Consider the following 54,611-nt stretch of genomic DNA (forward strand, 5'->3'; position numbering starts at 1 on the left):
CGTGCTGGGCGAACTGGCCGGCGGCTTCGTCGTGCTCAGGCGCGACTTCATCGCCGCGCATCCCGACGCCGCCCGCAATTTCGTCGAGCAATCGGCGCGCGCCTCCGACTGGTCGCTGCAGAACCCCGACGAAGCGCGCAAGGTGCTCGCGACAATCCTCGACAAGCGCGGCGAAAACGGCGAGCTGGCGCGCTACTGGACCGGCTTCGGGCTGCGCCAGGGGGCCAAGGCGACGGACCGCGACATCGACTTCTGGGTCAGCGTGCTCGAGCGCGACGGTCGCCTGCCAAAGGGTAAGCTGAAGGCAACAGACATCCTCTACCGGCCCGGCGAAACCAAGACCAACTGACAAGGCCAACCGGCAGCTGGGAGACGAGCGCGATGAGCAGCACAAGCGGCGGTGAGGTCAGCATACGCGACCTGTCCAAATCGTTCAGCATCGGCGGGCGCTCGCTTGCCGTGCTGAGGACCCTCAACCTCGACATCCGCTCGGGCGAATGCCTGGTCATCGTCGGCGCCAGCGGATCTGGCAAGACCACGCTGCTGCGCATTCTTGCCGGGCTGGAGGCCGCCGACAGCGGCGGCGTCGCCATCGACGGCAAGCCGGTGCACGGCGTCGGCGCCGAGCGCGCGGTGATCTTCCAGGAACCGCGCCTGCTGCCCTGGCTGACCGTGCTCGGCAATGTCGCCTTCGGCCTCGAAGTGCGCGGCGTGCCGAAGGCCGAGGCCGAGGAACGGGCGCGTTTCTATATCGCGCTCGTCGGCCTCGCCGAATTCGGCGATGCTTTCCCAAGGCAGCTATCGGGCGGCATGGCGCAGCGCGTCGGCATCGCCCGCGCCTTGACCGTGCAGCCCGAAATCCTGCTGCTCGACGAGCCGCTGGGCGCGCTCGACGCGATGACCAAGATCGGCATGCAGGAGGAACTGGCGCGCATCTGGAGCGAGGAGAACGTCACCATGGTGATGGTAACGCACGACCTCGAGGAAGCGATCTACCTGGCCGACAGGGTGCTGATCCTGCCCAAGGAGAAAGGCGGCGCGGCGCGGCTGATCGACGTCGACCTGCCCCGCCCGCGCGAGCGCAGCGAAAGCCGCTTCGTACGCTACCGCGAAGAACTGCTGCGCGAATTCGGCCTGCACTGAAAGGCCCCCTACGCGATCTTGGGTTCCTCGCCCCGCAAAGCGGGGAGAGGTGGCTCGGCGAAGCCGAGACGGAGAGGGATCTTCCTTTTTGAAATCCCCTCCCCCGCGCTCTTTCCTGGAACCGGATTCCCCGCCCCCGCATTTCCTTAACCGGGAGACGAAGGAGCGCGGCATGAAAGCTTTGTTCGCAATCTTTGGCGGCTTCGTGCTGACGCTCGCCGTGTTCGCCAGCGGTCTCGCATTCGCCACCTGGCTATTGATAGCCAAGCCGGTGCGGCCGCCCGCCCCGGTCTCCAGCGTCGCCGAATTGTGGGCCAAGGATCCGCGCCCGGTAAACCCGGCCTCCCAGCGCCTCGAGCGCCTCCCGGCCCGCCCGGTCCCCGTTCGCACCTCGGAAGTTGATCGCACCTCCAAACCCGCCGACACCGCCGCAGCTTCGACACCCGACACCACCGCCACCGGCTCCATCCAGCCACCAGCGGAAGAGCAGCAAGCGCTGCCTGCCGCTCATGTCGAATGGTGCGCCAGCCGCTACCGCTCCTACCGGCCGGACGACAACCGCTACACATCCTACAGCGGCCAAGAGCGCCCCTGCATCTCGCCCTATCTCGACACCGCCGATGCCGGCAGCTACGTCGAGGCGAGCGATACGTCGTCAGTGGAGGGCTACCCGCGGCCGGACGAAACCGGCGACGCCGAGCTCTCATCGGACCACGTCCAATACTGCTTCAGCCGCTACCGGTCATATCGACCGGAAGACAATAGCTATCAGCCGTATTCCGGCGGGCCGCGTCGGCAGTGCGAGTAGGCAGGCCGGGCGCGGCTGGCGGCCGCAGGGCATGGCGCCTTGTGCGACCCCACCCAACGATCACGCAGATTTCTTGGATCGTTCGGGTTGGCGCGGCGTTCATCCGATACCCAAAGGAGAAATCAACATGGGCGACGACCGGGAAGACAAGATTCGTGAGCGCGCATACCAGATCTGGGAACGTGAAGGCGGGATCCATGGCGATCCCGAACGGCACTGGCACCGGGCCGAGGCCGAGATCGACAGGGAGGCAGCCCTGCCGCTGACGGCAGGCGATGCCCTGCCGGAAACCCGCGAGTTCGCGAGCTCCGACGTCTTGACGGTGGAGGCCCTGGCGGTGCGCACCGGCATATCGGGCGAACAGGCGCAGGAGCTGATCGACAGGCTGGGCAACGACCGGGCGGCTATCGAACAAGCCGCGCGCAACCTCAAGGGGAAGCAGCGGCTCGGGGAGTGACAGATGATCAGAAAACTCAAAGACGGAAAATACCGCCTCTATTCGCGCAAGAAGGACGAAAAGACCGGCAAGCGCCGCAATCTCGGGACGTTTGAAAGCCGCGAGGCTGCGGAGAAGCACGAACGTGAGGTGCAGTATTTCAAGAAGCATTGAGGCGGCGTTGGGCGTGTTGTCGCTTGCCAGGCAGCCGCGCCGGATGCCTGACGGAACCTGAGCCTGCGAAGACGGCGGCCACGCATCTCTGCGCCGGACAGTTTACGAGAACATGGTGCGTCCAGAAGCAGGTAGCGACGCCCATCGCGGTCGCCCGCGGATTTTAGCACGGTATGCAAATTGTTCAGAACCGTACCTGATGCACCTCGCGCAAGCGGCATAAACCTTTCAGTGACGAAGCGTTCGCTTGCAATGTGGGCGATGCCTCCACTAGTTTCTGGTCAAATTGAACAAAACCGGAACAAAAATGTCAAGGGCGAATTGAATTCGCGTTCGCCGTCCGGCGTGTTGCGCACCACAGGGCCTGGCTGGTTGGGATAGATGTCGATGGAGGGTTCGAGATTGCCGAGGATATCGCGCAAGGCGCGGGTCCACTGGCGAATGGCCTCCTGGCTGGTCGTGATATTGTAAAGATTGCACATTTCAGGCCGTTCCCGGATGCTTAGGCGTCTTGTTGGAAACGGCCCGGAATTTCCAGCGCTGTCCGTTAGGTTGCTGACACGGCAGGCCGTGTCAGCAATGGCTTTGTGAGACCTACCGCGCCGATTGTCTCATAGCTTGTGCGGCGACTGCCGCCAGAAAAGCCCTCGCCGCAGCATCGCAGGCCGCTCGAGACGGGCCTTTGGCGAAAAGAAGAAGCTCGGCGGCTCGAATGTTGAGCCCGTGCTTCCTTGCGAATGTGGCTAGATCGTAAGGCTTGTTGTCGTAAGGCTGGTCGTCGTAGTCGATCGTCAGATCGTAGTTTTCTCTCATTTTCTTCCTCCCGTTAGCGATCTTCCCCCCTCCTGTCGCTAACGCAAAATTAACGTCGATGGCGTCGGGCGAGTCCACCAATCAGAGATTGTGTAAAAAACGTACGAGCTCGGATGCTCGCCCTCGCCACGGCGCCGCGAGCAATCGCCGCGAGCCGGACCGCTCGAAAGAGCCGATTATGGGGGCACGTTGGAAAAGGCAGCCACGGCCTGGTGCCACGGGGTGTCCGCGACCCCTACCGTGCCTAATGGCCGTCATTTTCATCTTCCTGGCCCGGTGCGCAAAGCCGGCCTCGTTGGGTCAGCTAAAGAATAAATCCGGCTAATAACACCGTAAGGAGCAGTGACAGCGGAACAGCCGCAAGACACCAGATCTCCAACGTGTTGTTTTGCAGCGGGTCCATCGTCAGCCTCACTTTTTGGTTTCGTCATTGTGACACTAACGGTTGGTCGGAGGTAGCGGTTCCAAGCGACGCCGTTCATAGAGCGCTGTCTGTGCTGTATATTAGCAACACCTTGACGACCGCTGAGCCCCGTACCGCTTGGACAACTTCACTTGGCGCCGGATTGGTTGTGCATTCCGCAGGAATGCAAGCGCCCCTCCGCATCAGTCGTGCGGGGATCGATCACCGCCCATGATCAGCGCCGAGCAGGTCATGCCCCCGGAACCAATGACTGCGTCGACCTCCGGCCGAAGTTTCGCTACCGCCGAGCCGATCCGATGTTCACTCACAGCCAGCGATGCGCGTTTATAGGACCTAAGTCTGACCTGCCCGCGCAATGGTCTCGTGTACGGCCGGCGTCGGGAACAACTGCGGCCGTCTTTAGTTGATGGCGTCACCTCCTCGAGGAGACATCGGCGCAGAATCAGTCCCTTCATGCGCTGATTAGGGTCCGCCTGCCATTGATGGATTTGGCAGGCGGACCCTTGGTTCTGTACGCTCCAGGTCGAAAGCGGGTAAGCTCGGGACCACTCATCATCCCAGAAATTCTGCAGAGAGGCATGGCGGAGGGCTCCTCGCTCTGAGATGCTTGACCTGGCTTGACATCCGAGACGACCTCCCAGCGCGCGCACGCAGCGGGGGTCGCCCTCAGCGTTCCAGCGCCTCGTGCTGGTAAAGCTCGTCCATGCTGAGCGTCGCGAGCGCCGCGAAGGGCGCCTGCTTTTTCACGCGGCCGTGGCTCAGGATCACGACGTCGTCGCAGAACGAGATGGTGCTGCGATGGTGGCTGATGACGATGGTGGTGCGGCGGCCGGCGCGCGACTTCAGCGTCTCGACGATCGCCGCTTCCGACAGCCCGTCCACCGCATTGGTGGCTTCGTCGAGGATGAGGATATCGGGATCGCGCACCAGGGCCCTGGCCAGCGCGATCCGCTGCCGCTGTCCCGCCGAGAGGTTGACGCCGCGGTAGCCCACGACCGTCCTGTAGCCCTGCGGCAGTTGCTCGATGAAGCCATGCGCCTCGGCCAGCCTTGCGGCACGCTCGGCGTCATCGGCCGAGGCCGCGTCCTGGCCGTAGATGATGTTATCGAAAATCGTGCCGTCGACCAGTTCCAGCTCCTGGCTGGCGAGCGCGATGTGCTTTCGCCATTGGCTGGGGTCGATACGGTCGAGCGGCAATCCATCGACGAGTATCCTGCCGCTGTCTGGTTCGACGAAGCGGCACAGGAGATTGACGATCGTCGTCTTGCCGGCGCCCGAGCGGCCGATCAGCGCGGTCGAGCGGCCGCTGCGCAGGTCGAAGCTCGCCGCATGCAGCACCACCGCGCGCTGTTCGGAACCAGAATAGGTAAAGGTGACGTCCTCGAACTTGATGCCCTGGCTGAGCCCAGGGAACGCTGCGTCGCCTTGCGGCGGCTGGGGCTTGCCGGATGGGTCCAGCATCCACGTCACCTCTTCAAGCGATCCGCTCAGGCCTTGCAGCTGGCTCCAGGCCATTTGCAGCGACCGCATGTAGGGCTGCAGCCTGTAGAGCAGGATGACGAAGGCGACGATCAGCGGGAAGCTGACATTGGCGAACCAGGCGCCGATTACCACCGCCAGGAACAGCATGGCGTGCAGAACCTCGGTCAGCGGCGGCAACGCTCCCTGGCGCGTCAAAAGCACGAAGGCGGCGCGGCGCACCGCATCCGATGCCTGGTCGAATGCCGCCTTCTCGCGTTGCTCCTGGCCGAAGATGCGGATCAGCCGCCCGGCATGCACCAGATGCAGCATCTGCGATGCGAGCTGGCTGTTGCGGGAGGCGACGCTGCGGCTCGGCGCCTTCAGATTGGCCGACAGCATGGCGTGCGCGACCTGCACCAGCGCCAGCCCCAGCGTGACCAGCAGCGTCATCTGCCACGATAGAAGCAGCAGGAAGGTCAGGAGGATGATCGCGGCCGATGCGTTGACGATTGCTCCGAGCGTGATCTGGATGGCATCCGAGGCCCGCCAGGATTCGTTGGAGATGATGTTGAGCAGCCGTCCGGGACTTTGCTGCAGAAAGAACGGGTAGCCTACCCTAAGCAGCTGCTCCGACAGCGCGCTGCGGATCGAATGGCTGGCCTTGCCATAGATGAAGGTGGTCAGCAGCGTATTGGCGTAGGCGAACAGGTTCTTCAGCACGATCGAGCCGAGGATGGCGACCGATATGACGATCAGCCGGTCGCGCTCGCTCAGGCTCGATCCGACATGCTGGAAGACGGCGGAGAAGCCGGCCATGCCGGTCTGCCCCTGCCCCATGATTATGTTCAGCAACGGGATGATCAGGCCGATGCCGAACCCCTCAAGCGCCGCACTGAGCAGCCCGAGCACCACCACGGCCGGAAGCAGGCGCAACTGCTTTTGCCCGAGCGCGCGGCGCAGCATCGGCAGGCTGGGCGGCATCAGGCGCATGATTGCGGATCACCTCGCCTCGGCATTTGCCTGTTGCTCCTGTCGCATTTGCGCCGGCTGCGGCGATTTCACCACCGAAAGCACCGCGAACTTGGCCGCGCCGAGCAAGTTCATGCCGATGATCGGCCAGTGCGACAGCTTGAGTTCACGGTCGAACAGAGGGCCTTTCCTCAGTTCGCGCAAAGCCGCCCTCATGGACCAGTAGAAATGGCGAAGCAGCCACGGCGCGTGGCGGATATGTTTCAGGCAAAGCCCGCCATTGCCCATGCTGTAGTCGCGATGCAGCTTTTCGATGGCTTTGCGGTCGCGTCGGCCGTGATGGTGATAGATGGTCATGTCGGGCACATATTCGACCGGAATGCCGAGCAGCACCGCCCGCACGAGATAGTCCGTATCCTCGGCGGAGCGCAGTGGGCCGCCGGCGCCGAAGCGTTCGTCGAAACGCCCGATGCGGGCGGCGACATCGCGGTGCATCGTCATGTTGCAGCCAAGCACGAAGCCGCCGGGATGGACATCCGGCGTAAGCCGCGCGCGCACCGGCGACCGCTTGATCGTGAACGGCAGGTCGCGGGGATCGCCGATCTCGACGCGGCCGCCGCGGATGACCCGTTCGCCGGCCGCATAGTGCCGCTGCAGATCGCGCAGATAGTCCTTGTGGACTGCGCAATCATCATCGACGAAGACGAGCACGCGGCCCCGCGCCCGCTCCAGCCCGGCATTCCGCGCGGCGGCCAATCCGGGTCGCGGCTCGCAAATGGCGGTGAACGGGATGTCCGACAGTTCGGCGATGCTGGCCAGCCGTTTGGCGGTGCTGTCGGTCGAGCCGTTGTCGACAACCACCAGCTCGGCGGCAAAGTCGGCATGGGCACGACACGCGGCCTGGATCGACCTGATACAGGGCTCGAGCACGGCGACGCGGTCGCGTGTGCAGACAATGAAACTGACCGCCGGCGCCGGTCCTTGCTGCGGCCGCGGCGACATGGCCGCCGGAACCGTCGAGTGGCCGCGCTGCTGGAGGTGGTGCGATTTGACGAACATGCGTTGCTAGCTCAACTGGTTCGAAGGCAAAACCGCCGCGGCCGGCACGGATTGCAGATACCGCGACAGGGCGTCCACCTGCCTGGTGACCGACATCGAGGCGAGACTGAAGCGCGGCGCGAAGGCACCAGTGCGAAACACGTACTGCTCGCGGCGCCGGATGAGCTTCCATTTCGCGGTCCGTGTCAGGAATTCGTGCATCAGCAGCGGCTGTCTTTCTCCCGATATCAGCTGATAGAGGAAATAGAACAGGTTCAGCGTGCCAGCCTGGTAGCTCGGCCTCGTCTCGGCCGGCAGGGCGGCAATCCTTTCTTCCAGCGCAAGGATCCATTCGGCGGCACGGCGAACCGTGCCCATCGACAGGACCTCACCGATGTCGCGGAGGCCTTGCGTCTCTTGTGCGAGCCCTTCGCGCTCGAGGTTCTCGGCGACGATCTTCAAATGCGTCCTGCGCATTTCGCGTTTGTGCCTGTTGGTCACGCTGTCGTCATGGATACGATAGGCGATCAGACTTTCGGGGATCATGGCCGCCGGGTAGCGGTCGGTCAGCCGCCTGAACAGGTCGAAATCCTCGGCATGCTTGTAGCTTTCGTCATAAAATAGAACGCTCTCTTCGATGACCTTCCTGTTGTAGACGACCGTGGAATGCATGAAGATCGTGAAGAACATCGACAAGATGCGCAGGCTATTGTCCTGGAATATCGGATCGGGCGAACCCCTGACGATGCGGTTGCCGAGCAAGGTGTCGAAGCCTGCACCGCACAGCGCAAGGTCAGGCTGCTGGTTGAACAGCGCGACCTGCCGCGACAGGCGTTGGGGATAGGCGATGTCGTCGGCGTCCATCCTGGCGACCAGATCGCCGCGGGCCACGGCCAGGCCTTCGTTCAAAGTTGCGATCAGGCCGCGGTTTTCGCGTGAGATGATCGAGATGCGGCTGTCGGCCTGGCGATATTTCTGCAGGATCTGCAGCGAGTTGTCCGTCGAGCCGTCATCGATGGCGATGATCTCCAGACGATCGTAATCCTGGCGCAGGACGCTGCCCAGCGCAGCGGCGAGATAAGGTCCCGCATTGTAGATCGGCAGCAGAACGGAGACCAAGGGAGCAGTCATGATCAGCTCCGATCGGTTCGTTGCAGCTTGCGTGGCAACGGTGAAGTGCCACCATCAAGCGGCCTGCCCAGATATGCTCCCGCCGCGAGCCATCCGGCGTTGGTCGTATCGATGCCTGTCGGGAAGCCGGCTCGGCCTCTCCGGGCAACATAGGGGAAATGGCGCTTCAGGCTGTTGAGCGGCTTCTCGAAAAGCAGCCATGAAACCGAAGCCAGCATGAGCGTCACCGTTCCCGCCACGAGGAAGCGCCCTGGCCCTTGCTCCGAGACGTTGAGCGGAATCCAGGGCTGCGACTTGACGACGAGCGACAGCACTATCGGATGGTAGAGATAAACGCCGTAGCTGATGCGGCCAAGGCCAAGCAGCGGCGGCAGTTCGAGAAGTTTGCCGGCGTGGCCGCCAATGCCCGTCGAACAGCTTGCAACGATGACCACCAGCGGCACGAGAGGCAGGATCTGCAACAGCAGCCAGAGGCACCATTCCTGCACCGGATTTGCCGGCCCCGGCGCAAACCACTGCAGAACGAAAAACGCCGCGGCGAGCCCCGGCCAGCCAGCTCGAAGCCATTGCGGCAAGCCAGCAGCTCTTGACCGGTAAGCGGCAAGCAGCGCGCCTGACGCCAATGCATCCATCGACGCCGGCGGCAGCAGGTCACGCGCCAAACCGGGTGTTCCCGTGATCGGCCAATAAAACCGGTAGGCAAGCGACAGCCCGATAACGCTGACGCAGATCGCTTCGAGCCGCCGGCGCGGCGCCAGCAGGACGATCAACGGCCAGGCGATATAGAACTGCTCCTCGATGCTCAGGCTCCAGAAATGGCAGAGCAGCCAGGGCGTCCATTCATTCTGCGCTGCGTACCAGAAATTCGACAGATAGAGTGCGTGCCAGGCCAGCGATCCCCTGGACTGCTCCAGGTCCACCAGCCAGACGAAACCCAGCACGGCGAAATAGGGCGGGAATATCCGCAGCGCCCGCCTGATATAGAAGGATTTCAGCGCCGGTCCGGTTTCGAATTCGGCGGCCGAGCGGGCTTCCAGTAGCAGGCGGGTGATCAGAAAGCCGCTCAGCACGAAGAACAGGCGCACGCCGATATGGCCCCAGAACGAGGATCCTCCGGCCGCGAAGAAGTGTGCGTACAGCACCATCGTCACGGCGATGGCCCTCAGCGCGTCCAATTGGGTGTCGCGCGCATTTCCCATTAGCGGCGTGCGCCGGCGGGACGGCGAAACTGCCAATCGGTCAACATAGCGGCGTCGTTCACGGCGCATTTCCAATCGGAAGCGCCCCCCTCACGCAGGATAAGGCGCCACCATTGTGCAACGCAACACAAAAAGTTGACATATTTGAAACAGGAACGTGAGGCGCGGCTAATAAAAGCCAAAAAACAGCGGGAACCAGCCCGAATTGTCCATTTTTGACGATTTTCGCGCGCTGCCTTGGCCCGCCGATATCGGCGGCAGGGTGCTGCGATGCAGCATGTTCGCCGCCATCACGGAACGCGTGAAGCTGATCCGTTCGATCGCCGCCAGCGGCACGGGCGTCATCCTCGTCACACACGATCTCTCCACGGTGCGGGCGCTGGCCGACAGAATCGTGGTCCTCAGCCTCGGACGCGTGGCCTATGACGGATCCGCCAGGCACTTGAGCGCCGACCAGTTGTGGGGCCTGTGGCGAGCGGCACCCTCGCATCCGCCGGGCAGTAGAAGGCGCGTTTTGAAGCGGGGACCCGCTTCGCGCGAGCTTCCCGCTCCGGGCGACACTACGCCTCCTTGCCGGCATTCGCGAGCGCCACTGTGCGACGCTCCGGAAGCCCTATTCCGACGAGCGCGCCGGCGAGCGAGAGCAGAGCGGAGACGTCGATCGCCGCGGTGAAACCATCGCTGAACGCGTCGGTGGACGCGAAGCTCCCAGTCCCGGCGAACACCGCACCGGCGATCGCGATCCCGGATACGCCGCCCAGAAAGCGGAATGTATTGAACGTGCCGGCAGCCTTGCCGACCTCCGGCCGCGCGACCGCATTGAGAACCGCATTCTGTGCGGCAGGCACGGCCATCGACACGCCGGCACCAGTAATGATCAGGGGCGCGACTAGCTGGATGTAGGGCAGATCAGGTGCTGCGATCTGCGCCAGCCAGGCCATTCCAGCCGCTTGCAGGATCAATCCGGCCACCACAAGCCAGCGCTCGCCGACGCGGTTGATCAGGCTGCCGGCGATCGGTGCGACCACGAAAAGCGTGGCGGTCCAGGGCAGCAATCCCATGCCGGCCCCGAGCGGCCCACGGCTCTGGGCAAACTGCAGAAACTGCGGCAGCAGGAATACGAGGCCGTACATGGCGGCGCAGAGCAGGAAGTTCGCCCCTACGCCCGAGGAGAATGCGCGCGCCTGAAAGAACCGCAAAGGCAGCATGGGCTCACGGGTACGCAGCTGCCAAAGGACGAATGCGATGGCCAGAACCAGCCCTGCCGTCAGCGCCGACAGCACTTCAGAGCTGCTCCAGCCGACGATGTTGCCGCGCATCAGACCCCAGACCACTCCAAATGCCGCCGCAGTCACCAGCACGACGCCGAGGACATCGATAGCCGTGCCCGGCCCGTAACTCTCCGGAATCCGACGCAGCACCAGCGGGATGAGAACGATGCCGACCGGAACATTGAGCCAGAAGATCCAGTGCCAGGAGAGGCCTTCGGAGATCGCACCGCCCGCCATCGGACCGATGATCAGGGCCAGGCCGGTGATGCTGCTGAAGATACCCAGCGCCTTGCCTCGTTCCTCCGGGGGAAAAGCGACGCTCAGCAGCGCCATGGCCAGCGGCATGACCATTGCAGCACCCGCGCCCTGAACCGCACGGGCCGCAATCAGCAATCCGGCATTTCCGGCGAGCGCGCAGGCAACCGACGCTGCGACGAACAACGCCAATCCGGCAACGAGCGTACGGCGGCGACCGAACCGGTCACCGAGCGCAGCCCCGGTCATGAGCAGGACGGCAAAGCTCAAATTATAGGCGTTCATCGTCCATTGCAGCGTCTCCAGCGAGGCATCGAGTTCGACCCGCATCGTGCTCAATGCGGTCGCCACGACCATCGCATCGAGAACGACCATCAAGGAGCCTATCGACGTGAGGGCGAGAACCCAGACCTTCGTTGATCCCGCACTTTGCTTGCTCATGATTATGGCGCCTCCGGCTTGAACAGAGGGCCCGCCAGTCTCGCGGTCCCATGATCCAGAGACGCGGAGGCACCACCAAAGGATTCCAGCTAAAGAAAGTTTTTCGACCGAATCCTTTTGCCATCGTCGAGCGTCTATAAGACGCTGCGCCTCATGGCGGGCGCGCCTGCCCTGGGAGATACGCAATGAAATCGATCCTTGTGCGATGACCGGATCCGCATCCGGCACGCCAGAAGGACGGGAGCCATTTGACCGGCTGCTCGGCGAATTGCGGCCGAAACTGCACCGCTATTGTGCCCGCATGACCGGTTCGGTGATCGATGCCGAGGATGTCGTCCAGGAAGCTACGGTCAAGGCGCTCGAGGCGTTCCCAGGGACCGGACCGATAGCCAATGTCGAGGGCTGGCTGTTCCGCATCGCGCACAATGCAGCGCTCGACCACCTGCGCCGTCGCGCCAGGGTGGATGCCGCGCATGCCATCGAGCATATCGACATGATACCTGACCCCGGCATGTCGGCCGAGGGTCGACACACTGCAGCCGCAAGCCTGCAGACCTTCATGCGCCTCCCCGCGGCGCAGCGTAGCAGCGTCATCCTCATGGATGTGCTCGGCTATACGATCGAAGAGATCGGCAACATTATCGACAGCAGCGTTCCGGCGGTGAAAGCCGCACTGCATCGCGGCCGTCTGCGCCTGCGCGAAGTCGCCGGCGAGCCTGACGATCGGCCTGTGCCGGTGTTGGCCGAGCCCGAGCGGGCGCGTCTGGCAGCCTATGTGGAGCGGTTCAACGCCCGCGACTTCGATACGATCCGCGACATGCTGGCCGAGGACGTGCGGCTTGACCTCGTCAACCGGCTCCGGGCGAGCGGCCGCACGAAAGTGGGCCGGTACTTCCACAATTACGCGGGTATCCACGATTGGCGGCTGCTTCCAGGCCTGGTGGATCGGCACCCAGCCATACTTGTCATCGATCCGGATGACTCGGCCGGAGGGCCAAGATACTTTATCCTGCTGGAATGGACGGGCGACAGATTGGCGAGAATTCGCGATTTCCGCTATGCGCGCTACACGCTTGATGGCGCCGAGGTGGTGCCTCTGCGAGCATAGCAATTCGCTTTTCATAATGCCGAACAAGCACTGCCAGATCGCGGCCGCTTGCCATCCAAGCGGCCGCCCTTTTCTGCTGATCCGGCTTTAAGCCGGTTGCAACTCCCGGCGCGGCAGCGGCGGGAAGGCGATCGCAATCGCCATCGCGCCAAGCCCGACAAGGGCCGAGCCGATGAACAGCCAGGAATAGCTGGCATAGGCATCGAACACCATGCCGCCGGCGAGCGGGCCGAAAGCCATGCCGAGGCTGGACAGCATGGTTACGGCACCGAACACCGTGCCGAGGATGCGCTGGCCGAAATATTCGCGCGCCAGCACCGCATAGAGCGGCATGACACCGCCATAGGTGGCGCCGAAGATGACGGCGAGCGTGTAGAATTGACCAAGCTCGCTGACCGCCAGATAGGCGGCGATGACCACCGCCTGTATGGCCAGCCCGGTGATCAGCACCGGCTTGACGCCCAGCCGATCGGCAAGCACGCCGTAAAGCAGCCGGCCACCCAGCCCTGCCAGGCCCTCGATGCTGTAGATGCTGACCGCCGCCATCGGCGCTATGCCGCACAGCATCGCATAGCTCACCATATGGAAGATCGGCCCCGAATGCGCTGCGCAGCAGGCAAAGAAGGTCAGTCCCAACACGATGAATTGCGGCGAGCGCAGCGCCTGCGGAACCGTCATGCCGGCACCCTCGGCGGCAACGGTTGGGGCAGCGCCGTCGGCAGCGGGCTGGGGCGGCTGGCGCACCAGAAGCGCGGCCGGCAGTAGCAGCACCCACGCGGTTATGCCGATATCGAACATCGCCGTGCGCCAGTCATAGGCCGAAATCAGCCAGCGCGCGAAGGGCGAGATGGTCATTGGCGCTACGCCCATGCCGGCCGAGACCAGCGAGACCGCGAGGCTGCGGTTCGTGTCGAACCAGGCGGAGGTCAGCGCGATCATCGGCGCGAAGAAGGCGCTTGCCGCGAGGCCGACGAGCACGCCATAGGTCAGCTGGAAAACGAGCAGCGAGCCGGTGCGGCTGGCCAGGACCAGCGCCAGGCCAAGCAATACGGCGCCGGTCATGACAACGATGCGAGCGCCGAAGCGGTCGTAAATGGCGCCCCAGGCGAAGCCGCCGAGGCCCATTACCAGGAAGTTCAGCGTCATCGCACTCGATATGCCGGCGCGCGACCATTGTGTGTCGAGCGCCATCGGTTCGAGGAAGATCGCCAGCGAGAACATCGCCCCGAGGGCGACACAGGTCATCAGCGCGCCAGCCGCGACGATAACCCAACGATAGGGAAGGCTCATTTCACTTTTCTCCCATGCCGGAAGCGTTGATACGGCACGACCTTTTCGAGCTTCGCCGAGCCGCTTGCGTCCGAAGGACGTTGGAGACGTTTTGAATCCGACAATCCGGTTGCATTTTTTATCCAGTCAAGAAATTGCGCCGCTCAATTGCTCCATTGCATTGACCGTGCACAGTGCTGAGCTAGATTTCCAGCCTGGCGATAAGGAGCTATCAGGTATGGAACTTCATCGCGGCCGTCTCATCGACCACATCCAGTTGGTGGTCAGGGATCTCAAGGCCAGCCGGCGCTTTTACGAGGCGGTTTTCAAGGTGCTCGATATTCCGATCGGCGGCAGCGCCGAGGATTATTTCTGGGCCGACGAGCTGTTCATCTCCAGCCCCGACAGCCCGGCAGCCCAGGGAAAGCTGACGGGGCGCCACCACCTTGCCTTCCAGGCAAAGGACCGCGCCATGGTCGACGCCTTCTACAGGGCCGGCCTCGATGGCGGCGGCACGGACAATGGCGCACCGGGCGAGCGGCAGCACTACCATCCCGGCTACTACGCCGCCTTCCTGCTCGATCCCGACGGCAACAATATCGAGGCCGTCCACCACGGCCCGGCCAACCGCAGCGCCGAGTCAGTGAAGATTGCGTTCTGAAGATCGGGTGATGGGGCAAGAATCTTGCTTGCGACGGCGTCGGATCGGCTGCGGAGGTCATTCCGCCTTGCGCTATCGCATCAGCGCCGCCATCTGGCCCGCCAGGAAGTCGACGAACAGCCGCGCCCGGACGGGTAGCTGTCGCCCATACGCATGGACGATGTACACCGGCATGGTCGGCATCGCCACCTCGGGCAGGATGCGGACCAGGCGGCCCGTGTCGAGATCGTCCTGCACGGCAAACCGCATCAGATGCGCGATGCCGGCGCCGGCAAGTGCCGCATTGCGGATGGCACCACCATCATCGGTATCGAGCCGTCCGTCCGGCACGATCATCGTACCGTCGGCAAAAGTGACGGGATAGGGCCGGCCGGCCATCTGGTGGCGGACGAATTCGTGGTTCGGTAAATCCTCGACCGATGCCGGACGGCCGCGCCGCTCGACATAGGCCGGTGAGGCCACCAGCACGATCGGCAGATTGGCGATCTTGCGCGCGATGAGCCCGGTGTCCGAGAGCTGCCCCATGCGCACCGCAACGTCATAGCCTTCGCGGATCAGGTCGGCGTGGCGGTCGGTGACGCTGAGCTCTAGTTTGACTGCGCCATGCCGCGAAAGGAACGCCTGCGCCCATGCCGCGATCAGGCCGCGGCCGAGTTCGACCGGCGCTGTGACGCGCAGCAGGCCGCGCGCTGTATCGGCCAGCTGGACGATGTCTTCGGCATCGTCCAGCGCCCTGAGCAGCGGCGCCACGCGCTCGTAATAAGCGATGCCTTCACTGGTCAGCCCGAGCCGGCGCGTCGAGCGCTGGATCAGCCTGACGCCCAGCCGCCGCTCGAGCCGCGCCACGCTTTTCGACACCGCCGATGGGCTCGAGCCGACCAGCCGGCTGGCGGCATGGAACGAGCCGGCATCGACCGTGCGGACGAAGGCGACGAGGCCGGCGGTCTTTTCAAGGATGGTGGTCATTCAAGAATTCCAGGCACGAAAGAACGGATCATGATGATCCTAATACGCTTTTTGATCATCATTAAATACCGCTCATCGTCGACAAAGGAGAGATTGATGAGTAAGCTGAACGGCAAGGTCGCCATCGTCACCGGCGCCTCCAAGGGTATCGGCGCCGCCATTGCCAAGGGTCTTGCCACGGCCGGCGCCGCGGTGGTCGTCAACTACGCCTCGTCACGGGAAGGCGCCGACCGCGTCGTCGCCGAGATCGAGGACCGTGGCGGCCGCGCCGTCACCGTCCAGGGCGACGTGTCGCAAGCGGCCGACGTGCGCCGCCTGTTCGAGGCGGCGAAATCGGAGTTTGGCGGGCTCGACATCCTGGTCAACAATGCCGGCGTCTTCGCGTTCGAGCCGCTGGAAGCGGTTACCGAGGCCGAGTTCCACCGTGAGTTCGACACCAATGTGTTGGGCATCATTCTGACCACGCAAGCAGCAGTGAGCCATTTTGGCCCGGGCGGCGGCAGCATCATCAACATAAGCTCGGTTGCCAGCCGCAATCCGCAGCCGAACTCGCTCGTCTACGCCGCCACCAAGGGAGCGGTGGACACGATCACGCTGTCGATGTCGCGGGAGCTCGGCGCACGCAACATCCGCGTCAACGCGATCGCGCCCGGCGGCATCGATACCGAAGGCCTCGCGCGCATCGGCATCGTCGGCAGCGAATTCGAGAAGCAGATTATCGCCATGACCCCGCTCGGTCGCTTCGGCCTGCCCGATGACGTCGCCCGCGTCGCGGTGTACCTCGCTTCCGACGAGGCGTCATGGCTGACCGGCGAGCGCATCACCGCCTCGGGTGGCTGGCGATAGGCATCGAGGGCCAGGACCTGCCGTTTCGCGGACCATGCCCCACGCCGCGCGACGTCGAGGACCACCGCAATCGATGACGACAGCGATCTAAGCCCTATGTTTCAGCGACGGAGGAGCGCCGTGCGCTATCGATGACGGCGAGATGCCAGGGAGGTAACGGATGACGGGCGACGAAACAGCAATCCGAAAGCTGGTCGAGACGTGGATGGATGCGAGTAAGCGTGGAGACATCGCGACTGTCCTCAGCTTGATGACGGACGATGCGATCTTCATGGTTCCCGGCCGGGAACCCTTCGACAAGGAGATCTTCGCGGCGGCCGCGCAGGAGACGGCCGGCGTTCATATCGACGGCACGAGCGATATCGTGGAACTACAGCTTCTCGGCAATTGGGCCTTCATCCGCAGCCGCATCGACATGACCGCGACCCCGCCGAATGGCGAGCCGGTCCATCGATCGGGATATGCGCTGACGCTCCTGCGCAAGGAGCCAGATGGTGAGTGGCGGCTCGCGCGCGACGCTAACCTGCTGACCCTGCAAGGCTAGAGCCGGTCTCCGGCATCTCTGCACCAGGAGGCGCGCTAGGGGGAGCGACAAGGTGGCGAAGATGCGTTCAACGTCGCCCTGAACAGCATTCCCCTCCTCCATCTGATTACACCGGCAAGAGGGCGTTCGGCTTGACATCGGCGATGGAGGCGAAAGTGTGCGTTTCGCGCACGCCGGGCAGAGGCAGGATGACCCGCTGCAGGAAATCCTGGAACACCGCCATTTCAGCGATCCGCGCCTTGACCAGATAATCGAAACCGCCAACCACCATATGGCACTCCAGAACCTCCGGAGCTTTCGCCACGGCTTCGGCGAAGCGGTCAAAGACATGCGGCGCCGTGTGGTCAAGCCTGACCTCGATGAACACCAGCGTTCCCCTGCCGACCTTGCGCGGATCGAGCATAGCCCTGACCGCGGTGATGAACCCGTCGCGGAACAGGCGCTTCACCCGCTGGCTGGTTCCGGTCGGCGACAGCCCGACACGCCCGGCAAGATCAAGCGTCGTCCGGCGCCCATCCTCCTGCAGCAGCCGGAGCAGGCTGCGGTCTATCTGGTCGAGATCGTCCATTCACAATCCACTCTATCTCAGGGATTTGTGTGCTTAATTCACGCACAGATGCCAAAATCAACGTATTTCATCACATAAAACCTCGCAATAGCCTGCGCTTCCCTCACCCACTCAAAGCAGATGTGGTGAGCCGATTTCGACGAACACAGGAGTGCAGGATGACCAAGGAAGCGTGCAGCCCAGCCGGCAAGAGTGCGGCGGAAATCAGCAAGGGAGCGACCGAGATCCTGGTGCTGAGCGAAGCCGACGTGATGGCGTGCATCGACCTCAGCCAGCTTCTCGACGTTCTGGAAGACGGCTTCAAGGCGCTGTCACAAGGTAAGGTCGTCAATCCACCCCGACCACAGCTCGACATCCCCGGAGCCGGCTACAGCCTCGCCATGCCGGCCTGGATGGAGGACATGAACCTGACCGTCAAGATCGTCAATGTCTTCGAAGGCAACCTGGCCAAGAACCTGCCCAGCCATCTCGCCACCATCAGCCTGTTCGATCCGCTGTCCGGCCTGCCGGTCTGCATCATGGACGGCACCTTCATAACCGCGGTGCGAACCTCCGGCTCCGCCGTGCTGTCGGTGCGCGCGCTTGCCCGCCGGGATGCCAGGATAGCGACAGTGATCGGCGCCGGCGTGCAGGCCAACCAGCACCTGCATCTGTTGCCGCTGGTGCGCGACTTTGCCGAAATCCGGGTCGCTTCGAAGAGCTTCGCCGATGCGGCAGCGCTTGCCCGGCTGCATCCGTCGGTGGTGGCGGTCGCCGACCTCGAGGCGGCAGTGCGCAGTTCGGACGTGGTGTGCCTGGCGACCCACTCCTACCAGCCAGTGATCGACGCAGGCTGGGTCCAGCCGGGCACGCATGTCTCGTCGGTCGGGGTGGCGCCGCCCGGCGGAGAAATGCCGATCGAGCTCATCGGCAAATCCAGTCTTTTTGTCGAAACCAAGGATGCGTTCAAACCGACCCCGGTCGGTTCTTGCGAGCTTGCCGGCTTCGACCCGGATTTCGGCACCGAGCTTGGCGCCATGCTGCTCGACCGCGCGCCGGGTCGCGTTTCGAATCAACAGATCACCACCTACAAGGCGATGGGCATTGCGATGGAAGACATGGTCGCCGCCGACCTCGCCTATCGTTGCGCCAAGCGTCTGCGCAAGGGAAAGCTCATCGTGCTGTAGGCGCGTGCCGCGAGCCAGGCGGGTTCGACGTTGCTGACAATGGCGCTTTCGTGGGAGCGTTGGGGCTAAAGGCCGGCCCCTCAGGCCGGCTCGCGCTTCAGCGCCTGTGCCATGCAGTGGATGCCGCCGCCGGTCTTCGAGATCTCGCTCATATCGATGGCCGCGACCTCGAAGCCGCGTGCCTTGAGCTGGCCGATCAGCGCCTGGCTGGACGTCGGCGCGATCACCCTGTCCTTGCCCAGCGACATGAAGTTGCAGCCGAGCGCCATCGTGTCCTGGAACGGCACGTCGATAATCTCGTGGCCCTTGCCCTTCAGCCAGTCGACGATGCCCGGCTCCGTGCAGGCGAGGCAGACGGCGGTCAGCTTCTCGGCGATCGGCACCACCATCAGGTCGATATGGACGTAATATTCGTCGATGAACGCGATGCGGGTCTCCCAGCCCTCCTTGTCGAACCAGGCCTGGACCTGGCGGGCGCCCTCCTCCTGCGTGCGGGCGCCGCCGCAGCCGATCAGCACCACGCCGTCCTCGATGACGTTGAAGTCGCCGCCCTCGAATGTGCCCGCGGTGACCATGTCATAGATCGGGATGCCGAGCTTCTCATAGGTGCGGATCGCCGCGTAGTTCTCGCCGCGCCGCCACCAGTTGGCCATCGCGGTGATGATGACGCCATATGGCGTCATCACGCTGGAATCGCGTGAATAGACCTGCATCGGCAGTTCCGGCGTCGGCTCATGCCAGTGGATGTTGACGCCGAAATGCTCGTAGGCGGCGACAAGGTCCTTGTGCTGCGCCTGCGCGATCTGGACATTGCAAGGCGCCTCGCGCAGATGTTTTCGCGATAGCGAACTGGTCGAGAGATGGCGCAGGAAATTGGGCGAGCCGAGCAGCACGTCGGTCAGCACGTCGGTCTCGTTGGCGAAGCCCCAGGCGGTCAGCTTCTTGGTGCCGCCGGCCGGGTTGCGGCGCTGCAGCGAAAACGGCTCGGTGACGATGCGGTCATGGACGGTCATGGGTTCTCCTCGTGAAGGGGCGGCTTGGTTGAGTCATGCGGCTTGGTTGCTCGGTATCCACCAGTCCCGTCCGCGCGGGGTGGTGATGTATTCCGGCCAGCGAAATCCAATTGGCGGCTCGTAGTCGCAGAGCGGCGCGATCCAGTTCGAGCCGCCGATACCGCCGCCGGTGCGGGCGACGAATTCGTCCATCGCCGCGTCGCGCGCGGCCTCGTCTTCCAACAGGCGAAGTGCTGCCAGCGCGACCGTCTTTGCGGCGCAGATGACCATCGGGTCGATGGTGGCAGAAATGCCGCCCAGCGCATTCATCGCCCAGGACGGAAAGGCGTGACCGTTCTCCGAGCGCAATGCCGGGCGAGCGACATAGAACCGCGCCGTCGGCGTATGCCATGACATGTCGGTGTAGTCGTCGGACGTCGAATTCACCTGCGACGGCGCCAGGTCGCGGCGCAGGATCACTTCTGCCTCGCGAGGTTCGATCAGCAGTTCCAGTTCCTCGATGAAAGGCTCCTCGCTCGCCACCCCGCCGGCATTGACCTGGATTTCGCGGGCGATCGCCTTAGCCGTCTCGTCCCAGCGCGGCGGCCCGACCGCCGCCAGCGCGTCGAAGGCAATGCCAGCCATGACGTGATTGGCCAGCCCCGGCCGCGACTTCGACACCCAGTGCCGCTCATAGCGGCAGCCGCTCATCGCAGCGGCGGCTTCCGCATTGCGGTCGAGCATGGCGGTGACCTGCTCTGCCATCGCCAGCGTCGGCACGCGGATCATGTACTGGATCTCGGCCAGCCCGGCCGGCAGATTGTCGGCGGTCGCCTGCCCTGCGGTCAGGATCGCCTCGCTGATCGACCAGCCGCCCTGATGCGGCAGCATGGAATCGCGCAGCGCCTTCGAGGCCATGTACATCATCATGAGCGCGTCGTTGGCGCCGGGCGCCCTAACCGCCGAATGCGCCTGCGGGATGGGCGCTGCGTTGCCTGCCGCCCTCGCCCAATGTTCCGGCTCGTCGCAGATGAAGCGGTAGATCATCGCATAGGCCGCACCGCAATGCGTGTCCCAGCGCGCCGTGTTGCACAGCGGCAGCATGTAAAAAGGATGGAAGGAGATCATGCCCGCCAGCCCATCATAATAGCCCTTCGCGGCATGGATCGGCTTCGATCCCCTCACCTTTTCCGCCGGCTCGCCGGTGAAGCGCAGCGTGCCCGATATGCCGTGGCGCTGCATCGCCGCCTTGGTCGCCAGCAACCCGCCGAGGTTGGCAACGCCAAGCCCGGAATGCGGATCGGTGTGGCCGCCGGCCTGTTCGCCGAGGCCCGGACGCGGTCGCTTCACCGTCGCCGCATCCTGGCAATTGCCAGGCACCGCGTCGTACTCGGCATACATGCCGATTGTCGGGCCGGTCCCGTTGGTCCAGTGGGCGCAGAAGGCGGTCGGCATGCCGCCAGAGCCCTCTTCAACGGTAAAGCCTTCGTGCTTCAGGCGCTCGACATACCAGGCGGCCGACTGGTATTCGCGCCAGGCGGTCTCGCCGAAGTCGAAGATGGTCCGCGTCCACGCCGACAGCGACGGCTGGATGTCGTCCAGACAGGCAAGCGCGGTCGCTTGCGCCGAGGTCACCGGTTTCTCCATGGCGGAAAGAAAGCAGTGAAGCGCCTCGCCAAAAAGTGATATGTTTTCCCGGCTCATGCAAATTCGGTTCACCTCTTGAGAATTCCCTCGACGCAGGCGCTGCGCGCGCTCGACAGTTTTGCCCGCCACGGCAGCGTCTGGCGCGCCGCCGACGAACTGCATCTGACCCGCAGTGCGGTCAGTCATCAATTGCGCCTGCTCGAACGCGATCTCGGCTTCGACCTGCTCGCGCGCATCGGCAAGGGCGTGGCGCTGACGCCACGCGGCCAACGCTATGCCAGCGACGTGCGCAAGGCGCTGACGGTGCTAGGCGACGCGGTGACACGCCATGCCGGCACCGGCATCGGCGGCTCGTTCAGTGTCAGTTGTACGCCGGGTTTCGCCTCGCTGTTCCTGTGCACCCATATCGGCGAGTTCCGGCAGATGTACCCCGATGTCGCACTGCGCATCCTGACGCCGCGGCGCCTCGACGACGTCAGCAATGCCGAGGCCGACGCCTTCATCGCCTTCGGCGTCGGCAACTGGCCGAACCGCGTGGTCGAACCATTGTGCGAAATCTCCTTCACGCCGCTGTGCAGCCCGACGCTGCTCAACAAGATCGGCGGCTTCTCCAAGCCGGCAGACGTGCTGCGCGCCAATCTCCTGCATCTCGGTGACACCGAGGACTGGGCGCGCTGGCTGGCCCTGTCCAAGGTCGAGAACCCCGACCCGGAAGGCGGCATCTTCTTTTCCGACATGAACCTGGTCTTTTCGGCGGCGATTGCCGGCCAGGGCATCGCCATGGGCGACGAGCTGACCAGTCGCCGGGCGCTGAGCGAAGGCCGGCTGGTCCGCCCCTTCGACATAGCGATCAATTCGCCGCGCTCGTATTTTCTGGTCTCCGAGCACGCCAAGGCAGCGCATCCGGTGCTGGAGGCGTTTGGGAGATGGCTGAGGTCGAAGCTGTCCGAGAACAAGGAGCGCTAATCTCCCCCCCTCGAGGGGGAGATGTCGCCGAAGGCGACAGAGGGGGTCGCCGCGCGTGAAGCGCCAACCTCCAGCAGCAGGCCGAGTTCAGTCGGACCGACCCCCTCTGGCCGCTTCGCGGCCATCTCCTCTCGTGGGGGTTGGCGCATAGATGAATCAAATTTGCCGGTCAGGCGAAAACTATTCGGTTGCGGTGAGCTGCCGCCCTGCCTACGATTTCGCCTACGCTAAGGAAAGGGCAGGATGCAGCAACCCGGCCGGGCCGCAGAGATCAAGGCAATCGGGATCGGCAAGAGCTTCGGCTCGTTCCGTGCGCTGGACGATCTGACGCTCGATATCGGCCGTGGCGAGTTCCTCACCCTGCTCGGCCCCTCCGGTTCCGGCAAGACCACCTTCCTGATGATCCTTGCCGGCTTCATTCAGCCGACCGACGGCCGCCTTTACAGCGACGGCGTCGACATCACCGAGCGGCCGGCCGAGCAGCGCGCCGCCGGCATGGTTTTCCAAGGCTACGCACTGTTCCCGCATATGAGCGTCGAGGCCAACATCGCCTTCCCGCTCAAGGTGCGCAAGAAACCGGCGGCCGAGATCAAACGCCACGTCGGCGAAATGATCGAGCGCGTCGGGCTCAAGGGCCACGAGAAGAAACTACCGTCGCAATTGTCCGGCGGCCAGCAGCAGCGCGTGGCGCTGGCGCGTGCGCTGGTGTTCGAGCCGGGCGTGCTTTTGCTCGACGAGCCGTTTTCGGCGCTCGACAAGGGCCTGCGCGGCCAGATGCAGGCCGAGATGAAGCGGCTGCACCAGGAGACCGGCACCACCTTCGTCTTCGTCACCCATGACCAGAGCGAGGCGCTGGCGTTGTCGTCGCGCGTCGCCATCTTCAATCATGGCAAACTGCTGCAGGTCGGCGCACCGGACGAGGTCTACGACCGGCCGGACAACCGCTTCGTCGCCGAGTTCCTGGGCGAGATCAACATGCTGCCGCTGAAGGGCGTGCGCCCGGCCGACAATGGCTCGACGGGCCTCTGCGAAGACCGCGCGATCAGCATGCGCTGCAAGGCCGAGAAGGTCCGTGGAGACGCCATCCTGGCGATCCGGCCAGAATACATGTCGATCGCCCGCGAAGCCGCCGTTGGCGAAAACGGTATTGCCGCGACTGCCGTCGCCTCGACCTATCTCGGCGCTGCGACGCGGCTCGATCTGACGACGCGCCAAGGCGCCAAGGTGACGGTCTCGGTACCGAACGAGGTTGCCGCTTCCGCGCTCAGCAAGGGCAATTCCGTGTGGCTGACCTGGCCGGCGGAGAAAGGCTTCCTCCTTCCGGACGGAGGACAATGACGATCGGCGAGGCGAATTCGCCACGCTGACTTTCAGGAAATATCAACGACAAAAAAGGGGAACTGACATGACAAACCAAACCAAGAAACATTCCATCGAGGCGCTGTCCGCCAGGGCCGTGCGCGGAGAGATCTCGCGCCGGCAGTTCACGCAGCTGGCCGCGCTGGTGCTGGCCGGCACGCCGATGCTGCTGCGCTCGACCGGCGCCTTTGCCGCGGCGAAGGAACTGGTGCTGGTCAACTGGGGCGGCGACGCCATTACCGCCTATGACGCGGCTTACGGCCAGGCCTTCACCAAGGAGACCGGCATTGTCGTCAAGATGGACGGCTCCGGCCCGACGGAGGGTGCGATCGCGGCGCAGTTCAAGAGCGGCGCCCCGACCTGGGACCTGGTCGACGTCGATCCGTTCTCGGCCATCACGCTCGGCGCGCAGGGCATGCTCGAGCCGATCGATTATGCGATCGTCGACAAGAAGAAGATGCGCGAGGGCTTCGGCTGGGAATACGCCGCCTCGACCTATTTCTTCTCCTACGTCATCGCCTACGATGCCGAGAAGTACGGCAGCCAGGCACCGACCGGCATGGCCGATTTCTTCGACGTGGCAAAATTCCCCGGCAAGCGCTCGCTCTACAAATGGGGCGTGTCGAGCTGGGAAGCGGCACTGCTTGCCGACGGCATCGCACCGGCATCGCTCTATCCGCTCGACCTCAAGCGCGCGCATGACAAGATCGCCGCCTTCAAGGAGAACGTCGTCGCCTATTGGGGTGGCGGCGCCGAAAGCCAAAGCGTGCTGCTCAATGGCGAGGCCTCGATGGCGATCGTCTGGTCGACCCGGGCTTCGCTGATCGAGCAGGATTCCGGCGGCAAGATCAAGTTCATCTGGGACCAGGGTCTGATCTCGCCCGGCGCGCTCGCCGTGCTCAAGGGCAATCCCGGCGGCAAGGACGCGGCGATGAAGTTCATTGCCAGCACCCAGGACCCGGAGAAGGAACTCATCATGTTCGACAAGCTCGGCCAGGGTCCGGCCAACCCGGCCGCCGACGCGCTGATCCCCGCCGACAAGAAGCGCATCAACCCCGTCGATCCCGAGAACATGAAAAAGCAGATCCCGCTCGACATGGATTGGTACGCCAAGAACTACGGGGCGGCACTCGACGAATACACGAAGATCATCTCCGCCTGACAAGCCGGGATAACCGGATGAGAGCATACCTCTCCGACAGGATGGGCGCGGCGCTGTTGATGGCGCCGCTGCTCCTCTTTCTTGTGCTGGCTTATGCCTGGCCATTCCTCGGCGTGGTCAAATGGAGTTTTACCCTGCCCACGCCGGGGCTGGGGCAGTACAATGCGCTGCTCACGGATCAGTTGGTGCAGTCGGTCTTCATCCGCACGCTGCGTATCGCGGCGATCGTGACGATCGTTTCGGTTGCCGCCGCCTACGCCATCACCGTTGTCTGGGTGCGCGGCACACCGGTGCAGCGCGTCGTGGCCGAGTTCTGCATCCTGGTGCCGTTCTGGATCTCGGTGCTGACGCGCGCCTTCGGCTGGGTGGCGCTTTTGTCCAATCGCGGCCTGATCAACACCTGGCTGCAGGCGGTCGGCTTCATCTCGGAGCCGCTGGCGCTGGTGCGCAACGAGTTCGGCGTCATCGTCGGCATGACGCATTTCCTCATCCCCTTCGCCGTGTTTCCGCTGGCCTCTTCGATGCGCAGTCTCGACGACCGCGTGCTGCTGGCGGCGCGCGGCCTCGGCTCCAGCCGCATGCGCACCTTCTGGTCGGTGTTCGTGCCGATGACCCGCTCCGGCATCATCGGCTCGGCGCTCATCGTCTTCGTCTTTTCGCTCGGCTTCTTCGTCACGCCGGCGATCCTCGGCGGCGGTCGTAGCGTGATGATCGCCGAGTTGATCTATCTCCGCATCTTCCAGAGCCCGGACTGGGGCCTGGGCGCTGCGATCAGCGTGGTGCTGGTGCTGTTCGTCGGCGCGCTGATGGCGCTGCTGTTCCGCTATATCAGACCAAAGCAGTTGGTGTAGCGCGATGCCGACCTATCGCCCCGGTCCCGTCTCGCTGGTCCTCGCCGCCCTGGTCGCGCTGTTCCTGCTGCTGCCGCTGCTCGCCGTCATTCCGGTGTCGCTGACGCCGAGCCGCATGCTGGCGATGCCGTCGGGCGAATTGTCGCTGCGCCACTACCGGGCGCTGATCGAGGATCTGCGCTGGATCAACTCGATCCTGCTCTCGATCAGGATCGGCGTCGTCAGCAGCGCCTTTTCCACCGTGCTCGCGCTCTGCTTCAGCCTCGGCGTCTGGATGTTCCAGCCGCGCTTCACCGCAGCATTGGTCGGCTTCGTGCTGCTGCCGATGGTGGTACCGCCGGTGGTCTCGGCGATCACTCTCTACTTCCTGCTGACCTCGATCTCGGGTTTCTCGTCGTTCTTCGGCTACGACACCTGGCTGGGTGTCGCCATGGCGCACGCGGTGATGACGGTGCCCTTCGCCACGGTGCTGATATTGGTGTCGCTCAGCCAGCTCGACCGCCGCATCGACCTTGCCGCGCGCGGCCTCGGCGCCACCGTGTGGGAGCGCGCCACCCGCATCATCATGCCCAACATCAAGTTCGGCATCGTCACCGCGGCGTTGTTGTCCTTCGTGCTGTCCTGGGAAGAGATCGGCGTCACCCTGTTCATCACCTCAGTCAACGCCATCACGCTGCCAAGGCTGATGTGGATGGGCCTGCGCGACAATATCGACCCGGCGATCGCCGCACTCTCGGTGATCCTGATCGTCATCACGGTGCTGGTGCTTGTGGCGCGCAGCGTCGTGGTCAGACTGCGCGCGGCGCAGTAAACGCCACCTCTCGCCGTGGTGACTGATGGCGCGAATGAAACCTTGCGCCACGATTTTCGTTATAGGTAGTTCAACACGTCGAAGGCTCCGCCATGAATCAAGGATGGTTTTCCAAGCCGGTTGCGGTTGCGGTCGGCATCGTGGGAGATATCCGCAACATTTCCAACGCACGGCAGGCTGTCGAATTGCTGGAAGCCCACTGGCGCGACGCCGGCAGCGCCAAACACGGCTTGGCACTGCGCACATGCCGTCGCGCCATGAGCGACGACCGCTGGGCCGAAGCCGCCAGGGACGCGTTCGTCGAGGCCGCGCGGGAAGCGCATGTCCTGGTCGAGCGAGCCGTTGAGCCGCAGGGCCGATCCCGACAGCAGGGGCCGTGATCGATTTGTGAGCCTCGGTGGTTCGGCCGATCTATTGCATCTCAGGCAGCATGCAGCCTTGGAATGGCGCTGACGTCAACCTCGCGTTCCGCGTGCCACGCATCATAGGCGGCCTGCATCCTGAGCCAGATCGCGGCGCCGTCGCCGAACATCTTTCCAAGGCGCGCCGCGACAGCCGGCGACACCGGCTTCTTTTCGCGGATAATATCGTAACGCTGCTGGCGCGAGATTCCGAGCAGATTGGCGATTTCCACCTTGGTCTTTCCGGTTGCCGGCATAATGTCGTCGAGCAGCGCCCCAGGGTGGGATGGGCAGCGCTCCATCGGACGCATCGGCTTATAACAGGTCATGGCCTGGTTATCCTTCGGTTGGGTCGCCACGTGCCATAGTGATATTGTTCGAAATCTACCCGGGTTGCCAGACCTCCCGAAAACCTGGCGGAGCTGTGTCACAGTGCCGCTATCCGCTAACCCATGGCGTGGCGGATTCTCTTGGACAGGCGGCTCAAAAATGCCGGCCTCGACGACGCATCAAGCTTCCACGACAGCACCGCCGTTGCCATTTTCCGCGGCAACACCCCGACCGACAGGAACCAGGCGGCAAGGATTGCGCGCCGCCGCAGGGATGCGGTCATTTCGAGGCTGGCGACGGCGCCGGCCGCCCCGAGCGCCAGCCGGGAATCGTCGGCCACGGGGTGTCGGTCTCTGTCGGCGCAGAGCGACGCCAGCCGCTCTTCCAGGTGGACCGGATCGTGGCGGACGGCATCCGACGGCACGATGGTCAGGCCGATCCCGGAGGCCTGGTCCGACAGTGCCTGCATGCGGCGGAAATCGTGGGTTACCCGCCAGCGTGCCCGCTCGGCGAGCTTTTCGCCGAAGACCGAATGGTTGGCGCCGTGGATCCGGTAGGCGCCGAGGCATTCGTCGATGGATTGGACGTGCCCGTACATCGGCGCCAGCGTGGCAAGATAGCCGTCAGCGCCCTGGCGGAACTCCGGCTCCGGTATGGGCATGATCGACTCCAGCGTTGCGCGGTCAAAGGCCAGCCCGCTGGTCACGGTGGTCTGGTAGCGGCCCTTGTGCAGGAGTTTCGGCATGACATCGCCGCTGTCGAAAGGCAGTTCGGGCGGCGGAAAGACATCCTTGATGCGTTGCCCTTCGTCGACGATATGCAGTCTGGACTGGACCTGGGCGGTTGCCTCGTCCCAGGTGTCGACGATGGTGGAGACGGCGGTCGGATAAAGATAATCGTCGGCGTCGAGGAACAGGACGATCTTGCCCGAGCTCGCTGCAAAGCCAGTGTTGAATGCCGCGGCGTGTCCGCCATTTTGCGCTCGCGGACATGCGAGGATCTCGTCGCGATACGATTCCATGATTGTCGTGGAATTGTCCTGCGATGCATCGTCGACAACGATGACTTCGACATCCGCGTAGTCCTGCTCGAGGGCGCTGTCGATGCTGCGTTTGAGGAACCGCGCGTAGTTGTAGTTCGGGATGATGATGGATACCGGAATTCTCGGGACAGTCTGCATCGCGTTTGACCTCGCATCTTGCTTTGGTTCGGCAAAGGCCCGCTCATGGGCCTGCCCCCCTCTTCAAGCGCCCTCTTGGCGCGCAACGAGTTCCCTGGGAGAAAGCCTGCGCTTTCTATCAGGAGACGGGTCACGTTTCGCTTTGCGACTTCGTACTGAGGCCGCCATTGCCTTCGAGGGCTGCTGCCATGGTCAGGGGTCGGCGGCAGCAAAAGCCCAGACGGTTCGGCCAAGGTGATGTCGCAACCGAGCCCGACGGAAATGTCTCGCCTCGCGATCAGGTCGGGAGCGAAGCGGACGGGTGCCCTGAAGGCATGGCGGATACTGGCCTTCAAATGCGGCTGGAACAAGCCCCGCGTCGAAAACAGGGCCACTTCAGGTTGTGTTTCAGGCGGCATGCCGCGACCGCCGGTGCTTTGCCCCAGAGCCGGCGAACCGCCTCCGGGGCTTATAGTCACGTGGCCTGGACAGTCAGGCGGCCTGCAAACCCGGCAGCGACAGGTCGACTTCCTCCGGCAAGTCGCCGGCCATGGCGGCGGCAAACTTCGTCTGGTCGAGTTCTCCCTCCCAGCGTGCCACCACCACTGTCGCCACCGCATTGCCGATGAAGTTGGTCAGCGCCCGGCATTCCGACATGAAGCGGTCGACGCCGAGGATCAGCGCCATGCCGGCGACCGGCACGGTGGGGACGACCGAAAGCGTTGCCGCCAGCGTGATGAAGCCGGCGCCGGTGATGCCGGCGGCACCCTTGGAGCTCAGCATGGCGACGGCGAGCAACAGGATCTGGTCGCCGTAGGTGAGTGGCGTGTCGGTCGCCTGCGCGATGAACAGCGCCGCCAGCGTCATGTAGATGTTGGTGCCGTCCAGATTGAAGGAATAGCCGGTCGGGATGACCAGGCCGACCACCGAGCGGTTGCAGCCGGCGCGCTCCATCTTGGCCATGAGGCCCGGCAGTGCCGCTTCCGAGGACGAGGTGCCGAGCACCAGCAGCAGCTCTTCCTTGATGTAGCGGATCAGCGCCAGGATCGAGAAGCCGTTGTAGCGGGCAACCGCGCCGAGCACCACCAGCACGAACAGCAGCGCGGTCAGGTAGAATGTGCCGATCAGCATGGCGAGGTTGGCGATCGAGCCGATGCCGTATTTGCCGATGGTGAAGGCCATGGCGCCAAAGGCGCCGATCGGTGCGGCCTTCATCAGGATGGCGACGAGGCGAAAGATCGGCGTGGTCAGCGCCTGCAGGAAATCGACGACCGGACGGCCGCGATCGCCGACCAGTGCCAGGGCGACACCGAACAGCACCGAGAAGAACAACACCTGCAGGATGTCGCCCTGCGCGAAGGCGCCGGTGATGGTGTCGGGGATGATGTTCATCAGGAAGCCGACGATGGTTGTGTCGTGCGCCTTCTCGGCATAGGCCGTCACCTTGGTGGTATCGAGCGTGGCCGGATTGATGTGCATGCCGGCGCCGGGCTGGACGACATTGGAGACGACCAGGCCGACGACAAGCGCCAGCGTCGAGAACACCAGGAAATAGATCATCGCCTTGCCGGCGACGCGGCCGACCTTCTGCAGGTCGGAAACACCGGCGATGCCGGTCGCCACCGTCAGGAAGATCACCGGCGCGATCACCATCTTCACCAGCTTGATGAAGGCATCGCCGAACGGCTTCATCGCCTCGCCGGTTTCCGGATAGAAATGGCCGAGCAGCACACCGGCGGCGATCGCCGCCAGCACCTGCACATAAAGATGCCGGTATAAGGGAAGTTTGCCGCGCGGCTCGGCGGCAGCGATTGCTGTCTGCATGACGTCCTCCATGGCGCCCCGATCGAAAGCTCGACTCCCCGGGGCAGTTGTTTTGACCAGCAGCCTCGCGACTGCTGAATTCGTGTTTGCAACAGCCGTGCCAGATACGCAGAAGAGCTTTTCATCATTGATTTTGTTGAGCATTCGCAAACGTCCGCACTGCTGGACACACAGACAAGTGCGAATCTCCGCATAGGTCGAATTGTGTTTTGTGCGAGTTCATGCACAAATGGGCGATGCTGCAACGCCCCGCCGGTGCCTTGTCTTCGACGCCCGAGCAACTCGCCAGGCGGGCGCGCCGAGCCTGGCTGCTGTTTACGGCCGTCGCCCTGCTGATCCTCACCGCAACGCTCTACGGCGCCAGCCTCTACGGCCGCACCGCCGAGGTCGGGACCCTGGCGGCACAGGGGCGTACCGACGCCAATCTGAAGGTCGCGCTGCTGCGCGCCGTGCTCGAAAGCCCGCGCGCCCTGCCGCTGCTTTTGTCCGCGGACCAGCAAGTGCGTGACGCGCTGTCGCAGAAAAATGCCGCGGCAATCGATGTTCTGAACCGCAAGCTCGAGGGGCTGGTCTCCGGCACCAAGGCGTCGGTGCTCTATGTCGTCGGCACCGACGGACTGGCGATCGCCTCCAGCAACTGGCGCGAGCCGATCAGCTTCGTCGGCAATGACTACCGTTTTCGCGATTATTTCTCCGGCGCGATGCAGGCCGGAACCGCCGAGTATTTTGCGCTCGGTAATGTCAGCAAGCGTCCCGGCCTCTACATTTCGCGGCGCGTCGGCGATGCTGCCGCACCGCTCGGCGTCGTCGTCGTCAAGATGGAGTTCGACCAGCTCGAAGCCGACTGGCGCGAGGCCAACCGCCCGGCCTATGTCAGCGACGAGAACGGCGTCGTGCTGATCACCAGCGTGCCGTCCTGGCGCTTCATGACAACCGTGCCGCTGGCCGCACCTGAGCAAGCCGCAATCCGCGACAGCCAACAGTTCGGCGACGCGCCGCTGGTTCCGCTGCCGATCATGCACCGGCAGGCGCTCAGCCCGGATGTGTCGATCGTCCACGCGGTGACGCCCGGCGGCAGTGAGGCGGAGTATCTCAGCCTTTCCACGCCGGTCCCTTCGACCCCATGGCAGCTCGACTATCTGATCCCGGCCGAAGCGCCGATCGCCGCTGCCGTCCGCGAAATGCGGCTTCTAGCACTGGGTGCCGTCGTCCCGCTGCTCGGCCTGGCCGCGTATCTGTTGTGGCGGCGGCAGTCGGCGCAGATGCGGATTGCCGCCGAACAGGCGGCGCGCACCGAACTCGAACGCCGCGTCGTCGAACGCACCGAGGATCTGAGCCAAGCCCGCGACCGGCTGCAGGCCGAGATAGCAGGCCACCGCAGCACCGAAGCCAAGCTCCAAATCGTGCAGCAGGATCTGGTCCAGGCCAACCGCCTCGCCATCCTCGGCCAGGTCGCCGCCGGTGTCGCCCATGAGATCAACCAGCCGGTCGCCACCATCCGCGCCTATGCCGACAATGCCCGCACCTTCCTCGACCGCAAGCAGACCGGGCCGGCCGAGGAAAACCTCGGCGCCATTGCAGCACTTACCGAACGCATCGGCTCAATCACCGAGGAGTTGAAGGCATTTGCCCGCAAGGGCCGCACCGCCGCCGAGCCTGTTGAATTACGTGGTGTTGTCGAGGGCGCGGTCATGCTGTTGAGAAGCCGCTTTGCCGGTCGGCTCGACGCATTGGCCATCGACCTGCCGCCGCCGAGCCTCAAAGTCATGGGCAATCGGGTCCGGCTCGAACAGGTGCTGATCAACCTCTTCCAGAACGCGCTCGAAGCACTCGACGGCCGCGACGACGCTTATGTGCAGGTATCGGTCGAGGAGACCGCGGACGGCGTGACGGTCGGCGTGTCCGATAACGGACCTGGCATTCCGCCCGGGATTCTCAAGTCGCTGTTCACGCCGTTCAACACCTCCAAGGAAAAAGGCCTCGGCCTTGGCCTCGTCATCTCGAAGGACATCGTCGCCGATTATGGCGGCCGCATCGAGGTTTCAAGCAACGACAGCGGCACCCGCTTCGCCATCCATCTCATGAAAGCAGCGTAGCCATCATGACGAACGACAATGCCGCGCCGGTCATCTTGATCGACGACGATCGCGATCTCCTCAAGGCCACCGCGCAGACGCTGGAGCTTGCCGGCTTCTCGGTCTCGGCCTTTGCGGTGGCGGCCGAGGCGCTGGCCCGGCTCGACGCCGGTTTTGCCGGCGTCGTGGTGTCGGATATCCGCATGCCTCAGATCGACGGCTTGCAGCTTTTCAACCGCATCCTGCGGCTGGATGCCGACATTCCCGTCATCCTCGTCACCGGGCATGGCGACATCGCCATGGCCGTCAAGGCGATCAAGGACGGCGCCTACGACTTCATCACAAAGCCTTTCGCCGCCGACCGGCTGGTGCAGAGCGTGCGTCGCGCGGCGGAAAAGCGCCGCCTGGTGATGGAGAACCGCGCCTTGCGCGAGGCGGCCGGAGAGGCGCAGGACAGCCTGCCGCTGATCGGCCAGACACCGGCGATGGAAAGGCTGCGCCGCACGCTGCGCCAGATCGCCGACACCGATGTCGACGTGCTGGTGACCGGCGAGACCGGCTCCGGCAAGGAGGTGGTGGCAAGCCTTCTGCATCGCTGGAGCCGCCGCGCCAAGGGCAATTTCGTCGCGCTGAATTGCGGCACGCTGCCGGAGACCGTTATCGAGAGCGAGTTGTTCGGCCATGAGGCCGGGGCCTTCACCGGCGCGCAGAAGAAACGGATCGGCCGCATCGAGCATGCCAGCGGCGGCACGCTGTTCCTCGACGAGATCGAAAGCATGCCGGTCTCGACACAGGTGCAGATGCTGCGCGTCTTGGAAATGCGCGAGGTCACTCCGCTCGGCACCAATGAGGTGCGGCCGGTGGATCTGCGCGTCGTCGCCGCCGCCAAGGTCGACCTCGGCGATCCGCGCCAGCGCGGCGCTTTCCGTGAGGATCTCTACTACCGGCTCAACGTGGTGACGATCTCGATCCCGCCGCTACGCGAGCGCCGCGACGATGTCGCCCTGCTGTTCTTCTATTTCGCCGAGCGCGCCGCCGCCCGCTTCCATCGTCCGGTGCCGGCAGTGCCGGCGACGGTACATCGCCATCTGAGCGACCATGACTGGCCGGGCAATGTGCGCGAACTGGCGCATTTCGCCGAGCGGTTCGTGCTTGGATTGGAGGAAGGCGCCGAAGCACAACCCCCTGCCCCGACTGAATCGAACGCCGCCATGAAGCTGCCGGAGCGGCTGGAGCGCTACGAGGCCGACATCATCCGCGAGGCGCTTGGCCGCAACGAGGGCGATGTCAGGCGCACGATCGAAGCGCTGGGGATTCCGCGCAAGACCTTCTACGACAAGCTCCAGCGCCACGGCATCGTGCGCAGCGATTTTTCCCGATAATCGCCGCCGGGCCGAGAGGCTCGGCTACTTGGCGTCGTGGAAGATGATACCGACGGTGTGGCGCATGCCGGAGCGAAGCCGGCTGACGCCGTGCCTGAGGTTGACGCGGTAATTGCCCCGCGTGCCCTGGACCGGTCGATTGTGGACCGCAAAGGCGACCGCATCGCCCTGGCGCAGCGGCACCACCTCGACGCGGCTTTGCATGCGCGGACGCTGCTCGGTCAGCACGAACTGGCCGCCGGTGAAATCCTTGCCGGGTTCGGACAACAGGATCGCCACCTGCAATGGGAAGGCCAGATCGCCGTAGAGATCCTGGTGCAGGCAGTTGAAGTCGCCGGGAACGTATTGCAGCAGCAGCGGCGTCGGCCGCGTCTGGCCCTGCTCGTGGCATTGCTCGAGGAACGCGGCATGTTCGTCGGGATAGCGCTGGGCGATCCCCATGCGCTCGTTCCAGTCGTTGGCGACCGCAGCCAGGCGCGGATAGAGCGCGGTGCGCAAGCCGCCGATCAAGTCGGGCAAGGGATAGCGGAAATAGCGGTACTCGCCCTTGCCGAAGCCGTGCCGCGCCATGTGGACATGGCTGCGGAAATGGCTCTCGTCCGGATAGAGCCCGGCGATCTGCCGGCACTCCTGCGGCGTCAGCAGCTTTTCCATCACCGCGCAGCCATAGCCGCTCAGCTCGCCGGCGAGTTTCGGCCAATCATAGGCGGCGACGCGCGCCTCCGCCGATTTGATCGCCGCTTTCGCGCCTATCGAATGGATGGTCATGGCTTCGCCTCCTTCTCTACGACCAGAGATGGGTGAGACAGCGCGCGCAGACCACCCGTTTCTTGCCGGGTGAGCTTCGCGGGATGGATATCATCCGATTTCCGATTTCGTTGTCGTGCGCTAAACTTGTTCCACTTCAACGAGACCGCCATCTCAATGATTGTCCAGACCTGCATCAATGGCGCGCGCAGCGCCGATTTCCACCCGCGACTGCCGCTTGATCCCGAAGCCATGGCGCGCGACGGTGCGGCCTCGATTGCCGCCGGTGCGGCCGAGCTGCATGTCCATGCGCGCGGACTCGACGGCTGCGAAAGCATCGCGCCTGCGGCTATGGACCGGACTGTGATGGCGCTCCGCCGTGCCTGTCCGGGAACGCTGATCGGCGTGTCGACCGGCGCCTGGATCGAAAACGACGACGAGCGGACGCTGGCCGCGATCGCCGGTTGGAGCGAGCTGCCCGACTATGCCTCGGTCAATCTGAGCGAAGACGCCGCGCCCGCCGTCATGGAGAGTCTGCGCCAGCGCGGCATCGGCATCGAGGCGGGGCTTGCCTCCGTCGCCGACGCCGAACGCCTGGTGAGCCTCGACCATGGCAAACGGGTGCTGCGCATCCTGATCGAAATCTCCGAGCAGCCCCTGGACGCGGCGCTGGAGGTCAGTGACGATATCGCCGCCGTGCTCGACGGCGCCGGGATGCGCCGGGCGATCCTGCTGCACGGTGCCGACGCCACGGTCTGGCCTTTCGTGCACCGGGCGGCGGAACGCCGATGGTCGACGCGCGTCGGACTGGAAGACGGCAAGGAGCTTCCTGATGGAACAGTAGCACCCGGTAACGCCGCGCTGACAGCGGCAGCCGTCGCTATCTTCGAGACCAGCCGTTAGCGCGGGGAAACGGCCAATCTCCTCTTCACTGGGGAGATGCCAGGTTTTGACAGAGAGGCAGGCCAAAGTCGGGCGGGTCTAAAGTATGGCCGCGTGCTGGTGTCAGTAAAACTTATCTAAAACTTTACGCATTAATTAAACCAGCAATTAATCAGCACATCAACGACCCCGTGTGTTAATGCTCCCCGCACAGGGGACCATTTTTCGATGAACATCATTCCAGAGAATGATCACGCTGCGCCGCGCCGGGTTCAACAGTATACATCGGTACAGATCCTGCGGGGGCTAGCAGCCCTCATGGTTGTTATCTATCATCTTCCGGCCGCACTGGGCATGCTCGATCTGGGTATTCCCATCCTAAACAGTGGTGTCGATCTGTTTTTCGTCATCAGCGGTTTTGTCATGGTTCTCTCGACGGAGAACAGACGTCGCGACCATCGTGCTTTTTTGATGCAGCGCTTCACGCGCGTCGTTCCGTTCTATTGGGTTATGACCTTCGTCATGGTCGCCGCACTTTGGTTGTTTGCCGGTCGTGCAGTGTCTCTTGAGCAGCTCACCAATAGCCTGCTTTTCATTCCCTATCTCGACACTGTTACAGGTTATGTCCAACCAGTGCTTGGCGTGGGTTGGACGCTCAATCTGGAAATCCTGTTTTACATTCTGTTCGCGGCGACTATGGGTCTTGGCACCTTGACGCAAATGGCCATGGTCGGCGTTGTCTTTGCAATCGCCGTAGCGGCGCGCATCATCTTCAAACCCGCCGCCGATACTGTGCTGTTTTTCTATACCACGCCAATCCTGTTTGAGTTCCTTGCCGGCATGGCTCTCGGCCACCTGGTCGGCAGGCTGGCGCGTTCGCCTGCCGTCCTGGGTGTCTCGGCACTCGTGTTCGCCATCGTGTCCATGCTGGTGATGGGCCTTGGCTTCAACTTGCCGCGAACCCTTGCTCAGGGAATCCCGGCGTTGATCCTTGTCGCGGCTTGCATAAGCCTGGAAAGCTACTTCCGGCTTCTTGCTCCTCGCGTGCTGGCAAGGTTGGGTGATGCTTCCTACTCTCTCTATCTGACACATCCTATCGTGCTGCTTGCGACCGCTCCTGTCGTTGCAAGCGCCAATGTATCACCATGGCTCGCAGGCATGGTTATTGTCACCGCCTGCATTGCCGTCTCCCTGGCCAGCTATAGTTTTATTGAAAAGCCGCTTTTGGCGATATCTCGGATGAGCCTCTCCGCCTATCAGGTGAAGGCACAATAAGTTGCGGTTGCGCCTCGCAACGATTTTGCGACAACGACATGCATAAAACAAAAAACTTAAAGCGCGTCGCAGGATCCGTTCAATGCGACGCGCTCTAGATACAAAAATAGCCGCCCGGTTGGACCCGAAGCAGCTTGTTATTTTATGCACTTCGGCAATGTGTCAGTGGCTACTTTGCAATCATGTAGGCATCGTCAGTGTAGAGTTTGCCAACTCCACCATAGTGGCCCACGCCAAACACGAATGACTGAGGTGTACCTGATCCGTCGGAATCCCGCCCGACCGGCCACGTTGCGTTCGACGACGATTGCCAAAACACCCCGTCCAGATACCAATCGATGCCTACCCCTTCATAGAGATCCGCGCGCAGCTGAAACCAGCGCCCCTTCGGGGCGGGAACATCGTTAGCCGGATTGTGGACTCCGGCCGCCGCATTCTCCACATGCAGCATCACCACATCGTCAGTCGGATTGTCGGTCAGGTTGACCCACCATGTTGGGTCCTGCTTGAAAGGCGATTGCTCGGTCACCTTGAACTGGAAGATATTCGTCCAGCCGTTTCCCGCGTATTGGTAATCGGAGGGAATGAAAAACCACGCGACATAAGTTCCATCGATCCCTGACGGCGACACCGCCTGGAGCGGACGTCCGAAAGCGTCGTTCTTGGCCAGGCCGCCTGCAAAGAGCCACTCCTTGTAGACTTTGGAGTGGGGCTTCCCGGCATTGATGGCAGCCAGCGTCGTTTCGAACTTTCCGAAGCTGTTGCCGCCGTGCGAGGATACATTCCCTGCGCCGGTCGAGACCAGGCCGCTGATAATTGCGTTCAGGCTGGGATCGGCTTCCGCCGGATTCTCCGCCTGGACGAAAGACCAGTCGGTATAGCACGAGGCTCCGGTGCAAGGCCCCTCCTCCCAGTCCGCTCGCCAGTAGGGCGCATTCTGGGCATATGCGGCGCCAGCTGGCGCCATGGCGGCGGTAATGGTGCAGATTGCCGTCAGCACCAACAGATGAGAAATCTTCTTCATGTCGATTTACCGTTCCTTTCTAAGCTATGGATTCCAGGCACCTCTTGCGCCACTTGCTTCTTTCACCCTCGAACACAGCGCGTCCCGAACGGCGCTGTACCGCCAACTCAAGCCGGCGGCGCTGAACCTTCAAAGGGTATCCGGAAAACAAAAAACCCGCCTCGGGAGGGCGGGTCGGCGGCGCGATTAGCACCATACCCAAATTAGTAGCATAGCTGCCGGCACAAAGCAAGAACAAAATGTGGCATGTGCAACGAACTGCCGACAGGCACAGGGGCACCGCGGATGACGTGGCTCTTGCCGTTGTTAAAAATCTCTCATAAGGTATTTTCATATCAGAAAGAAAATCCGACCGTTTATTTCCTTTTATGAAAGCCTGAGCGTTTGCGGGAACATCTCGATCAGACCGACCGGCGACTGGTCAAGCTGCTGTCGCAGGATGCGCAGCTTGGCGTCAACCGCCTCGCGGAGAAGATGGCGATCTCGGTGCCGACGGTGCGCATGCGGCTGCGCAACCTGCTCGACCGCAACCTGCTCAAGATCGTCGGACTGCTCAACCTGACCGAACGCCCCGAGCTGATCTCGGCCATCGTCGGCATCAACGCGCAAGGGCGCGGCCGGGCGCGTGAACTGGCGCAGCGCATCTCCGAACTGCCTTTCGTGAACTCGGCCGCCGTCGTCACCGGACGCTTCGACATCATCGTCGACGTAACGGTGGCCGGCGATGTCGCCGATCTCTACCGCGTCACCAGCGAGCTGATCCCTGGCGCCGGCGAGCCGGGCGAAGTCGTGCGCAGCGAAACCTTCGTCGTCATGGCGTCCTGCAACAAATGGGTCAGCCTGCCGGAAGGCTGCTGGTCGGACGAGACGCGAAAGGAAATGGCATGAAGATCGCGGTTCTCGGCGGCCTCGGCCTGCAAGGCCGGGCGGCGATCGCCGATCTCGTCGCCAGCGACGGCGTTGAGCAAGTGGTCTGCCTCGACACCGCAACCGACGGCGCGGCGCGGCTTGGCGGCCTGACCGACCTTGCCCGGGTGCGTTTTGTCGTGCCGGAGGGCGCGATCGGACCGGTGCTGGCCGATGTGATGAAGGACGTCGACGCGGTCATCGACCTGTTGCCGCAGCCGCTGATGCGCGAGGCGGTGCAGGCGGCGATCGCGACGCGCACGCCGCTGGTCACCACCAATTACGGCAAGGCCATCGCCGATCTCGCTCCCGAGGCCGAAAGGGCCGGCGTCTCGATCGTCACCGAATGCGGGCTCGACCCTGGCATCGACCTTGTGCTCTACGCGCGCGCCGCACGCCAGTTCGACACCATCACCGCGATCGATTCCTATTGCGGCGGCATTCCCGAGCCGAAGGCGGTGGTCGAGCCGCTGCGCTACAAGGTGAGCTGGAATTTCGACATGGTTCTGGTCAGCCAGAACCGCGACAGCGTGCTGGTCGAGGACGGCAAACGGGTCGACGTGCCGGCCGCCCGCCAGCACGACAATCGTTTCATCCACGACATCGAGATCGCCGGGCTGGGGCGGCTCGAGGCCTTTCCCAATGGCGACGCGCCGCATTATGCCGGCATGCTCGCCGCCGCCAAGGGGCTGCAGCGCTCCGGCCGCTATTCGCTGCGCTGGCCCGGTTGGTCGGCGTTCTGGGCGCCGCTGAAGCAGCTCGGCTTCCTGTCCGAGGACAAGGTGCCCGGCACCGGCGTCAGCCCACGCGAATTCCTCGGCCGGCTGCTCGGTCCGCAACTGCAATATGGCGCCGACGAAAAGGACCTTTGCGTGATGCGCAACGTCTTTGTCGGCAGCGAAGGCGGCCGCCGCAAGACGGTGACCTCGGAGCTGGTCATCGAACGCGACCTCGCCTCCGGCCTGTTCGGCATGAGCCTTGGCGTCGGCTATCCCGCCAGTATCGTGGCGCAGATGCTGGCACGGCGCGAGATCGCCACGCCCGGCCTGCTCAACCCGCTGCTGCATGTGCCCGATGGCCGCTTCCTCGACGAGCTGGCCAGGCGCGGCATCAAGGTCGCCGAAACGGTGAGCTGGGATTGAAGATTTTCGAACGGTGGTTGCCGCCGGCAACGGCGCCGCCGCTCAAAAGGCGCCCCGATGGGGTGAAACAACAAGTGGAACAACAAACGACAACAAGGAGGAATGCCCAAATGAAGATTGCCAAGCTTTTCATCGCCGGACTTGCGCTCGCCGGCCTCACCGCTGCCGCCAGTGCCGGAACGCTCGACGAGATTACCAAGCGCGGTGAGTTGCGCGTCGCCGTGCAGACGCAGGGACCGCCCTTCTCGCTGGTCGGCGCCGCCGGCGAACGCACCGGCAGTTCGGTCGAACTCGCCGAACTGATGGCCAAGGAAATGGGCGTCAAGATCACCTTCCTCGACTTCGACTGGGACGGCCTGATCCCGGCGCTGCTGTCGGGCAAGGCCGATCTTCTGGTTGCCGACATGACGCCGACACTGGCGCGTGGCATGAAGGTCGCCTTCACCAAGCCTTACATGTACACGGGCAGCACCGTCTTCACCAAGGCTGGGACCGCCTTCAAGTCCACCGAGGACTGCAAGGCCAAGGGCACCAAGATCGCGGTGCTGCTCGGCGCCACCGGCGAGAAGGAAGCCAAGGCCGCCTTCCCCGATGCCGACATCAAGAGCTACAAGGGCGGCGGCCCGCTGCTGCTCGACGCCGTCAACAACGGCCAGGCCGATTGCGGCGTCAACGACGTCTCGGCGGTCAAGGGCCAGTCAACCGCTTATCCGGCCGGCAGCTTCATCATCATGCCGGACATGCTGTCGAAGGAGCCACTGGCCTTCGCCACGCGCTATGACGAGCAGGACCTGCTGACCTGGATGAACCTGTTCCTCGACCAGGTCAGCCTCGACGGCCGCCTGCAGAAGAACCTCGATTACTGGGTCAATTCCGACGCCTGGAAGAAGGATCACTGAGTAGAGGGAATAGGGAGTAGGGAGTAGGGAGTAGGGAGTGGGGAGTAGGGAACGCTACTCGCTACTCGCTACTCGCTACTCGCTACTCGCTACTCGCTACTCGCTACTCGCCATTCACCAGTCACCAGTCACCAGTCACCGCCTCACCATGCTCGAAAACTTCAGCTTCCGCACCATCGTCGAATATCTGCCCCTGTTCGGGCAGGGCCTCGTCACGACCGTGTGGCTGTCTGTCCTCTCCTTTGCCGGCGCGCTCGCCGTCGGCATCGTACTCGCCGCGATGAACCTGCAGCGCGGCCGGCTGTTCCGCGTCCCGGCCAAGGCCTATATCGATGCAGTGCGCGCCACGCCGCTGCTGGCGCAGCTTTATTTCCTCTATTTCGGCCTGCCGCGGCTCGGCTTCGTCCTGCCCGAGCTCGTCGTCGGCATCCTGGCCCTGTCGCTGAACAGCGGCGCCTATGTCGCCGAGATCATCCGCGCCGGCATCCTGTCGATCCCGCGCGGCCAGGTGGAGGCCGGCGTCGCTTCGGGCATGACCTATGTCCAGCGCATGCGCCTCGTCATCCTGCCGCAGGCGTTTAAGGTGACGATCCCGCCGCTGCTCGGCCAGGCGATCGTGCTGGTCAAGGATTCCGCGCTGTTGTCGCTGATCTCGGTCGCCGAACTGACGCGCGCCGGACAATTGCTCGCTTCCGACCGCTTCATGCCGGCCGAAGGTTTTATCACCATCGCCGCCTTCTACCTGCTGCTCTATTACGGGCTGAAGGGACTGGCGGCACTCTCCGGGCGCTGGCTCGGCCTGGCGGGGGCACGGACATGATCTGGCAGCAACTGCAAAGCATCGCCGGCAGCTATCCCCTCGCCTTGCGCGGCCTCGGCATGACCGTGGTGCTGTCGTTGATCAGCCTGGTGCTGGGCACCTTGCTCGGCTTCGGCCTCGGCATCCTGCGCACAGGCGGCAACCGGCTGATCAGCAGCGCGATCGGCGGCTGGGTCGACCTGATCCGCGGCACTCCGTTCCTGGTGCAGATTTTCCTGATCTTCTTCATCCTGCCGGAACTCGGCATCGAGCTCGACGCCTTCACCGCCGGCATCATCGCGCTGACCAATCTGGCCGCCTGCTTCATCTGCGAGATCGTCGTCGCCGGCATCCGTTCGGTGCCGACCGGCCAGGTCGAGGCGGCGCTGGCGTCCGGCCTGTCGCGCTGGCAGCGCATGCGCCAGGTGGTGCTGCCGCAAGCGATGCGCATCGTGCTGCCGCCGCTGGTCGGGCAATATGTGCTGCTGATCAAGGATTCCTCGGTCGTTTCGGCCATCGGGCTCACCGATCTCACCCGCGTCGGGTGGCTGGTGGTGCAGCGTGTGCCGAACGGCCTGCTCGTCTTCTTCCTCGTCGGCGTCGGTTATTTCATCGTCTGCTACCCCCTGATCATGCTGGCCCGACGGCTGGAACAGCGCATGGGCGCAGCCCATGGCGAGGTGCAGCTATGACGAACCTCAGCAGCAAGAATGGTGCCGGCATGATCGAATTTCGCGGCGTCAACAAATGGTTCGGCCAGCTCAACGTGCTCAGGGATATTACGCTGAGCGTCGAGCCGCGCGAAGTGGTCGTCGTCTGCGGCCCGAGCGGCTCGGGCAAGAGCACCTTGATCCGCTGCATCAACGGGCTGGAGACGATCCGCGACGGCGACCTGACGGTCGACGGCCAGCGCCTCGGCGACCACGCCACCAACATGACGCGACTGCGTACCGAGATCGGCTTCGTCTTCCAGTCGTTCAACCTCTATCCGCACAAGACGGCGCTCGAGAACGTCACCCTGGCGCCGATCCATGTCCGCAAGATCCCGCGGACCGAGGCCGAGAAGGCCGGGCGCGAGCTGCTCGCCAAGGTCGGCCTCGCCGACAAGGTCGATGCCTATCCGGCGCAGCTCTCAGGCGGCCAGCAGCAGCGCGTGGCGATCGCGCGCTGCCTCGGCATGCGCCCCAAGATCATGCTGTTCGACGAGCCGACCTCGGCGCTCGACCCCGAGATGATCTCGGAAGTCCTCGACGTCATGGTTGCGGTGGCCGAGGAAGGCATGACCATGATGGTGGTGACGCACGAGATGGGCTTTGCCCGCAAGGTCGCCCAGCGCGTCGTGTTCATGGACGCAGGCGCCATCGTCGAGAGCGGCACGCCGGACGAGTTCTTCTCCAACCCGAAGACCGACCGCAGCCGCGCCTTCCTGAGCAAGATCCTGCGGCATTAGAGTTCAAACTCAACTCAGCTGGCTGTCGTCGATGGCCGAGATGGATGGAAAGCGGCCCTTCGCTGGACGTTCCCTAATACGACAGATGCGCGCCGGGCTTCCTCTTAGGGCGGCCATTGCCGCACTTCCACCAGCCGCTTCCCTTATGCGGGCATCAAATCGATGACCCGCATGATCGCGACCGCACTGCTCGTGTTCTGGGTGCCTTCTGTCGTAGCGCCATTAGCGCAGGCCCAAACATCGCCCTTCTTGACTGTGAACTTTTGTTTGTTGTGAACGACCGAAAGTTCTCCCTCAGTCATGTGGCAGAGCATGTCGTTCTTCATCATGTTGTCAGCCGTCTTCGCTCCAGGCTGAATGACAACATCGCGCAGCTTCACCGTTGCATAGGCTGGTATGACCGACTTGCGCTCACCAAGCGCTACAACTCTGACGCCGGGTGAGACCTCCTTGCCCTCATCGGGGCCGTAAGTCTGGGCGGCTGCTGGTGTCCCCCAAGCGATCAGAGGCGTTGCGGCCAGTGTAAGACCGAGTGCAAGTGTGGATCTACGATTGACGGCTTCCATTGTTTCCTCCCTGTTCAAAAGTTGGTCGGAAAGGCAGGCCAACAATCAACGATGGGCCGTTGCGGCGAAGTGTCAACTGACCTTCCGAGTTAGTTCAGTCTCGCTCGCGGCTAGCGAGGTTTCACAAACCACCCGGGTCGCCGAGACGGAGAGGGGGAATTGCGCTGACCATGTCATTGCGTGCGACCTTGTCCCGACATCAAAGACATTTCGTTCTTGCGAACGCCCTCGCTGCCAAAGACCCCTCTCCGGCCGCTTTGCGGCCACATCTCCCCCCGCTTGGCGGGGGCGAGGAAGCCAAACCTATTGCATATCGGCGTGGGTGCTCAATTCGGCCCTCTTCTCATCCGAGACGACGGCGAGGTCGAGGACCTTCTGCAATTCGGCAGCATGCCGGAACGACGGTTCGGCCTGGACGCCGTTGCGGACTGCATCGATGAAGCGCTGGTAGTTGGTGGGCACCGTTCCGGCGTCCAGAACTTGCCATTTAGCGTTCTCGACGTCTTCGCCGAGGAAGGCATGACCATGATGGTGGTGACGCACGGGATGGGCTTTGCCCGCAAGGTCGCCCAGCGCGTCGTGTTCATGGACGCCGGCGCCATCGTCGAGAGCGGCACCCCGGACGAGTTCTTCTCCAACCCGAAGACCGACCGCAGCCGCGCTTTCCTGAGCAAGATCCTGCGGCATTAGGAGGGCATTAGGACAAAGCGGACCTCAGACGATGCCGTGCTTTCTCAACAGCGCCTGCTCGTCGTCTGATATCCAGCCGAAAACCTTCGGCTCTGCGTCCAATTTCTGCACGAGGTAGTGGACGTCAAAATCTATCGCCACCTTCGATTGATCCCTGCGGGCATAGGTTGCCGTCCAGGCGACATGGGCCACGCAATGATGTTCGTCTATCGGCGAGAGCCTGAGGTTGCGTATCCGCATTTCCTTCGTACCTATCGCGCGATAGTGCGCATAGCCTTGCGCCATGACCTGCTTGAGTTGCCCATCGTTCTTTCCAGTCATGACCCCGGCGGGCGAAGCCGCTATGAAGTCCGAAGCATACAGCGATGCGACTTCATCCATGTCCATGTCGCCGCCGAGGGACTGGTTGAAAAAGCGCTCATATCTCTCGAATAGCTTCCTTACGCTGGTTTCCATCATTTCATCTCCAGGTGAGGCTATGTTGGGTGGGAGCAGGAAACGCTCCGCCGATCTCCGACATCCGCAATGGCCTCAGCCATGATGACTTCGTCCCGGGGGTGGAGCAAGGAGCGAAGCGACGCGGCGCAGACCCTGGGATGACGAATGCGTGGTGCGACCCGATTGTGCACGACTTCGATGCCACCCTTGTCGCCGCAGACGCAACAAGCGAAGCCCTGTTGCTCGGCCTTCGTGATGGCGAGCGCGCGGCTAGCGGCGCGCTCGACCCATTCGATTTGGGCGATCGGAGCTATAGCCGCGCCCCTAGTCAGGCACGACCACGGCCTCCACCTCGAAGAGCATCGGGTCGATTGCAAGCTTGGGAACGGGAATTAGAGTCTGCGCCGGCAGCGCCTCGCCGAACATCTCCTTGACGTTCCTGGTCAAGACCCCAAGCTTGGACATATCGCGATCGACCACAAAGACCGTAAGCTTGGCGACCTGATCCGGCCTGGCACCGAGCGCATCGAGGGCGGTGCGCAAATTTGCGTAGGCCTGCGCAACCTGGACAGCGAAGTCGGGCGACAAGGCTCCCGTGCTGTCCTGGCCGCCCTGTCCGGAGATGTAGGCCAGCCGGGCTCCGCGGGGCGTGATCACCGCCGTGCTGTAGCCATTCGGCGATGGGTCATAGAGGTTTTGTGGATTGACGATGGTCAGCTTGAGATCATTCGCTGTGGCAGTGGAAACGCCCATGGTCATCACGATTAACCCTCCGATAAGCAGGCGCTTGGCGCGTGGCATGATTTTCTCTTGGCTCTGCCGACTGCGAGCAAGACACCCTCGCGGCCGGCATGATTGATATCGGCGATCGACTCGTACGCCGCACGAGCCAGTCGCATAGTACGTCGTACGAGTCAATCGTTCAGGATCGACATTCGTCGCGTTGCCGGTCAAAATCGACGGCCCGAGCAGCGAGGAAGACGGATGGCAGCCAAACGTAGCGGCGCCCGGAGCACGCGATCTCAGCGGACAAGCGGGTCGCTCCAGCCCGTGCAGGAGCCGCGCAGTGAACCGCCTCTCTCGCGGGAACGTATCGTGGCGACCGCGGTAGAACTGCTGGACGCTCAAGGGGTCGACGGATTGACGATGCGTCGGCTGGCCGATCGCCTCGGCTCGGGCGTGATGAGCCTATATTGGCACGTCGACAACAAAGAGGATGTCTTTGATCTGGCGCTCGATTCGGTGCTCGAATATGGCGGACCGCCGCAACTGGTTGAGCCTCGAGACTGGCGCGGAGAAGTCGTCCATATGCTCGAAGACTGGCGCGCCAGCATGCTGCGCCATCCTTGGTCGGCATCGCTGTTGCCGCGCCGGGCGCTCGGCGCGAACATCCTCAGTCGCCTTGAACTGCTGAGCAAGACCTTGTCCAGGGCCGGTGTGGCGGACGCAGATTTGAACGTCGCGATATGGTCGCTGTGGAACTATGTGATGGGCGCCACCATCAGCCGGGCGAACTTCGACCTCTCGGACGACGGCAGAGCCGACACGCAGCAGCGCCTTACAGGGCTCAGCCAACGCTATCCGACGATCGAACGCTCTCGTCTGCTGTTGGATAACGATTGGGATGGTGCTTTCCGGAAAGGCCTCGGCTTCCTGCTCGATGGCCTCTCTCCAAGACAATGAACTCTGCTTTCAGAGCCGTGACTTCCTGCCGTGAATGGCCGAGATGCAAACTCGGTTTTGTTTTGACCCTGACCGCCCCCGCCCCGCCGCGAGGAACCCAGGTCTATTGCGCATCCGCGTGCGTGCTCAATTCAGCCCGCTTCTCATCCGAGACGACGGCGAGGTCGAGGACCTTCTGCAATTCGGCAGCATGCCGGAACGACGGTTCGGCCTGGACGCCGTTGCGCACTGCATCGACGAAGCGCTGGTAGTTGGTCTGCACCGTTCCGGTGTCCAGAACTTGCCATTTGGCGTTCTCGACGTCTTCGCCGATGCAGGCTTTCAGCTCTGAGCCGGTCAGATTGTGCACGACTTCGATGCCGCCCTTGTCGCCGTAGATGCGCAGACGGAGTTCGTTCAAATGGCCGGTCGCCCAGCGGCTGGCATGGACGACGCCGAAGGCGCCATTGCTGAAATCCAGCGACATCGTGAAACTGTCATTGGCGTCGAGCCCGTACTCGCCGATCCGGTTGCCGGGCGCCTTGTCGAAGGATCTCAGCCGGCAGAACACATGGTCGATATCGAGCGCCGCGCCATAGCTGGCGAAATCGAGGATGTGGATGCCGACGTCGCCCAACACGCCATTGGAGCCATGGCCGCGCGACAGCCGCCACAGCCATTTCGGATCGGTGCGCCAGTCGCCCCAGAACTTGGACACCAGCCAGCTCTGCAGATAGGACGCCTCGACATGCCTGACCGTGCCGATCTCGCCGGCCAGCACCATGGCGCGCGCTCTCTGCAGCGGCGCGACATTGCGATAGGTCAGGTTGACCATGTTGATGATGCCGGCCCGCTCGGCGGCATCGGCCATCTCACTGGCCTTCTCGAAGTTTTCGGCCAGCGGTTTCTCGCACAGCACCGGCTTGCCCGCCGCGATCAGCATCATGGTGGTCGGATGGTGGATGCGATCCGGCGTCACGTTCGCCACCGCGTCGAACTTGCCCCATGCCAGCGCCTCGTCCAGCGACGCGAACCGGTTGGGGATACCGTAGATGTCCGAAAACTTGTCGACACGCGTACGGTCGAGATCGACGGCGCCGATCAGTTCGACGCCCTCGATCTTGCCGAACTGCCTGGCGTGCTCCTCCGCCATCCAACCGGTGCCGAGTATCAAGAGGCGCATGATTCTTATCCTTAGGACAGGGCTTTATCTTCTTGTTCGACCATGGATTTGTGGTCTAGCGAAAGCCGGCTTCGCCGGCGGAATGAAGTTTTCCGCCGCGCTCGACGATCGGCTCGAGCGCCTTTTCCGCCGGCACGTTCGGCGCATCGAGGATGGCCGGATTGGAGCCGAGCGGGTTGTGCGCCCATTTCACCGCATTGCGCAGCACCTTGTGGACGTTGGCATCGTGATAGGTCGGATAGGTCTCGTGGCCGGGCCTGAAATAGAAGATGTTGCCGGCGCCGCGGCGATAGGTCAGCCCCGACCGGAACACTTCGCCGCCCTGGAACCACGAGATGAACACGGTCTCGAGCGGCTCCGGCACGGCGAACTGCTCGCCATACATCTCCTCGTTCTCGAGCTCGAAATACTCGCCGATCCCGGCTGCGATCGGGTGGTTGGGGCTGGTCACCCAAAGCCGCTCGCGCTCGCCCGCCTCGCGCCATTTCAGCGTACAGGGCGTGCCCATCAGCTTCTTGAAAATCTTCGAGAAATGGCCGGAATGGAGAACGATCAGCCCCATGCCCTCCCAGACACGGCGCGCCACGCGCTCGACCACTTCGTCGGCGACGGCGCCATGGTCCTTGTGCCCCCACCACAGCAAGACATCGGTCTCGGCCAGACGGTCGGCCGGCAGCCCATGCTCCGGCTGCTCCAGGGTTGCCCACGACACCGAAATCTCGGGGTCGAGCTTCAGCGCATTGGCAATCGTCGCGTGCATGCCCGCGGGATAGATGCCGGCGACCACCTCATTGGTCCGCTCATGGATATTCTCGCCCCAAACGACAGCGCGTATTGTCATGATGTCCTCTTGATTGTTTGAAGCTGGAGCCGCCCGACCGGTCAGTCATAATATCCCCGGCCGGGAATGAAAACCGTTTCGCGGCCGGCTGCTGACAATCTGTTGGAAATCGGGCGGGAAAGTCCACGCGGCAAAACCAGCGATGCCGGCGCTGTTCCCGCCGACATCTCACATGTTTGCGCTGCCTGCGAATAACCTAAGCGCCGCGGCCCTCTTGGGCGACGCGTGTCAGCGGCTTCGACAGCCGCGGCACCACGACGAGGCGCTTGATCTTGCCCTTCTTGTAGGCGGCGAGGAAGCGGGCATAGTCCTTGAAGACGACGCAGCCATTGGATTCGGCGCGCCCGCCGCGCAGCATGTAGGTGTGGGCGAGCAGGCCGTCGCGGCCATATTTGTTGCTGCCGCTGGCAGGGGTGAGACGCAGTGCCTCGACGCCGTGGAAGCGCGATTCCCGCAGCGTCAGATTATAGGTATCGGGTGGCGTCGGACCGACATTCTTCTTGTGAACGTAGCGCGGCTGGTCGACCATCGCGCCCAGCCCCGAATGTGCCTCCAGCCGCGAGCCGTCGGGCATATAGACGGTCTTGGCCGAGATGTCGTAGACGGCGACGCCGCTGCCCATGCCAGGCGTGGTGAACAGGTTCCTGAAGGCCCCGCCGAGTCCGCCGGAAGGCATGTCGGGCTTGGCATAGGCCAGCATGTCGCCGCCTTGCGTCTTCGACCGTTTGCCCGGCTTGCCCGACACCGCCGGCACTGCCGCTTGTGACGAATTGCGAGGCGACAGGCTGCCGGGTTGCGTCTCGACCGGCGGAGCATCGGCCGTCTGGACCTTGCTCGCCCTGGATGCCTGGGTCTTCGATGCCTGGGCCTTGGATGCCTGGGGCGGCTCCGTTTTTGCTGCCTGATCCTTTGGCGTCCGGTCTTTCGGCGCCCGGTCTTTCGAGGCTTGAGTCTGGGGCGCCGGCTGATCGATGACCGCCCGCGGACGCAGCGTCGGCAGCGGAATGCTGTCGGGCATGTCGTCCTGCGGCGGCAGCGAGGCCAACTGGACCTCAGGTTCTTGCGGCTCTTGTGAAGCCGCGGGCTCGCTTGCCATGACGGCTGCCGGGAGCACGTCGATCATCTGCTCCGGCAACGTATTCGCCAGCGCCAGCGCCAGGCGCGACGAGCGTTCGATCTCCGCCACCGCCGGCCCGAAGCGCACCGATGCCGGGCCGTTCGGGTCGGGTATGCGTACCGGCTCGGCGAACCGGGCATCGGCCGGCAGGCTGGCGAGCATGACGGGTGAGCCGGAGGAGGCACGGGCAAAGGCAGCGGCAAGCTTTTGCGGCGACAGCGCGGCTTTGGCCACCACGTCGTCGAAGCTGGATTGCCGCGATGCATCGGCGACAAGCGGCACGGTATTGCGCTTGAGACGCGCCGATTTTCCCTGGTGAACGAAGTTCGACGCCGACCGCAGGCAGTTGGCATCGCATCCGTGCTGCAGCAACTGGGCCGACAGCGCTGCGTTTGCCGCGGCCCATGTCGGGGCCTGCGCCTTTGCAAGGCTGCGGCGAGGATCGGCGAGCGCGATGGTGCGCGGCGCGAGCAGGCTTTGCGGGAGACCGTTGGAAACGGCGGTGAGCGAGGTTCCCATCGAATAAAGGCCGGCCAAGGTCGCCACCGACCATAAAGCAATGGCTGCGCCGACGGCCGGAACCGCGACCCAGCGCAGGCCGGGCCTCATCGAAGTCAATCCAGTTGCAGGACTGTCACCCCGGGTTTTCGCACTTACAAACGCCATTCAACCACTCTCAATCGGCCGTTGCCGGCTAGCGGATTTCGCAGCCGTGACATTCACAGTTCGCCTGGTGCCCCCAGCACACTTCGCGTCTGTTGCCGATTGATTCAAAAGATGGACAAAGTTGGTTAACCAATCCCTCTACCGACCGCCGATTGGGCGACGGTCACACCGAAAAACGCCCTCCAAAACCTGCATAGTTGGCAAAACTGCCCTCCAATGATGACTTTGCTGCCCGTTTTTGTCGGCCGAGTCAAGAAAGCGAAATGACTAGACCTTGCTGGGCGGAGTCGGCGACGGCTGCCAAAGTGAAGCCAGGCCGACCGGAATCGCGCCGCCGGCAGCCGCCGCCATCAAGCCCCGGTGATCGGTCGAACTGGCGATTATCGACCTGCCACTTGTCGACCTGCCACTTGGGCGAATGAACGATTAACGTCTGGGAATTCAGGATAGCGGCAAGACGTTTACTGCTCAGCGCTGAACGGAATATCCAGCACCTCAAGCAAATTCCAGGAAAAGTGTGAAACGGTTTTCCGCCCGGAAAACGATGAACCGTTCAGACCACAGCCATGATTATGTGAGCCTGGATTTTGGCAGCAACCTCGCCGCTGCCATGCCTGTCTGCAATCGCGGCTGCGGCGTAGTCGGTTGCAGCATCCAGTTTTCCCGCCTCCCTGGCCTCGATTTCGTTGCGAAGGAGAGTGCCCTGGCAATAAGCAACGGCCGGAAGGCGCGGCGAGGAGGCACGGCTTTGTTCGGCCCTCGTCTCGATCACCACACCGGAAAAACCTGCGTCCTCCAGTTCGCGGCGGATCAGTGCCGTATCGTGGTAGCCATGCGGCGTGCGTGCCAGAAAGCGCGGCGGATCGTTCGGAAAAATCCGCGCCAGAGCATTCGTCACATCGTCGGCAAATACATTCTCCTCGATGCGATCCCACACGCTGAATAGGAAATGTCCGCCAGGCTTCAGAACTCGCCGGGCTTCGCGGTAGGCAGATGAGCGGTTGGGAAAGAACATCGCACCGAACTGACAACAAACGAGATCGAAGGCCGCATTTTCGAACGGCAGCGCCAGAGCATCGGCTTGACGCCATTTGATGCGATCGTCGGGAGCTTGCCGCGAAGCGGCGTAGTCGAGCATCGGCTGGTTGAGGTCGGTTACGACATAGCTTGCACTGGGGGCCAGTTTTGGCGCCAATGCGCGGGTGACAACCCCGGTGCCCGCGGCGGTTTCCAGAACGGCCTTGGGCGACAAGGACGCGGCCCGTCGTGCAAGATCTGCGGCGAACGGCTCGAAAATCAACGGCACCATATAGCGGTCGTAGTTTTCCGGAATCGAGCCAGCGAACACCTTGTCCGTTTCCAACATTGCTATCCCCCGCCGTCCGTTTGATGGCTCGCCAGCATAGCATAGAATTGTTTGTTATTCGGTCGCATTCGACCGGGAGGCGGTTCGCTCATGGACCCTCCGAAACGGCGTTCTGCAGTTATCTGCAAATGTGCTAATATAGAGTGGCCATGCACATTGGTGCGCGGCCAACATAATGGGAGGACGCGATGAAAACCATAAATCGCAGGTCTGCAATTGCGCTCGGCGTGACGGCGGCCGCGGTAACGCCTTTGTTCACGCTGGCGGCAGCTGCCAAGGTCAAGAAATACGGCCCGAAGGAAGGCAAGGAAATAGCCCCCGGCGTCAGGGTAGTTGAGGTCGGCACCGGCAATTCCGATATCCCCGCCTACAAGAGCATCTCAATTGTCGATGTGGTCTTTCAGCCGGGAGCAGCCGCTCCCGCAATGGTAATGGACAACGACATGGTATGCACCATTGCCGCCGGTGAATTCACGGTCAAGAAAGCCGACAAGCAATTCAAGCTCAAGGAAGGTGACATGTATACCTGCTCCAAGGGCAAGACCGAGGCGGCAGCCAACACCAGCAAGGTGGTCGGCATCCACCGCATCGCCGTCTTGATACCTGCCTAGCGCATGCCAACGAAAACCGGCCCGCGTCCTCGTCCGGGACGCGGGCCTTTTTGATGATGTTCGTGGCGGTTTCTCTCTCGGTCCGCTTTGCAAGTGTGCGTTTATATTAGAGATCACGCAAGTTTCTGGATGACTGCCGGCCGGTATGCGGCCTGCATTGGCGGATTAGCAATCCGGCAGCGCGCTGAGCGTTTGGCTTCACGAAACGGCTCGGTGCTCTTCCCGGGCAGCCTCCCAGACCTCGCGCGCCGCGTCTGCATTCAGTGCCGCGATTCCCAGCCCGACGATCAGATCCGGCCATGCCGAGCGCCATAGGAAGGCCGTCACCAGTCCGGCCAGTATGATCGCGATGTTGGCGACGGCGTCGTTGCGGGCCGAGAGGAATGCCGCCCTGGTAAGACTGCCGCTGTGGTGGCGGTAGCGCGCCAGCATGTAGGCGCATGACAGGTTGACCGCCAAGGCGCCCAACCCCGCCAGCGTCAGGGCCGTTGGCTGCGGCGGCACCGGCATGTTGAACTTTTCCCACGCGGTCCACAGCGTCGCCAGGCCCGGCACCAAAAGGATAAGTGCCAGCGCCATGCCGACCCGCGAGCGGGCACGCAGCGACCACCCCATGGCGAGCAGTATCAGGAGGTTGACCGAGGCATCTTCCAGGAAATCGACGCTATCGGCGAACAGCGACACCGAGCCGATCGCCAGCGCCACGGCGAATTCAATGCCGAAATAACCGAGGTTCAGCAGCGCGACGACAAGCACCACCCGGCGAAGGCCGTCCGACGTAATGGCTTGCTGCATGGTCTATCCCGATGTGATGGTGTTGATGCTCTTACCAGCTGCTCTTCCAGCGCAACAGCCGCATGGCATTGGCTGTCACCAGGACCGTCGCCCCGGTGTCGGCGAGAATGGCCGGCCAAAGGCCGGTGATACCGGTGATCGTCGTCACCAGGAACACTGCCTTCAGCCCCAATGCCATTGTAATGTTCTGTTTGATGTTGGCCATGGTTGCTTGGGACAGCCGGATCATGGCGGCGACGTCACCGACGCGCCCATGCAGCACCGCTGCGTCAGCCGTTTCAAGAGCCACGTCCGTGCCGCCGCCCATGGCGATGCCGACATCGGCCGCGGCAAGTGCCGGCGCATCGTTGATGCCATCGCCGACCTTGGCGATCCTGAACCCCTGCCCCTTCAACTCGCCGATAATGCGCTGCTTGTCCTCGGGCAGCAATTCGGCGCGCGCCTCGATGCCGAGATGCTTGCCGATGGCAGCCGCGGTGCGCTTGTTGTCACCGGTCAGCATGACTGTTTTGATGCCCGCATCGGTCAGCGCCTTTAGACCCGCCAATGCGTCCGGCCGTGGTTCGTCGCGCATGGCGATGAAGCCGCCAAGAGCGTCGTCGATGACCAGCACCGACACCGATTTTCCTTCATCGTTGAAGGCCGCGATGCGTGCAGCGTGGTCGGCCGGCAGCGGCGCCTTTTCGCCGGCAGCGGCCGGCGAGCCCAGAAACAGGCTCTTGCCGCCGACGCGACCGACGACGCCCTTGCCGCCAATCGCCCTGGCCTCGGCAGCAGGTGGCACCGGAACCTTGTCAGCATTGGCCCTTTGCAGAATGGCCAGGGCCATCGGATGACTGGAACCGGTCTCGAGCGCTGCCGCCAGGGAAAGGATCTCGCATTCACGGACGCCCACTGCAACGACATCGGTGACCTGCGGCTTGCCGAGCGTCAGCGTGCCGGTCTTGTCGAGCGCCACGGCAGTGATGGTGCCGAGCCCTTCCAGCACCGCGCCGCCCTTCATCAGCAGGCCGCGCCGGGCGCCCGCCGAAAGCGACGCCGCAATTGCCGCCGGCACAGAAATGACCAGCGCGCACGGACAGCCGATGAGCAGCAGCGCCAGACCTTTGTAAATCCATTCGTTCCAATCGCCGCCAAGGAGCAGCGGTGGCATGATCGCGACGAGCGCCGCGACGGCGACCACGCCGGGCATGTACCAGCGTGAGAACCGGCCGATGAAACGCTCGGTGGGCGCCTTGCTTTCCTGCGCCTCCTCGACCAGCTTGACGACCCGTGCGATCGTGTTGTCGGCGGCGGCCGCCGTGACCTTGACGCGCAGCACGCCGTCGCCGTTGATAGTGCCGGCGAAAACCTCGTCGCCAACCTTTTTGCCCACCGGGACGCTTTCACCCGAAACAGGCGATTCATCAATGGCGCTGTCACCCTCGGTGATCTCGCCATCAGCCGGAATCCGATCACCGGGCCGCACCAGAATGATGTCCCCCACGGCCAGGCTTTCGGCCGGCACCTCGCGGCTCCTCCCATCCTCTTCGACCAGGGCGGTCTTGGGAACCAGTGTGGTGAGCGCCTGGATGCTAGAACGTCCCTTCCCAGCGGCCACCCCTTCCAGTAATTCGCCGATCAGGAACAGGAAGACCACTGTCGCCGCTTCCTCGCCGGCGCCGATAATGACGGCGCCGGCGGCCGCCACGGTCATCAGCATTTCGATTGTGAACGGAATGCCGGCGAGTGCGGCCATGACCGCCCGGCGCGCGATCGGCACCAAGCCGAGCAGCGTGGCAGCGATGAAGGCCCATGGGCCAGTCGCGGGCCAGGCGTAATGAACCGCGAAAGCCATCGCCAGGGCAACGCCGCTGGCGATGGTCAGGCGGTCCTTGGCGCCGTTCCACCACGGCCCCGACA

At 63.4% G+C, this 54,611-nt stretch carries 54 protein-coding genes and 3 pseudogenes (2 of these 57 cut by a window edge); 29 read left to right on the forward strand and 28 right to left on the reverse strand.

Features of this window, described 5'->3' with window-relative positions; translation table 11 throughout:
• From NKG95_RS05345 to NKG95_RS05365, 5 genes are all read left to right on the forward strand, one after another.
• Positions 1-349, forward strand: partial view of an ABC transporter substrate-binding protein gene (locus NKG95_RS05345; RefSeq protein ID WP_353022400.1) — the final stretch only. 650 nt of this gene lie to the left of the window's left edge; only the last 349 of its 999 coding nucleotides appear in the window; its start codon lies beyond the left edge, outside the window; its stop codon occupies positions 347-349.
• A gap of 32 nt (positions 350-381) precedes the next feature.
• Entirely contained in the window at positions 382-1,143 is a 762-nt protein-coding gene (locus tag NKG95_RS05350; protein ID WP_353040130.1) for an ABC transporter ATP-binding protein, read from the forward strand.
• Positions 1,144-1,315: 172 nt separating this feature from the next.
• Positions 1,316-1,951, forward strand: coding sequence for a BA14K family protein (locus NKG95_RS05355; RefSeq protein ID WP_353040131.1), 636 nt, complete (start codon positions 1,316-1,318; stop codon positions 1,949-1,951).
• 127 nt (positions 1,952-2,078) lie between these two features.
• On the forward strand, positions 2,079-2,408 hold the full coding sequence (locus tag NKG95_RS05360) for a DUF2934 domain-containing protein (protein ID WP_353040132.1): 330 nt from the start codon (positions 2,079-2,081) through the stop codon (positions 2,406-2,408).
• 3 nt (positions 2,409-2,411) lie between these two features.
• Entirely contained in the window at positions 2,412-2,561 is a 150-nt protein-coding gene (locus tag NKG95_RS05365; RefSeq protein ID WP_353040133.1) for a hypothetical protein, read from the forward strand.
• Positions 2,562-2,887: 326 nt separating this feature from the next.
• Here NKG95_RS05365 and NKG95_RS05370 read toward each other — a convergent pair.
• From NKG95_RS05370 to NKG95_RS05405, 8 genes and pseudogenes are all read right to left on the reverse strand, one after another.
• Positions 2,888-3,043, reverse strand: a pseudogene (locus NKG95_RS05370) (SOS response-associated peptidase); the annotation flags it as partial.
• A 112-nt stretch (positions 3,044-3,155) separates the two neighbouring features.
• Positions 3,156-3,374 (reverse strand): hypothetical protein, encoded by a 219-nt coding sequence (locus tag NKG95_RS05375; protein WP_352788161.1) that lies wholly within the window; start codon positions 3,372-3,374, stop codon positions 3,156-3,158.
• A gap of 1,090 nt (positions 3,375-4,464) precedes the next feature.
• Complete coding sequence (locus tag NKG95_RS05380) at positions 4,465-6,249, reverse strand: ABC transporter ATP-binding protein (RefSeq protein WP_502913920.1); 1,785 nt, start codon at positions 6,247-6,249, stop codon at positions 4,465-4,467.
• A 9-nt stretch (positions 6,250-6,258) separates the two neighbouring features.
• Positions 6,259-7,230 carry a glycosyltransferase family 2 protein gene (locus NKG95_RS05385; protein ID WP_353040236.1) on the reverse strand — a complete coding sequence of 324 codons (972 nt, stop codon included), beginning with the start codon at positions 7,228-7,230 and terminating at the stop codon, positions 6,259-6,261.
• Between the two features lie 63 nt (positions 7,231-7,293).
• A complete protein-coding gene (locus NKG95_RS05390; RefSeq protein ID WP_353040134.1) occupies positions 7,294-8,397 on the reverse strand; it encodes a glycosyltransferase family 2 protein in 1,104 nt (367 codons plus the stop codon).
• A gap of 2 nt (positions 8,398-8,399) precedes the next feature.
• On the reverse strand, positions 8,400-9,596 hold the full coding sequence (locus NKG95_RS05395; RefSeq protein WP_353040135.1) for an acyltransferase family protein: 1,197 nt from the start codon (positions 9,594-9,596) through the stop codon (positions 8,400-8,402).
• Positions 9,597-9,764: 168 nt separating this feature from the next.
• Positions 9,765-9,932: a hypothetical protein gene (locus NKG95_RS05400; protein ID WP_353040136.1), complete on the reverse strand. Its 168-nt coding sequence runs from the start codon at positions 9,930-9,932 to the stop codon at positions 9,765-9,767.
• A gap of 224 nt (positions 9,933-10,156) precedes the next feature.
• Positions 10,157-11,563: a DHA2 family efflux MFS transporter permease subunit gene (locus tag NKG95_RS05405; protein ID WP_353040137.1), complete on the reverse strand. Its 1,407-nt coding sequence runs from the start codon at positions 11,561-11,563 to the stop codon at positions 10,157-10,159.
• A gap of 205 nt (positions 11,564-11,768) precedes the next feature.
• Here NKG95_RS05405 and NKG95_RS05410 point away from each other — a divergent pair, with 205 nt between their 5' ends.
• Positions 11,769-12,671, forward strand: a complete 903-nt coding sequence (locus NKG95_RS05410; protein ID WP_353040138.1) for a sigma-70 family RNA polymerase sigma factor — start codon at positions 11,769-11,771, stop codon at positions 12,669-12,671.
• Between the two features lie 87 nt (positions 12,672-12,758).
• Here NKG95_RS05410 and NKG95_RS05415 read toward each other — a convergent pair whose 3' ends face one another.
• Complete coding sequence (locus NKG95_RS05415) at positions 12,759-13,961, reverse strand: MFS transporter (protein WP_023722387.1); 1,203 nt, start codon at positions 13,959-13,961, stop codon at positions 12,759-12,761.
• Between the two features lie 217 nt (positions 13,962-14,178).
• On the opposite strand from NKG95_RS05415, the gene NKG95_RS05420 reads away from it, so the two are divergent.
• A complete protein-coding gene (locus tag NKG95_RS05420; protein ID WP_023722388.1) occupies positions 14,179-14,601 on the forward strand; it encodes a VOC family protein in 423 nt (140 codons plus the stop codon).
• A 72-nt stretch (positions 14,602-14,673) separates the two neighbouring features.
• Here the strand turns inward: NKG95_RS05420 and NKG95_RS05425 are convergent, their stop codons facing one another.
• The gene (locus NKG95_RS05425) at positions 14,674-15,567 is read right to left on the reverse strand and encodes a LysR family transcriptional regulator (RefSeq protein WP_353040139.1); all 894 of its coding nucleotides are present in this window, start codon (positions 15,565-15,567) and stop codon (positions 14,674-14,676) included.
• Between the two features lie 96 nt (positions 15,568-15,663).
• Between NKG95_RS05425 and NKG95_RS05430 the strand changes: the two genes are divergently transcribed.
• Both NKG95_RS05430 and NKG95_RS05435 read left to right on the forward strand, forming a co-directional pair.
• Positions 15,664-16,413, forward strand: a complete 750-nt coding sequence (locus tag NKG95_RS05430) for an SDR family NAD(P)-dependent oxidoreductase (RefSeq protein ID WP_353040140.1) — start codon at positions 15,664-15,666, stop codon at positions 16,411-16,413.
• 160 nt (positions 16,414-16,573) lie between these two features.
• Positions 16,574-16,957, forward strand: coding sequence for a YybH family protein (locus NKG95_RS05435; protein ID WP_023722391.1), 384 nt, complete (start codon positions 16,574-16,576; stop codon positions 16,955-16,957).
• 106 nt (positions 16,958-17,063) lie between these two features.
• Here NKG95_RS05435 and NKG95_RS05440 read toward each other — a convergent pair whose 3' ends face one another.
• Positions 17,064-17,525: an Lrp/AsnC family transcriptional regulator gene (locus NKG95_RS05440; protein ID WP_023720584.1), complete on the reverse strand. Its 462-nt coding sequence runs from the start codon at positions 17,523-17,525 to the stop codon at positions 17,064-17,066.
• Between the two features lie 158 nt (positions 17,526-17,683).
• Between NKG95_RS05440 and NKG95_RS05445 the strand changes: the two genes are divergently transcribed.
• On the forward strand, positions 17,684-18,691 hold the full coding sequence (locus NKG95_RS05445) for an ornithine cyclodeaminase family protein (RefSeq protein WP_353040141.1): 1,008 nt from the start codon (positions 17,684-17,686) through the stop codon (positions 18,689-18,691).
• 80 nt (positions 18,692-18,771) lie between these two features.
• Here NKG95_RS05445 and NKG95_RS05450 read toward each other — a convergent pair whose 3' ends face one another.
• Positions 18,772-19,704 (reverse strand): dimethylarginine dimethylaminohydrolase family protein, encoded by a 933-nt coding sequence (locus NKG95_RS05450; RefSeq protein WP_023720586.1) that lies wholly within the window; start codon positions 19,702-19,704, stop codon positions 18,772-18,774.
• Positions 19,705-19,737: 33 nt separating this feature from the next.
• Entirely contained in the window at positions 19,738-21,330 is a 1,593-nt protein-coding gene (locus NKG95_RS05455; RefSeq protein ID WP_353040237.1) for a zinc-binding metallopeptidase family protein, read from the reverse strand.
• Positions 21,331-21,405: 75 nt separating this feature from the next.
• On the opposite strand from NKG95_RS05455, the gene NKG95_RS05460 reads away from it, so the two are divergent.
• The 6 genes from NKG95_RS05460 (at position 21,406) to NKG95_RS05485 (ending at position 26,859) form a co-directional block, all read left to right on the forward strand.
• Positions 21,406-22,296 (forward strand): LysR substrate-binding domain-containing protein, encoded by an 891-nt coding sequence (locus NKG95_RS05460; protein WP_352641004.1) that lies wholly within the window; start codon positions 21,406-21,408, stop codon positions 22,294-22,296.
• Positions 22,297-22,539: 243 nt separating this feature from the next.
• Positions 22,540-23,634 (forward strand): ABC transporter ATP-binding protein, encoded by a 1,095-nt coding sequence (locus tag NKG95_RS05465; RefSeq protein WP_353040142.1) that lies wholly within the window; start codon positions 22,540-22,542, stop codon positions 23,632-23,634.
• 67 nt (positions 23,635-23,701) lie between these two features.
• Positions 23,702-24,817: an ABC transporter substrate-binding protein gene (locus NKG95_RS05470; protein ID WP_353040143.1), complete on the forward strand. Its 1,116-nt coding sequence runs from the start codon at positions 23,702-23,704 to the stop codon at positions 24,815-24,817.
• Positions 24,818-24,834: 17 nt separating this feature from the next.
• The gene (locus NKG95_RS05475) at positions 24,835-25,668 is read left to right on the forward strand and encodes an ABC transporter permease (protein WP_031194462.1); all 834 of its coding nucleotides are present in this window, start codon (positions 24,835-24,837) and stop codon (positions 25,666-25,668) included.
• 4 nt (positions 25,669-25,672) lie between these two features.
• The gene (locus NKG95_RS05480; RefSeq protein WP_353040144.1) at positions 25,673-26,479 is read left to right on the forward strand and encodes an ABC transporter permease; all 807 of its coding nucleotides are present in this window, start codon (positions 25,673-25,675) and stop codon (positions 26,477-26,479) included.
• Positions 26,480-26,571: 92 nt separating this feature from the next.
• Positions 26,572-26,859, forward strand: a complete 288-nt coding sequence (locus NKG95_RS05485) for a DUF982 domain-containing protein (RefSeq protein ID WP_353040145.1) — start codon at positions 26,572-26,574, stop codon at positions 26,857-26,859.
• A 41-nt stretch (positions 26,860-26,900) separates the two neighbouring features.
• Here the strand turns inward: NKG95_RS05485 and NKG95_RS05490 are convergent, their stop codons facing one another.
• The 3 genes from NKG95_RS05490 to NKG95_RS05500 form a co-directional block, all read right to left on the reverse strand.
• The gene (locus tag NKG95_RS05490) at positions 26,901-27,209 is read right to left on the reverse strand and encodes a HigA family addiction module antitoxin (protein ID WP_353040146.1); all 309 of its coding nucleotides are present in this window, start codon (positions 27,207-27,209) and stop codon (positions 26,901-26,903) included.
• 116 nt (positions 27,210-27,325) lie between these two features.
• Positions 27,326-28,390: a glycosyltransferase family 2 protein gene (locus NKG95_RS05495; protein ID WP_352494435.1), complete on the reverse strand. Its 1,065-nt coding sequence runs from the start codon at positions 28,388-28,390 to the stop codon at positions 27,326-27,328.
• Positions 28,391-28,861: 471 nt separating this feature from the next.
• Positions 28,862-30,193, reverse strand: a complete 1,332-nt coding sequence (locus NKG95_RS05500) for a dicarboxylate/amino acid:cation symporter (RefSeq protein WP_292659748.1) — start codon at positions 30,191-30,193, stop codon at positions 28,862-28,864.
• Positions 30,194-30,429: 236 nt separating this feature from the next.
• On the opposite strand from NKG95_RS05500, the gene NKG95_RS05505 reads away from it, so the two are divergent.
• Positions 30,430-32,289: a sensor histidine kinase gene (locus tag NKG95_RS05505; RefSeq protein ID WP_353040147.1), complete on the forward strand. Its 1,860-nt coding sequence runs from the start codon at positions 30,430-30,432 to the stop codon at positions 32,287-32,289.
• 5 nt (positions 32,290-32,294) lie between these two features.
• Entirely contained in the window at positions 32,295-33,650 is a 1,356-nt protein-coding gene (locus tag NKG95_RS05510) for a sigma-54-dependent transcriptional regulator (protein WP_353022377.1), read from the forward strand.
• 24 nt (positions 33,651-33,674) lie between these two features.
• Here NKG95_RS05510 and NKG95_RS05515 read toward each other — a convergent pair whose 3' ends face one another.
• Entirely contained in the window at positions 33,675-34,418 is a 744-nt protein-coding gene (locus tag NKG95_RS05515; protein ID WP_352641015.1) for a 2OG-Fe(II) oxygenase, read from the reverse strand.
• Positions 34,419-34,574: 156 nt separating this feature from the next.
• On the opposite strand from NKG95_RS05515, the gene NKG95_RS05520 reads away from it, so the two are divergent.
• A complete protein-coding gene (locus NKG95_RS05520) occupies positions 34,575-35,300 on the forward strand; it encodes a 3-keto-5-aminohexanoate cleavage protein (RefSeq protein WP_353040148.1) in 726 nt (241 codons plus the stop codon).
• A gap of 207 nt (positions 35,301-35,507) precedes the next feature.
• Entirely contained in the window at positions 35,508-36,554 is a 1,047-nt protein-coding gene (locus NKG95_RS05525; protein WP_352494439.1) for an acyltransferase family protein, read from the forward strand.
• A 169-nt stretch (positions 36,555-36,723) separates the two neighbouring features.
• Here NKG95_RS05525 and NKG95_RS05530 read toward each other — a convergent pair whose 3' ends face one another.
• Positions 36,724-37,578, reverse strand: a complete 855-nt coding sequence (locus NKG95_RS05530; RefSeq protein ID WP_353040149.1) for a hypothetical protein — start codon at positions 37,576-37,578, stop codon at positions 36,724-36,726.
• A 384-nt stretch (positions 37,579-37,962) separates the two neighbouring features.
• Between NKG95_RS05530 and NKG95_RS05535 the strand changes: the two genes are divergently transcribed.
• From NKG95_RS05535 to NKG95_RS05560, 6 genes are all read left to right on the forward strand, one after another.
• Positions 37,963-38,466, forward strand: coding sequence for an Lrp/AsnC family transcriptional regulator (locus tag NKG95_RS05535; RefSeq protein ID WP_023677254.1), 504 nt, complete (start codon positions 37,963-37,965; stop codon positions 38,464-38,466).
• A complete protein-coding gene (locus tag NKG95_RS05540) occupies positions 38,463-39,626 on the forward strand; it encodes a saccharopine dehydrogenase family protein (protein WP_353040150.1) in 1,164 nt (387 codons plus the stop codon). The genes NKG95_RS05535 and NKG95_RS05540 overlap by 4 nt, the downstream gene beginning before the upstream one ends.
• A gap of 110 nt (positions 39,627-39,736) precedes the next feature.
• On the forward strand, positions 39,737-40,525 hold the full coding sequence (locus NKG95_RS05545) for an ABC transporter substrate-binding protein (protein WP_023720608.1): 789 nt from the start codon (positions 39,737-39,739) through the stop codon (positions 40,523-40,525).
• A gap of 148 nt (positions 40,526-40,673) precedes the next feature.
• Entirely contained in the window at positions 40,674-41,345 is a 672-nt protein-coding gene (locus NKG95_RS05550; protein ID WP_023720609.1) for an amino acid ABC transporter permease, read from the forward strand.
• On the forward strand, positions 41,342-42,016 hold the full coding sequence (locus NKG95_RS05555; protein ID WP_023720610.1) for an amino acid ABC transporter permease: 675 nt from the start codon (positions 41,342-41,344) through the stop codon (positions 42,014-42,016). Before NKG95_RS05550 ends, NKG95_RS05555 begins: the two co-directional genes overlap by 4 nt.
• Positions 42,017-42,045: 29 nt before the next feature.
• The gene (locus tag NKG95_RS05560; protein WP_502913921.1) at positions 42,046-42,774 is read left to right on the forward strand and encodes an amino acid ABC transporter ATP-binding protein; all 729 of its coding nucleotides are present in this window, start codon (positions 42,046-42,048) and stop codon (positions 42,772-42,774) included.
• A 143-nt stretch (positions 42,775-42,917) separates the two neighbouring features.
• Here the strand turns inward: NKG95_RS05560 and NKG95_RS05565 are convergent, their stop codons facing one another.
• On the reverse strand, positions 42,918-43,340 hold the full coding sequence (locus NKG95_RS05565) for a hypothetical protein (protein ID WP_023720612.1): 423 nt from the start codon (positions 43,338-43,340) through the stop codon (positions 42,918-42,920).
• 303 nt (positions 43,341-43,643) lie between these two features.
• Positions 43,644-43,859, reverse strand: a pseudogene (locus NKG95_RS05570) (Gfo/Idh/MocA family protein); the annotation flags it as partial.
• Here NKG95_RS05570 and NKG95_RS05575 point away from each other — a divergent pair.
• Positions 43,833-44,030 (forward strand): annotated as a pseudogene (locus NKG95_RS05575) (polar amino acid ABC transporter ATP-binding protein); the annotation flags it as partial. The pseudogenes NKG95_RS05570 and NKG95_RS05575 overlap by 27 nt on opposite strands.
• A 24-nt stretch (positions 44,031-44,054) precedes the next feature.
• On the opposite strand, the gene NKG95_RS05580 reads toward NKG95_RS05575, so the two are convergent.
• Both NKG95_RS05580 and NKG95_RS05585 read right to left on the reverse strand, forming a co-directional pair.
• Positions 44,055-44,486: a DUF6841 family protein gene (locus NKG95_RS05580; RefSeq protein ID WP_023720614.1), complete on the reverse strand. Its 432-nt coding sequence runs from the start codon at positions 44,484-44,486 to the stop codon at positions 44,055-44,057.
• A 306-nt stretch (positions 44,487-44,792) separates the two neighbouring features.
• Positions 44,793-45,269, reverse strand: a complete 477-nt coding sequence (locus NKG95_RS05585; protein WP_353040152.1) for a RidA family protein — start codon at positions 45,267-45,269, stop codon at positions 44,793-44,795.
• A 183-nt stretch (positions 45,270-45,452) separates the two neighbouring features.
• On the opposite strand from NKG95_RS05585, the gene NKG95_RS05590 reads away from it, so the two are divergent.
• The gene (locus NKG95_RS05590) at positions 45,453-46,151 is read left to right on the forward strand and encodes a TetR/AcrR family transcriptional regulator (protein WP_352494446.1); all 699 of its coding nucleotides are present in this window, start codon (positions 45,453-45,455) and stop codon (positions 46,149-46,151) included.
• A 103-nt stretch (positions 46,152-46,254) separates the two neighbouring features.
• Here NKG95_RS05590 and NKG95_RS05595 read toward each other — a convergent pair whose 3' ends face one another.
• The 4 genes from NKG95_RS05595 to NKG95_RS05610 all read right to left on the reverse strand — a co-directional run bounded on the left by NKG95_RS05595 (position 46,255) and on the right by NKG95_RS05610 (position 51,303).
• Positions 46,255-47,313 (reverse strand): Gfo/Idh/MocA family protein, encoded by a 1,059-nt coding sequence (locus NKG95_RS05595; protein ID WP_352589575.1) that lies wholly within the window; start codon positions 47,311-47,313, stop codon positions 46,255-46,257.
• 55 nt (positions 47,314-47,368) lie between these two features.
• Entirely contained in the window at positions 47,369-48,154 is a 786-nt protein-coding gene (locus tag NKG95_RS05600) for a ThuA domain-containing protein (protein ID WP_352639462.1), read from the reverse strand.
• A 196-nt stretch (positions 48,155-48,350) separates the two neighbouring features.
• On the reverse strand, positions 48,351-49,880 hold the full coding sequence (locus NKG95_RS05605; RefSeq protein WP_353040153.1) for a DUF2778 domain-containing protein: 1,530 nt from the start codon (positions 49,878-49,880) through the stop codon (positions 48,351-48,353).
• A 610-nt stretch (positions 49,881-50,490) separates the two neighbouring features.
• Positions 50,491-51,303 carry a class I SAM-dependent methyltransferase gene (locus tag NKG95_RS05610; RefSeq protein ID WP_353040154.1) on the reverse strand — a complete coding sequence of 271 codons (813 nt, stop codon included), beginning with the start codon at positions 51,301-51,303 and terminating at the stop codon, positions 50,491-50,493.
• A gap of 188 nt (positions 51,304-51,491) precedes the next feature.
• On the opposite strand from NKG95_RS05610, the gene NKG95_RS05615 reads away from it, so the two are divergent.
• Positions 51,492-51,914 (forward strand): hypothetical protein, encoded by a 423-nt coding sequence (locus NKG95_RS05615; protein WP_352494450.1) that lies wholly within the window; start codon positions 51,492-51,494, stop codon positions 51,912-51,914.
• Positions 51,915-52,112: 198 nt separating this feature from the next.
• Here NKG95_RS05615 and NKG95_RS05620 read toward each other — a convergent pair whose 3' ends face one another.
• A complete protein-coding gene (locus NKG95_RS05620; RefSeq protein WP_023720625.1) occupies positions 52,113-52,709 on the reverse strand; it encodes a cation efflux transmembrane domain-containing protein in 597 nt (198 codons plus the stop codon).
• 31 nt (positions 52,710-52,740) lie between these two features.
• Positions 52,741-54,611, reverse strand: partial view of a heavy metal translocating P-type ATPase gene (locus tag NKG95_RS05625; RefSeq protein WP_502913922.1) — the 3' portion only. 286 nt of this gene lie beyond the right edge of the window; only the last 1,871 of its 2,157 coding nucleotides appear in the window; the start codon falls outside the window, past its right edge; it ends in the stop codon at positions 52,741-52,743.

It is taken from the genome of Mesorhizobium sp. M1423, assembly GCF_040317575.1.
In the GTDB taxonomy this organism is placed as follows: Bacteria; Pseudomonadota; Alphaproteobacteria; order Rhizobiales; family Rhizobiaceae; genus Mesorhizobium.

What these genes read in the sequence shown, in the direction of transcription:
- NKG95_RS05350 (WP_353040130.1), top strand. Translation starts at nt 382, where the DNA reads ATGAGCAGCACAAGCGGCGGTGAGGTCAGCATACGCGACCTGTCCAAA.
- NKG95_RS05355 (WP_353040131.1), top strand. Translation starts at nt 1,316, where the DNA reads ATGAAAGCTTTGTTCGCAATCTTTGGCGGCTTCGTGCTGACGCTCGCC.
- NKG95_RS05360 (WP_353040132.1), top strand. Translation starts at nt 2,079, where the DNA reads ATGGGCGACGACCGGGAAGACAAGATTCGTGAGCGCGCATACCAGATC.
- NKG95_RS05365 (WP_353040133.1), top strand. Translation starts at nt 2,412, where the DNA reads ATGATCAGAAAACTCAAAGACGGAAAATACCGCCTCTATTCGCGCAAG.
- NKG95_RS05375 (WP_352788161.1), bottom strand. Translation starts at nt 3,374, where the DNA reads ATGAGAGAAAACTACGATCTGACGATCGACTACGACGACCAGCCTTAC.
- NKG95_RS05380 (WP_502913920.1), bottom strand. Translation starts at nt 6,249, where the DNA reads ATGCGCCTGATGCCGCCCAGCCTGCCGATGCTGCGCCGCGCGCTCGGG.
- NKG95_RS05385 (WP_353040236.1), bottom strand. Translation starts at nt 7,230, where the DNA reads ATGTCGCCGCGGCCGCAGCAAGGACCGGCGCCGGCGGTCAGTTTCATT.
- NKG95_RS05390 (WP_353040134.1), bottom strand. Translation starts at nt 8,397, where the DNA reads ATGACTGCTCCCTTGGTCTCCGTTCTGCTGCCGATCTACAATGCGGGA.
- NKG95_RS05395 (WP_353040135.1), bottom strand. Translation starts at nt 9,596, where the DNA reads ATGGGAAATGCGCGCGACACCCAATTGGACGCGCTGAGGGCCATCGCC.
- NKG95_RS05405 (WP_353040137.1), bottom strand. Translation starts at nt 11,563, where the DNA reads ATGAGCAAGCAAAGTGCGGGATCAACGAAGGTCTGGGTTCTCGCCCTC.
- NKG95_RS05410 (WP_353040138.1), top strand. Translation starts at nt 11,769, where the DNA reads ATGACCGGATCCGCATCCGGCACGCCAGAAGGACGGGAGCCATTTGAC.
- NKG95_RS05415 (WP_023722387.1), bottom strand. Translation starts at nt 13,961, where the DNA reads ATGAGCCTTCCCTATCGTTGGGTTATCGTCGCGGCTGGCGCGCTGATG.
- NKG95_RS05420 (WP_023722388.1), top strand. Translation starts at nt 14,179, where the DNA reads ATGGAACTTCATCGCGGCCGTCTCATCGACCACATCCAGTTGGTGGTC.
- NKG95_RS05425 (WP_353040139.1), bottom strand. Translation starts at nt 15,567, where the DNA reads ATGACCACCATCCTTGAAAAGACCGCCGGCCTCGTCGCCTTCGTCCGC.
- NKG95_RS05430 (WP_353040140.1), top strand. Translation starts at nt 15,664, where the DNA reads ATGAGTAAGCTGAACGGCAAGGTCGCCATCGTCACCGGCGCCTCCAAG.
- NKG95_RS05435 (WP_023722391.1), top strand. Translation starts at nt 16,574, where the DNA reads ATGACGGGCGACGAAACAGCAATCCGAAAGCTGGTCGAGACGTGGATG.
- NKG95_RS05440 (WP_023720584.1), bottom strand. Translation starts at nt 17,525, where the DNA reads ATGGACGATCTCGACCAGATAGACCGCAGCCTGCTCCGGCTGCTGCAG.
- NKG95_RS05445 (WP_353040141.1), top strand. Translation starts at nt 17,684, where the DNA reads ATGACCAAGGAAGCGTGCAGCCCAGCCGGCAAGAGTGCGGCGGAAATC.
- NKG95_RS05450 (WP_023720586.1), bottom strand. Translation starts at nt 19,704, where the DNA reads ATGACCGTCCATGACCGCATCGTCACCGAGCCGTTTTCGCTGCAGCGC.
- NKG95_RS05455 (WP_353040237.1), bottom strand. Translation starts at nt 21,330, where the DNA reads ATGGAGAAACCGGTGACCTCGGCGCAAGCGACCGCGCTTGCCTGTCTG.
- NKG95_RS05465 (WP_353040142.1), top strand. Translation starts at nt 22,540, where the DNA reads ATGCAGCAACCCGGCCGGGCCGCAGAGATCAAGGCAATCGGGATCGGC.
- NKG95_RS05470 (WP_353040143.1), top strand. Translation starts at nt 23,702, where the DNA reads ATGACAAACCAAACCAAGAAACATTCCATCGAGGCGCTGTCCGCCAGG.
- NKG95_RS05475 (WP_031194462.1), top strand. Translation starts at nt 24,835, where the DNA reads ATGAGAGCATACCTCTCCGACAGGATGGGCGCGGCGCTGTTGATGGCG.
- NKG95_RS05480 (WP_353040144.1), top strand. Translation starts at nt 25,673, where the DNA reads ATGCCGACCTATCGCCCCGGTCCCGTCTCGCTGGTCCTCGCCGCCCTG.
- NKG95_RS05485 (WP_353040145.1), top strand. Translation starts at nt 26,572, where the DNA reads ATGAATCAAGGATGGTTTTCCAAGCCGGTTGCGGTTGCGGTCGGCATC.
- NKG95_RS05490 (WP_353040146.1), bottom strand. Translation starts at nt 27,209, where the DNA reads ATGACCTGTTATAAGCCGATGCGTCCGATGGAGCGCTGCCCATCCCAC.
- NKG95_RS05495 (WP_352494435.1), bottom strand. Translation starts at nt 28,390, where the DNA reads ATGCAGACTGTCCCGAGAATTCCGGTATCCATCATCATCCCGAACTAC.
- NKG95_RS05500 (WP_292659748.1), bottom strand. Translation starts at nt 30,193, where the DNA reads ATGCAGACAGCAATCGCTGCCGCCGAGCCGCGCGGCAAACTTCCCTTA.
- NKG95_RS05505 (WP_353040147.1), top strand. Translation starts at nt 30,430, where the DNA reads ATGCTGCAACGCCCCGCCGGTGCCTTGTCTTCGACGCCCGAGCAACTC.
- NKG95_RS05510 (WP_353022377.1), top strand. Translation starts at nt 32,295, where the DNA reads ATGACGAACGACAATGCCGCGCCGGTCATCTTGATCGACGACGATCGC.
- NKG95_RS05515 (WP_352641015.1), bottom strand. Translation starts at nt 34,418, where the DNA reads ATGACCATCCATTCGATAGGCGCGAAAGCGGCGATCAAATCGGCGGAG.
- NKG95_RS05520 (WP_353040148.1), top strand. Translation starts at nt 34,575, where the DNA reads ATGATTGTCCAGACCTGCATCAATGGCGCGCGCAGCGCCGATTTCCAC.
- NKG95_RS05525 (WP_352494439.1), top strand. Translation starts at nt 35,508, where the DNA reads ATGAACATCATTCCAGAGAATGATCACGCTGCGCCGCGCCGGGTTCAA.
- NKG95_RS05530 (WP_353040149.1), bottom strand. Translation starts at nt 37,578, where the DNA reads ATGAAGAAGATTTCTCATCTGTTGGTGCTGACGGCAATCTGCACCATT.
- NKG95_RS05540 (WP_353040150.1), top strand. Translation starts at nt 38,463, where the DNA reads ATGAAGATCGCGGTTCTCGGCGGCCTCGGCCTGCAAGGCCGGGCGGCG.
- NKG95_RS05545 (WP_023720608.1), top strand. Translation starts at nt 39,737, where the DNA reads ATGAAGATTGCCAAGCTTTTCATCGCCGGACTTGCGCTCGCCGGCCTC.
- NKG95_RS05550 (WP_023720609.1), top strand. Translation starts at nt 40,674, where the DNA reads ATGCTCGAAAACTTCAGCTTCCGCACCATCGTCGAATATCTGCCCCTG.
- NKG95_RS05555 (WP_023720610.1), top strand. Translation starts at nt 41,342, where the DNA reads ATGATCTGGCAGCAACTGCAAAGCATCGCCGGCAGCTATCCCCTCGCC.
- NKG95_RS05560 (WP_502913921.1), top strand. Translation starts at nt 42,046, where the DNA reads ATGATCGAATTTCGCGGCGTCAACAAATGGTTCGGCCAGCTCAACGTG.
- NKG95_RS05565 (WP_023720612.1), bottom strand. Translation starts at nt 43,340, where the DNA reads ATGGAAGCCGTCAATCGTAGATCCACACTTGCACTCGGTCTTACACTG.
- NKG95_RS05580 (WP_023720614.1), bottom strand. Translation starts at nt 44,486, where the DNA reads ATGGAAACCAGCGTAAGGAAGCTATTCGAGAGATATGAGCGCTTTTTC.
- NKG95_RS05585 (WP_353040152.1), bottom strand. Translation starts at nt 45,269, where the DNA reads ATGCCACGCGCCAAGCGCCTGCTTATCGGAGGGTTAATCGTGATGACC.
- NKG95_RS05590 (WP_352494446.1), top strand. Translation starts at nt 45,453, where the DNA reads ATGGCAGCCAAACGTAGCGGCGCCCGGAGCACGCGATCTCAGCGGACA.
- NKG95_RS05595 (WP_352589575.1), bottom strand. Translation starts at nt 47,313, where the DNA reads ATGCGCCTCTTGATACTCGGCACCGGTTGGATGGCGGAGGAGCACGCC.
- NKG95_RS05600 (WP_352639462.1), bottom strand. Translation starts at nt 48,154, where the DNA reads ATGACAATACGCGCTGTCGTTTGGGGCGAGAATATCCATGAGCGGACC.
- NKG95_RS05605 (WP_353040153.1), bottom strand. Translation starts at nt 49,880, where the DNA reads ATGAGGCCCGGCCTGCGCTGGGTCGCGGTTCCGGCCGTCGGCGCAGCC.
- NKG95_RS05610 (WP_353040154.1), bottom strand. Translation starts at nt 51,303, where the DNA reads ATGTTGGAAACGGACAAGGTGTTCGCTGGCTCGATTCCGGAAAACTAC.
- NKG95_RS05615 (WP_352494450.1), top strand. Translation starts at nt 51,492, where the DNA reads ATGAAAACCATAAATCGCAGGTCTGCAATTGCGCTCGGCGTGACGGCG.
- NKG95_RS05620 (WP_023720625.1), bottom strand. Translation starts at nt 52,709, where the DNA reads ATGCAGCAAGCCATTACGTCGGACGGCCTTCGCCGGGTGGTGCTTGTC.